Origin of the sequence: Streptomyces radicis (assembly GCF_003626575.1) — a bacterium.
In the GTDB taxonomy this organism is placed as follows: domain Bacteria; phylum Actinomycetota; class Actinomycetes; order Streptomycetales; family Streptomycetaceae; genus Streptomyces; species Streptomyces radicis.
Map to the genome: position 1 here is coordinate 1 of NZ_RBDY01000001.1, position 57671 is coordinate 57671.

General features: G+C 73.6%; 42 protein-coding genes and 1 pseudogene (1 of these 43 running past the window's edge). 36 read left to right on the forward strand and 7 right to left on the reverse strand.

Annotation, left to right across the window (positions count from 1 at the left end; all coding sequences use genetic code 11):
- From D7318_RS33590 to atzF, 10 genes and pseudogenes are all read left to right on the forward strand, one after another.
- Positions 1-399: pseudogene (locus D7318_RS33590) on the forward strand (NF041680 family putative transposase); the annotation flags it as partial.
- 461 nt (positions 400-860) lie between these two features.
- Positions 861-1853, forward strand: coding sequence for a phosphotransferase enzyme family protein (locus tag D7318_RS00010; RefSeq protein ID WP_183091254.1), 993 nt, complete (start codon positions 861-863; stop codon positions 1851-1853).
- The gene (locus tag D7318_RS00015; RefSeq protein WP_220729450.1) at positions 1850-3184 is read left to right on the forward strand and encodes an aspartate aminotransferase family protein; all 1335 of its coding nucleotides are present in this window, start codon (positions 1850-1852) and stop codon (positions 3182-3184) included. Before D7318_RS00010 ends, D7318_RS00015 begins: the two co-directional genes overlap by 4 nt.
- 4 nt (positions 3185-3188) lie before the next feature.
- Complete coding sequence (locus tag D7318_RS00020) at positions 3189-3926, forward strand: ATP-binding cassette domain-containing protein (RefSeq protein WP_120694714.1); 738 nt, start codon at positions 3189-3191, stop codon at positions 3924-3926.
- A 2-nt stretch (positions 3927-3928) separates the two neighbouring features.
- On the forward strand, positions 3929-4960 hold the full coding sequence (locus D7318_RS00025) for an ABC transporter permease (protein WP_120694715.1): 1032 nt from the start codon (positions 3929-3931) through the stop codon (positions 4958-4960).
- A gap of 115 nt (positions 4961-5075) precedes the next feature.
- Entirely contained in the window at positions 5076-6104 is a 1029-nt protein-coding gene (locus tag D7318_RS00030) for a substrate-binding domain-containing protein (protein WP_120694716.1), read from the forward strand.
- 95 nt (positions 6105-6199) lie between these two features.
- Positions 6200-8287 (forward strand): amidase family protein, encoded by a 2088-nt coding sequence (locus D7318_RS00035; RefSeq protein WP_120694717.1) that lies wholly within the window; start codon positions 6200-6202, stop codon positions 8285-8287.
- Positions 8284-9735, forward strand: coding sequence for an amidase (locus D7318_RS00040; RefSeq protein ID WP_183091253.1), 1452 nt, complete (start codon positions 8284-8286; stop codon positions 9733-9735). Before D7318_RS00035 ends, D7318_RS00040 begins: the two co-directional genes overlap by 4 nt.
- Before the next feature lie 62 nt (positions 9736-9797).
- Complete coding sequence (locus D7318_RS00045) at positions 9798-10583, forward strand: DeoR/GlpR family DNA-binding transcription regulator (protein WP_120694719.1); 786 nt, start codon at positions 9798-9800, stop codon at positions 10581-10583.
- Between the two features lie 29 nt (positions 10584-10612).
- A complete protein-coding gene (atzF, locus tag D7318_RS00050; protein WP_120694720.1) occupies positions 10613-12313 on the forward strand; it encodes an allophanate hydrolase in 1701 nt (566 codons plus the stop codon).
- 10 nt (positions 12314-12323) lie between these two features.
- Here the strand turns inward: atzF and D7318_RS00055 are convergent, their stop codons facing one another.
- Entirely contained in the window at positions 12324-13163 is an 840-nt protein-coding gene (locus D7318_RS00055; protein ID WP_120694721.1) for a helix-turn-helix transcriptional regulator, read from the reverse strand.
- Between the two features lie 264 nt (positions 13164-13427).
- On the opposite strand from D7318_RS00055, the gene D7318_RS00060 reads away from it, so the two are divergent.
- From D7318_RS00060 to D7318_RS00085, 6 genes are all read left to right on the forward strand, one after another.
- Positions 13428-14042, forward strand: a complete 615-nt coding sequence (locus D7318_RS00060; protein WP_120694722.1) for a (2Fe-2S)-binding protein — start codon at positions 13428-13430, stop codon at positions 14040-14042.
- Positions 14042-15019, forward strand: a complete 978-nt coding sequence (locus D7318_RS00065) for an FAD binding domain-containing protein (protein WP_120694723.1) — start codon at positions 14042-14044, stop codon at positions 15017-15019. The genes D7318_RS00060 and D7318_RS00065 overlap by 1 nt, the downstream gene beginning before the upstream one ends.
- Positions 15020-15046: 27 nt before the next feature.
- Positions 15047-16195: an XdhC family protein gene (locus D7318_RS00070; RefSeq protein ID WP_120695190.1), complete on the forward strand. Its 1149-nt coding sequence runs from the start codon at positions 15047-15049 to the stop codon at positions 16193-16195.
- A complete protein-coding gene (locus D7318_RS00075; RefSeq protein WP_120694724.1) occupies positions 16192-18444 on the forward strand; it encodes a xanthine dehydrogenase family protein molybdopterin-binding subunit in 2253 nt (750 codons plus the stop codon). The genes D7318_RS00070 and D7318_RS00075 overlap by 4 nt, the downstream gene beginning before the upstream one ends.
- A 73-nt stretch (positions 18445-18517) precedes the next feature.
- Positions 18518-19744 carry a sensor histidine kinase gene (locus D7318_RS00080; RefSeq protein WP_120694725.1) on the forward strand — a complete coding sequence of 409 codons (1227 nt, stop codon included), beginning with the start codon at positions 18518-18520 and terminating at the stop codon, positions 19742-19744.
- A complete protein-coding gene (locus tag D7318_RS00085; RefSeq protein ID WP_120694726.1) occupies positions 19737-20429 on the forward strand; it encodes a response regulator transcription factor in 693 nt (230 codons plus the stop codon). The genes D7318_RS00080 and D7318_RS00085 overlap by 8 nt, the downstream gene beginning before the upstream one ends.
- A gap of 94 nt (positions 20430-20523) precedes the next feature.
- On the opposite strand, the gene D7318_RS00090 is transcribed toward D7318_RS00085, so the two are convergent.
- Positions 20524-21207 (reverse strand): response regulator, encoded by a 684-nt coding sequence (locus tag D7318_RS00090; RefSeq protein WP_120694727.1) that lies wholly within the window; start codon positions 21205-21207, stop codon positions 20524-20526.
- A gap of 675 nt (positions 21208-21882) precedes the next feature.
- Here D7318_RS00090 and D7318_RS00095 point away from each other — a divergent pair.
- The 8 genes from D7318_RS00095 to D7318_RS00125 all read left to right on the forward strand — a co-directional run bounded on the left by D7318_RS00095 (position 21883) and on the right by D7318_RS00125 (position 30040).
- Entirely contained in the window at positions 21883-22548 is a 666-nt protein-coding gene (locus tag D7318_RS00095) for a LuxR C-terminal-related transcriptional regulator (RefSeq protein WP_120694728.1), read from the forward strand.
- Positions 22549-22723: 175 nt separating this feature from the next.
- A complete protein-coding gene (locus D7318_RS00100) occupies positions 22724-23416 on the forward strand; it encodes a DedA family protein (protein ID WP_120744984.1) in 693 nt (230 codons plus the stop codon).
- 24 nt (positions 23417-23440) lie between these two features.
- Positions 23441-24655, forward strand: coding sequence for a sensor histidine kinase (locus D7318_RS00105; RefSeq protein ID WP_120694730.1), 1215 nt, complete (start codon positions 23441-23443; stop codon positions 24653-24655).
- Positions 24643-25287 (forward strand): response regulator transcription factor, encoded by a 645-nt coding sequence (locus D7318_RS00110; RefSeq protein WP_120694731.1) that lies wholly within the window; start codon positions 24643-24645, stop codon positions 25285-25287. Before D7318_RS00105 ends, D7318_RS00110 begins: the two co-directional genes overlap by 13 nt.
- Positions 25284-26108: a DUF4097 family beta strand repeat-containing protein gene (locus tag D7318_RS32555; protein WP_183091252.1), complete on the forward strand. Its 825-nt coding sequence runs from the start codon at positions 25284-25286 to the stop codon at positions 26106-26108. The genes D7318_RS00110 and D7318_RS32555 overlap by 4 nt, the downstream gene beginning before the upstream one ends.
- A 100-nt stretch (positions 26109-26208) precedes the next feature.
- Positions 26209-27777 carry an MDR family MFS transporter gene (locus D7318_RS00115; protein ID WP_183091251.1) on the forward strand — a complete coding sequence of 523 codons (1569 nt, stop codon included), beginning with the start codon at positions 26209-26211 and terminating at the stop codon, positions 27775-27777.
- Positions 27778-27802: 25 nt separating this feature from the next.
- Positions 27803-28783, forward strand: a complete 981-nt coding sequence (locus D7318_RS00120; RefSeq protein ID WP_120694733.1) for a phosphotriesterase family protein — start codon at positions 27803-27805, stop codon at positions 28781-28783.
- A gap of 15 nt (positions 28784-28798) precedes the next feature.
- Entirely contained in the window at positions 28799-30040 is a 1242-nt protein-coding gene (locus D7318_RS00125) for an Nramp family divalent metal transporter (RefSeq protein WP_120694734.1), read from the forward strand.
- 52 nt (positions 30041-30092) lie between these two features.
- Here the strand turns inward: D7318_RS00125 and D7318_RS00130 are convergent, their stop codons facing one another.
- From D7318_RS00130 to D7318_RS00150, 4 genes are all read right to left on the reverse strand, one after another.
- Entirely contained in the window at positions 30093-30710 is a 618-nt protein-coding gene (locus D7318_RS00130) for a DedA family protein (protein ID WP_120694735.1), read from the reverse strand.
- 261 nt (positions 30711-30971) lie between these two features.
- On the reverse strand, positions 30972-31220 hold the full coding sequence (locus D7318_RS00135; protein WP_220729452.1) for an acyl carrier protein: 249 nt from the start codon (positions 31218-31220) through the stop codon (positions 30972-30974).
- Positions 31221-31387: 167 nt separating this feature from the next.
- On the reverse strand, positions 31388-32302 hold the full coding sequence (locus tag D7318_RS00145) for an acyl-ACP desaturase (protein ID WP_120694737.1): 915 nt from the start codon (positions 32300-32302) through the stop codon (positions 31388-31390).
- Positions 32299-33558: a beta-ketoacyl-[acyl-carrier-protein] synthase family protein gene (locus tag D7318_RS00150; protein ID WP_120694738.1), complete on the reverse strand. Its 1260-nt coding sequence runs from the start codon at positions 33556-33558 to the stop codon at positions 32299-32301. Before D7318_RS00150 ends, D7318_RS00145 begins: the two co-directional genes overlap by 4 nt.
- A 354-nt stretch (positions 33559-33912) precedes the next feature.
- On the opposite strand from D7318_RS00150, the gene D7318_RS00155 reads away from it, so the two are divergent.
- From D7318_RS00155 to D7318_RS00210, 12 genes are all read left to right on the forward strand, one after another.
- Positions 33913-35760, forward strand: a complete 1848-nt coding sequence (locus D7318_RS00155) for a fatty acyl-AMP ligase (RefSeq protein ID WP_120694739.1) — start codon at positions 33913-33915, stop codon at positions 35758-35760.
- 16 nt (positions 35761-35776) lie between these two features.
- Positions 35777-45208, forward strand: coding sequence for a type I polyketide synthase (locus D7318_RS00160; RefSeq protein ID WP_183091250.1), 9432 nt, complete (start codon positions 35777-35779; stop codon positions 45206-45208).
- Positions 45205-46050: a 3-hydroxyacyl-CoA dehydrogenase family protein gene (locus D7318_RS00165; protein ID WP_120694741.1), complete on the forward strand. Its 846-nt coding sequence runs from the start codon at positions 45205-45207 to the stop codon at positions 46048-46050. The genes D7318_RS00160 and D7318_RS00165 overlap by 4 nt, the downstream gene beginning before the upstream one ends.
- Positions 46051-46112: 62 nt before the next feature.
- Positions 46113-46379, forward strand: a complete 267-nt coding sequence (locus D7318_RS00170) for an acyl carrier protein (RefSeq protein WP_120694742.1) — start codon at positions 46113-46115, stop codon at positions 46377-46379.
- Positions 46376-47572, forward strand: coding sequence for an acyl-CoA dehydrogenase family protein (locus tag D7318_RS00175; RefSeq protein ID WP_120694743.1), 1197 nt, complete (start codon positions 46376-46378; stop codon positions 47570-47572). Before D7318_RS00170 ends, D7318_RS00175 begins: the two co-directional genes overlap by 4 nt.
- Positions 47569-48609: an HAD-IIIC family phosphatase gene (locus D7318_RS00180; RefSeq protein ID WP_120694744.1), complete on the forward strand. Its 1041-nt coding sequence runs from the start codon at positions 47569-47571 to the stop codon at positions 48607-48609. The genes D7318_RS00175 and D7318_RS00180 overlap by 4 nt, the downstream gene beginning before the upstream one ends.
- Positions 48610-48639: 30 nt before the next feature.
- Complete coding sequence (locus tag D7318_RS00185; protein WP_120694745.1) at positions 48640-49620, forward strand: R2-like ligand-binding oxidase; 981 nt, start codon at positions 48640-48642, stop codon at positions 49618-49620.
- Position 49621: 1 nt separating this feature from the next.
- Complete coding sequence (locus D7318_RS00190; protein WP_120694746.1) at positions 49622-50398, forward strand: thioesterase II family protein; 777 nt, start codon at positions 49622-49624, stop codon at positions 50396-50398.
- Positions 50395-51255 carry a 4'-phosphopantetheinyl transferase family protein gene (locus D7318_RS00195; protein ID WP_120694747.1) on the forward strand — a complete coding sequence of 287 codons (861 nt, stop codon included), beginning with the start codon at positions 50395-50397 and terminating at the stop codon, positions 51253-51255. Before D7318_RS00190 ends, D7318_RS00195 begins: the two co-directional genes overlap by 4 nt.
- Positions 51243-52853 (forward strand): GMC family oxidoreductase, encoded by a 1611-nt coding sequence (locus tag D7318_RS00200; RefSeq protein WP_120695191.1) that lies wholly within the window; start codon positions 51243-51245, stop codon positions 52851-52853. The genes D7318_RS00195 and D7318_RS00200 overlap by 13 nt, the downstream gene beginning before the upstream one ends.
- 136 nt (positions 52854-52989) lie before the next feature.
- Positions 52990-54339 carry a GDSL-type esterase/lipase family protein gene (locus tag D7318_RS00205; RefSeq protein WP_183091249.1) on the forward strand — a complete coding sequence of 450 codons (1350 nt, stop codon included), beginning with the start codon at positions 52990-52992 and terminating at the stop codon, positions 54337-54339.
- Between the two features lie 87 nt (positions 54340-54426).
- Positions 54427-55659 carry an acyltransferase family protein gene (locus D7318_RS00210; RefSeq protein WP_120695192.1) on the forward strand — a complete coding sequence of 411 codons (1233 nt, stop codon included), beginning with the start codon at positions 54427-54429 and terminating at the stop codon, positions 55657-55659.
- A gap of 77 nt (positions 55660-55736) precedes the next feature.
- On the opposite strand, the gene D7318_RS00215 is transcribed toward D7318_RS00210, so the two are convergent.
- On the reverse strand, positions 55737-57671 hold the 3' portion of the coding sequence (locus D7318_RS00215) for an MMPL family transporter (protein ID WP_183091248.1). The gene runs 198 nt beyond the window's last position; only the last 1935 of its 2133 coding nucleotides appear in the window; its start codon lies off the right edge, out of view — the gene reads right to left on this strand; its stop codon occupies positions 55737-55739.

The window sequence follows — 57671 nt, forward strand, 5'->3', positions numbered from 1 at the left end:
AGATTCGATCTTGAGCACACCTTCAGGTTCGGAAAGCAGATTCTCGGCTGGACCACCCCGAAGGTCCGTACTCCCGAGGCCGCGGACCGATGGACCTGGCTCGTGGTCGTCGCCCATACCCAGCTCCGCCTCGCCCGGCCGCTGGCCGCCGACCTCCGTCGGCCCTGGGAGAAGCCGACCAAGCCCGAACGCCTCACCCCGGCCCGGGTCCGCCGGGGGTTCAGGAACATCCGAGCCCACCTGCTCTGCCCGGCCCGTGTTCCCCAACCCCGCGGCGCCGGTCCCGGGCGGCCGCCCGGAACCAAGAACCGCCGTCCCGCACCCCGCTACGACGTTGGCAAAACCGTCAAACGACCTGAGACCCTCAAGGCCATCGGCAGACCTTGCCGATCTTGGTAGATAAAGAACAAGCTAAGCGGCGGATAAGCAACCGGCCTGCTGCGCAAGCTCGTCGGACGCCAGGCTTGAAAACGCTTCGGGCGGCCAGGGCGGGCCCGAAGGGTGCGCGCTGCCTCAGCAGACCACCGGCACAACGGCCGTCAACTACGGAGACCGTTTACCGGGACGGCCGGTCACCCGGCGCCCCCCTCCCGTAGGTGCCCATCGGTGACCCGCGCCCCACCACGCCGGACACCGCGGCAGACGGCAAGAGCCACCGGACCCTCCGTGGCCGTCGTCGTAGCCGCCCGGCTCCTCACCCTCGTCGCCATCGCCGTGCGCGGCGGCGGCCCCCCGAGTCCGCCGCCCGTTCCAAGTCTGTTTCGCAACTGTAAAAAAGAAGGGCTCAGACTGATTGGTTCTATCAGAAAAAGCTAATGTTGCGATCACTTCAGCTCGGGCGAGACCAAGGAGCTTGTGACATGCAGCAGGTCGCCGATCCGGCATCGGCCCGCGACGCCGTCGAGGAGTTGCTGGCCGAGTACGGCGTGCACGACGTCCTCGGGGTGACGCCCACCGCGTCCGAGGTCGACCGCACGTGGCTGGTCGCGACCCGGCGCGGCGGCCTCGTGGTCAAGCGGTCGCCGCGCGGCAGCGACGCGCCCCGCATGCAGGCGGGGCTGCTGGCCCTCGCGGCCCGCGACGCCAGCCTTCCGCTGCCGCGCCTCCTCACCAGCGCCACCACGGGCGCCGCGCTCAGCGCCGACGGCACCGCCTTTGTGACGACGCTCTGCCCGGGCCGCCCCCTCGAAGAGGTCACGCTCACCGAGGACCTGGCTGCGGCGCTCGCCCGGCACCAGGCCGCGGTCATGAACGCCCTCGCCGACGCCGACGCGGCCGCGCTCGGCGTCCCCGACGTCAACGCCTGGTCGCTCGACTCCGTCGTGGAGTACGAGCCGCTCGTCGACGCCCACGCGCCCACCGGCACGGCCGACGTCCTGCGCGCGGTGATCGACGACTACCGCGCACGCGTCCTGCCGGTGCGCGGCGACCTGCCGACCCAGGTCATCCACGCCGACGTCAACCTCTCCAACGTCCTCGTGGCGGACGACGGCACGGTGTCGGGGATCATCGACTTCGGCGACGCCGTCCTGGCCCCCCGCGTCTACGACGTGGCGGTCGCGGCCTGCTATCTCGCGCTCGCCGGCGGCGCGTCGGACCACCAGGTCGTGCGCCACTACCTCGAACGGGCCGCGCTCCTGTGCGGGCTGAGCGCCCTCGAGGTCTCGCTCCTGCGCACCCTCGTGCGGTGCCGCCTCGCGATCGTGGTCCTCCTCGGCCGCGAGTCCGCGCGGCGCGCGCCCGAACGGGCCGCGTACGCGCTCCGTTACGACCACCTCGCCGAGCGGCTGCTCGCGAGCGTCGCCGGTGAGCAACGTCGGGACGCGTTCGGGCCCGAGGGGACGATCGCGTGACCCCGATATCAGGCCAGATGATCAACCGGTTCGACCCGGGGGCCGCACACACCCTGTCCGAGGCCGACCGAACGCTCCTGGCGCGCAGGCGCGCGACGCTCGGCGACATCTACCCCCTGTTCTACGACAGGCCCGTGCACGTCGTGCGCGGCAGCGGGGCGCGCCTTGTCGACGCGGACGGCGTGGAGTACCTCGACGCGTACAACAACGTGCCCGCCGTGGGCCACGCCAACCCGCGCGTCGCCGACGCCGTGCACGCGCAGCTCATGCGGATGAACACCCACACCCGCTATCTCCAGGACGGCGTCGTCGAGTTCGCCGAGCGCTTCCTCGCCACCTACCCGGCCCACCTCGACCATGTCATCTTCACCAACTCCGGGTCCGAGGCCAACGACCTCGCGCTCACCATCGCCAAGTGGCGCACCGGCAACGAGGGCGTCATCGTCACGCGGATGGCGTACCACGGCACCACGAGCCTGCTCGCCGGGGTCTCGCCGGAGAACGGCCCCGGCATGCCGCTCGCGCCGTTCGTGCGCATCGTCGACCCACCCGACACCTTCAGACACGGGGACGCCGCGGGCGCGGCGTTCGCGGCGGCCGTGCGTGCGGCGATCGACGACCTCAGGGCGGGCGGCCTCGGCGTCGCCGCGCTGCTGATCGACACGATCATGTCGACCGACGGCATCTTCCCCGGGCCGCGCGGCATGCTCGCCGAGGCGTTCGGCACCGTCCACGCCGCGGGCGGCCTGGTGATCGCCGACGAGGTCCAGCCCGGAATGGCGCGCATCGGCGAGGCGATGTGGGGCTTCCAACGCCACACGGACCAGGTCGACATGGTGACATCGGGCAAGCCACTCGCGGGCGGGCTGCCCATCGGCAGCCTCGTGCTGCCCGCCGAGCTGTCCGACGGATACGCCGCGGGGCACCGCTACTTCAACACGTTCGGCGGCAACCCCGCCTCCATCGCCGCGGCCGGGGCCGTGCTCGACGAGGTGCAGGAGCGCGGCCTCCTGCGCGCCGCGCTCGACGTCGGCGCCGCGCTGCGGCGTTCGATCGCCGAGGCGAGCGCCGCGAGCCCGTATGTCGCCGACGTCCGCGGCGTCGGCCTGTTCATCGGCGTCGAGATGGTGGACCGCGAGGGCGAGCCCTCGCGCGAGATCGCCCGGCGCGTCGTCAACGGGCTCCGCGACCGCCACGTCCTCATCTCGGCCGTCGGCCGGTGGGGACAGGTGCTCAAGGTGCGCCCGCCGCTGGTGTTCACGCACGAGGACGCGACCGCGTTCACCACGGCCTACCGGGCCGTGCTCGACACACTCGCCCAGGAGGGATGAGCCCATGGTCGACGAGGTACTCACCATCTCCGACGTGGGGAAGCGCTTCGGCGCCGTGACCGCCCTGCGCGATGTCAACCTCACGGTGCGGGCGGGCGAGATCGTCGCGCTGCTCGGCGACAACGGCGCGGGCAAGTCGACGCTGATGAATGTCATCTGCGGATCGCACGCCGCCGATACCGGGGTCGTCGCCGTCAGGGGCGAGCCGCTGACGTCGCTCGCCGACGCCAAGCGCCTCGGCGTGGGCGTCGTCTACCAGGACCTGGCGCTCGCGCCACACCTGAGCCTCGCCGAGAATCTCTTCCTGGGCAACGAGTTGGCCCGCGGCTTCGGCCCGTTCCGCGTGCTGGACCGGGCCAGGATGCGCGGCGAGGCCAGGGCCGCGATCGAACGGCTCGGCATATCCACCCTGCGTGACGTGCGGCTCCCCGTGGCGAGCCTGTCAGGAGGCCAGCGCCAGGTACTCGCGGTCGCGCGGGCCATGAAGTGGGCGGAGCGCCTCATCCTGCTCGACGAGCCGACGGCCGCGCTCGGCCCCAAACAGGTCGGCATCGTGCTCGACTCGATCAGGAAGGCGGCCGACCACGGCCTCGGCGTCGTCCTCGTCTCCCACGACATCCCCAGCGTGCTCGAGCTGGCGGACCGGATCGTGATCCTCCGTCACGGCACCGTCGCCAAGGACGTTCCCCCCGACGGCCTGTCCGTCTCCGACGTCGTCACCGTCATGGTGGGCGAGGAGTGACCATGTCAGAAACCACGACCGTCGTCGGACGCACCCGGGGCATGGCCACGCCCCACGGGCTGACCTCGGTGCTCTCCAACCGGGCGCTCCAGATCATCGCCGTCGAGATCCTCGTGATCGCGATCTTCCAGGCGCTCTCGCCGGGCGGCGCGTTCCTCAGCGAGGCCAACGTCCGCGGCATGGCGCTCACCGCGTCACAGGTCCTGCTGCTCGCGGTCGGCCAGGCCGTGCTCATGTCGGCGGGGCACATCGACATCTCCCAGGGCGCCGCCGTCATCCTCACCTCGGTGCTCGCGGGCAACGTCATGATCTCGACGCAGGAGAGCCTGCCGATGCCCGCGGTGCTCCTGCTCGGCGCGCTGATCAGCGTGGGAGCGGGCGCGGTCATCGGGGCGGTCAACGGCGTGCTCGTCGGCGTGGTCGGCGTCAACGCGCTGGTCGCGACGCTCGGCATGCTCTCGATCGGCACCGGCGCCGCCCAGGTGATCACCGAAGGCGTCAACCTCACCGGGATGCCGAGCGAGCTCCAGACCTCCTTCGGCGCGGTCACCATGGGCCCGCTCCCCATGCCGATGATCGTGAGCCTCATCGCGATCGCGGTCATCTGGGCGTTCTACCGGTTCTCGTCGTGGGGCACCCACACCCTCGCGATGGGCTCGAACCCGCTCGCCGCCCGCCGCGTCGGCATCTCGACGCTGCGCCACACGATCGCGATCTTCGTGCTGTCCTCGGCGCTCGCGGGCCTCGCGGGCTACATCGACCTCGCCAGGTACTCGACGACGAACATCTCGGGGCACCTCAACGACTCGATGGCGGCCATCGCCGCGGCGCTCATCGGCGGCACCGCACTGACCGGCGGGCGCATCAGCTTCCTCGGGGCGATCGTCGGCGCGTTCCTGGCGATCATCCTCCAGTCCGGCCTGGTGATCATCAACCTCTCGCCCTTCTACCAGACGATCGCGATCGGAACGATGCTCCTGATCGCCGTCAGCCTCGACCCCGGCGCGCGCAGGAGCGCCAAGGGCGGCGGGTGACACCCGCCGAGGCCCCCACCCCCCCAAGGCCCCCACGCCCCCACGGCAACGCCCCCCACGGCAACGACCTCCCGCACGGCCACGCCCTCCCCATGAACCAGCACAAGGAGAAGACATGAAGCACAGCATGCGGGCCCGCACGGGGCGGATGCTCTGGGTCGGCGTGGCCGTCGCCACGACGACCCTGCTCGCCGGATGCTCGACCAGCGACCCCGCCACGGGTTCTGGCGGCGACGAGGGCGGTGGCGAAGGGGACTTCACGGTCGCCATGGTCACCCCCGAGAGCACCGGCGAGTTCTACGGCGCGATGTACTGCGGCGCGCAGGACGCGGCCGACGAACAGGGCGTGACGCTGAACATCCAGGGCACGCCCGGCACTTCGGTCGAGGAGGAGATGCAGGTGCTCCAGTCGGTGCTCGCCACCGACCCGGACGGCATGCTGCTCACGGTGTGGGACAACACGGCCTTCAACCAGACGATGAGCTCCTTCACCGGCGCGGGCAAGCCCCTCGTGATGCCGGACTCGTTCCTCTCCGACGACGCCTACACGCAGAGCATCCGCACCGACAGCTACCAGTCGTCGTACGACGCCGCCGTCCAGGCGGTCGAGGACTTCGGCGTGGCCTCGGGCACGGCGCTCGTCGTCACCGACGCCCCCGGCAACGCCATCCAGACCGCACGCGCCGAGGGCTTCCGCGACGCGATCCAGGAGGAGACCGGCCTCGAGGTGCTGGAGTTCCAGTACGTCGGCGGCGACTCCGCCGAGGCGTCGCAGGTCGTCTCGTCCTCCCTGGCGGCGAACCCCGACCTGTCGCTCGTGTTCTCGACGAACATCGGCGCGGGAACGGGAGCCGCCAACGGCATCCGCACCGCCTCGGGCGACGACATCGTGCACATCGGCTACGACACGTCGTCCTCGCAGGTCGAGGAGCTGCGCGGCGGCGACTACGACGCGCTCGTCGCCCAGAGCCCCTACACCATGGGCTTCGACGCGATGACGCTCATCTCGCGCATCCTCACGGGCGAGGTCGAGGCCGAGAGCATCACCGAGAAGACCGAGTTCTCGCCCTGGGCGCTCGTCACCGCCGACAACGTCGACAGCGACGAGATGGCCTCCTACCTCTACACCGCCGACTGCGGCTGACCCACGGCCCTGGCCCCGGCGGCGGGCAGCCGCCGCCGGGGCCGCGGCCGACCCACCCCGACCCCGCCCTCGACCCCGGAGCACCACGTACCGCCATGAACGCCGATGCCACCGCGGAGCGGAAGGACGCCTCGACGATCCCCGTCGCCGCCGCGCGCCGACTGCTCGCCTCGGGCGGGTCGAGCTCGCTCGCGCTCGCCCACCACGCGCTGCGCCGCGTCGCCGCACTCGACCGCGGCGGCCCACGGCTCCGCGCGATGCCCGTGCTCGACCCGGCCGTCCACGGCGAGGCCGCGCGGCGCGACGCGGAGCGCGCCGACGGCCGCGTCCGCGGCCCCCTGCACGGCGTGCCGTTCGCCGTCAAGGACAGCTTCGCCGTGCGCGGCCTCACCGTGGCGGCCGGGTCCCCGGCCTTCGCCGGTCTCCGCGCCGAACGCGACGCCGTGGTCGTGGAGCGCCTCAGGGCGGCGGGCGCGCTGCTCATCGGCAGGACGAACATGCCGCCCATGGCGATCGGCGGCGGGCAGGCCGGTCTGTACGGCCGCACGCGCAGCCCGTACAACCCCGACTTCCTCGCCGCGGCCTGGCACTCCGGGTCGTCGATAGGCTCCGCGGTCTCGGTCGCCGCGGGCTTCTGCTCGTTCGGCATCGGCGAGGAGACGGTGTCGTCGGGGCGGTCCCCGGCGTCCAACAACGCGCTCGTCGCCTACACGCCCTCCTGGGGCGTCGTCCCCGGCGCGGGCAACTGGCCGCTGCACCCGTTCCGCGACGTCGTCGTGCCGCACACGCTCGACGTCGCCGACCTCCTCGATGTGCTCGCGGTGATCGCGGGCCCCGACGACCGCGACGTGTGGCAACGCCAGACCGCGATCGACGTGTCCCCCGCCGCCCGCGTCGCCGCCGACATCGCCGCCCTGGCCGCCGGTTCCGCCACCGGGAGCGACCTGCGCGGGCTGCGCGTGGGCGTGCCGCGGCTCTATGTGGGGGAGGGCTACGACGACGTCGCCCCGATCCCGTTGCGACCCTCGATCCGCGCGCTCTGGGACGACGCCGAACGCGCCATCGCCGACGCGGGAGCGACGGTCGTGCGGGTGCCCTTTCCCCTGGTCGAGGCATACGAGTCCCGCTCGGCGCGCGCCCCCGACCTGGTGACCAGCGGCTACCTCCCCGGTGACTGGACCGCCTACGAGCTGGGCCCGCTCATGACCGCGGCCTGGACCGCGTTCCTCGACGACCACTGCGGCGGCGCCGTCGCGCTGCGCGACATCGCGCCCACCGGCGTCAGGCCCGACGTGCCCTACGCGATCGACGCGATCGCGGGCGGGCGGTCGCACCCGGGGCGCGACGTCTTCGACTTCGCCGCGATCCTCCGCGCCGAGCCGCCGTCGATGGCCGAGGCGATCGCGCGCGCCGCACCGGCGCTGCGGGGGCTCGTCGCCGCGCGGGAGCGGCTCTTCGACGCGTGGCTGGCCGAGGCCCGCCTCGATGTGCTGGCGTTCCCCGCCAACGCGGACATCGGCCCTTGGGACGCCGAGACCAATCCCGACTCGGCGCGCCTCGCCTGGGCCGACGGCGCCGTGTTCTCGCACATGAACCATGTGATGCGCCGCGTAGGGCTGCCCAGCGTGACGGTGCCCATGGGCCGCACCGCCGACCTCGGCATGCCCGTGGGGCTCACCCTGTGCGGGCCCGCCTACACCGACGCCGACCTGCTGCGCTGGGCGGCGGCGGTCGAACGCGCCCTCCCGCCGCGCCCCGCCGCCCCGCTGCCCGAGGTCCCACCGCACGGGCTGTACCGGTCGGGCGCCCGGGGGCGCCGCGCGGACCCCGCGCCGCTCGCCGTCGACGCCCGCGCCGAGATCGCGCCAGGCGGCGCCGTCGGCGTCACCGCGACCGTGCGAGGCGGCGTCGCGTCGGCGTTGCTCGAGGTCGCGGGCCACCGGGTCGAGGCGCGCCCCGACGACCCGGTCGAGATCACCCTGGACCCGGCGCTGCGCCGGGCGCACGGCGACGCGTCCGTCCTCGTGCTCGCCGGCACGCGCGCGTCCGACGGGCTCATGGCGGCCGCCGCCCTCGCCGAGGCGCCCTTCAGATGGCCGACCGCCGAGCCGCCCCCGACGCCTCCGCCGCCCCCGCCGCCCCCGAACAGCCGCGCCGACGCGCAGACGAGGAGAACCGCATGACCACCACCGCGACGCCGATCCACTGGTGGACCGCCACGCGCCTGCGCGACGCCATCGCGTCGGGCGAGCTCAGCGCGGTCGAGGTCATGACCGCGTTCCTCGACCGGATGGACGCGACCGACGACGCCGTCAACGTCATGGTGTTCCGGCTGCCGCGCGAGGAGTGCCTGGCGCTCGCCGCCGAGGCCGACCTGGCCCGCGACTCCGGGAGGCCGCTCGGCCCGCTGCACGGCCTGCCGATCGCGATCAAGGACCTCGTCGACGTCGCCGGGATGCCGACCTCGCGCGGCTCCCGCGCGTTCGCCGACCGCGGCCCGATGCCGAGCGACGCCCCGCACGTGGCGAAGCTGCGCGCCGCGGGCGCCCTGCTCATCGGCAAGACCAACGCCCCCGAGTTCGGCGTCGGCACGGTGACGTGGAACGACGTCTTCGGCATCACGCGCAACCCCTTCGACCTCACGCGGCACGCCGGGGGATCGACCGGCGGCACCGCCGCCGTCGCGGCCGGGATGCTGCCGTTCTGCGACGGCTCCGACTCCGGCGGCAGCCTGCGCTACCCCGCGTCGTTCTGCAACGTCGTCGGGCTCCGCACCACCCCCGGCCTCGTGCCCGCGGTCGCCGGGGGAGGGTCATGGTCGCCGCACTCGGTCAACGGCCCCGTCGCGCGCACATGCCGCGACGCCGCGCTCCTGCTGTCCGGCATGACCGGCGAGGACCCGCTCGCCCCGCTCTCGGTCGGTGGCGCGCCGACCGAGGAGCTGGGCGCGCCACGTACCGCGCCGCTGCGCCTGGCCTGGAGCCCCGACCTGGGCGGGCTCCCCATCTCGGACGAGGTCCGCGCGGTGTTCGCCGACACCCGCGCCCGGCTCGAGTCGGCGGGCGTCGAGATCGTCGACATCGACACCCGCACCGACATCGACTTCACCGGCGTCGGCCGGGCCTGGGAGGTCATCGAGCTGACGGGCTGGTTCGCGCTGCTCGGGCGCGACCCGATCGACCATCCCGAGAAGTACCGCGACGACTTCGTGCGCAACGTCGGCGAGGCGAGCGCCTTCTCCACGACCGAGCTCATCGAGGCCGAGGACCGCCGCTACCGCCTGTTCGCCGCGTTCACCGAGCTGCTCGCCGACGTCGACGGCTTCGTCTGCCCCGGCGCCCCCGTGGTGGCGCCGCCCGCCGACGCCACGTGGGTCGCGCGGATCGGGGACACGACGTTCGACCGCTACTTCCTCTGGCAGCGGCTCGCGTGCCTGCTCGTGATGACGCAGCACCCCGTGCTCGCCCTGCCCGCGGGCTTCTCGGACGGGCTGCCCGTCGGCCTCCAGATCGTCGGCCGCCACGGCCGCGACACCGAGCTCCTCGCGATCGGCGAGCAGCTCGAGACGATCCTCGGCGTCAGCGACGTGCACCCCGAACTCCCGGGAAACGAACGCCCGATGACTCCGTAGGGTGTGCACGACGCAACCATGAACGCCCCCGCACCACGACCGCCCGAGAGAGGTGAACGTCCTTGGCAGGCAAGCGCCAACGACGGCTGCAACGCATCATCGAGCTGCTCGAACAGCACGGCAGGGTCGAGACCGCCGCGCTGAGCCAGGAGCTCGAGGTGACGGAGCTGACGATCCGCCGCGACATCGAGCACCTCGACGCCGAGGGCATCGTGCGCCGCGTCTACGGCGGAGCGGTGCTGAACGCCGGGCGGAGCTTCGAGCCGCCGTTCGCGATGCGGCTCAACGCCAACGTCGAGGGCAAGAAGGCCATCGCGAGCGCGGTGGTCGACCTCATCCCGCGCGGCGCCAACGTCGCCATCGACTTCGGCACCAAGGCGTACTACATCGCGCTCGAGATGCGGCGGCGCCACCTCCAGGTGCTCGCCGCCCCGACCAGCGTGCAGGTGCTCGAAGTGCTCGGGCAGGACCCCGACATCCGGGTCATCGTGCCGGGCGGCGACCTCAAGCCCGCCGAGCTGAGCCTGCACGGCTCGGCGGCCGAGCAGTTCTTCCGCGAGCGCCGCTGGGACATCGCGATCGTCGGGGTCGCCGGGATCAACGTCGAGACCAATGTGATGACCGACTACACCGAGAGCGACGCCAGGCTCAAGGCCGCCATGGTCGCCGCGGCCGACCGCGTCGTCGTGCTCGCCGAGAGCCGACACCTGGGCGCGCAGTCCTTCTCCCCGGTCGGCCCGCTCGACGCGGTCACGACCGTGGTGACGGACGCGCGCGGCGCGCACGAGACGCTGACGGGCCTCGAAGGCCGGGGCATCGACGTCGTCAGGGCGCTCGACCCACGGTGAACACCGGCACCAGGAGAGGGAGCGACGGCATGGGAGCGAGCGTCGAGCGCGTGCGGCGCGCGTATCAGCGGCTGGCCGAGGTCGACAGGCCCGAGGTGTGGATCTCCGTACGCGACCTGGCGGACGCCGAGCGGGAGGCCGGGCTCGTCGACGCCCGCGCGGCGGCGGGAGAGGCGTTGCCGCTGCACGGGGTCGTGCTCGCGGTGAAGGACAACATCGACGTCGCGGGCCTGGCCACGACCGGCGCGTTCCCCTCCGCCGTCCCCCCGGCCGACGCCGACGCCACCGCCGTGGCGCGCCTGCGCGCGGCGGGCGCGGTGGTGATCGGCAAGACCAATCTCGACCAGTTCGCCACCGGCCTCGTCGGCACCCGCAGCCCCTACGGGGCGGTGCGCAACGCGCGGCACCCCGAGCGGATCTCCGGCGGGTCGAGCTCGGGCTCGGCGGTCGCGGTGGCGCTCGGCGTGGTCGACATCGCGCTCGGCACGGACACCGCGGGCTCGGGTCGCGTGCCCGCCGCGCTCAACGGCATCGTCGGCGTCAAGCCCACCCTTGGGCTCGTCCCCGCCGCGGGCATGATGCCCGCCTGCCACCCGTACGACACGATCACGGTGTTCGCCCGCGACCTGCCCGCCGCGGTCCGCGCGGCGCGCACCATGACGGGGCCCGACGCCGCCGATCCCCTCTCCCGCGCCTGGCCCGCCGACGTCAGGCTCGCGGGCGCGCCCCGCCCCGTGCTCGGCGTACCGGCCGACGACGACCTCGCCTCGCTCGAGCCGTTCGCGCGCGCGGCCTGGCGGGACGCCACAGACCGGCTCGCCGAGCACGCCGACCTCCGCCCCGTCGCGATCGCGCCGCTGCTGGCCGCGGCGAAGCTCCTCTACGAGGGCGCGATCGTCGCGGGCCGGTTCCACGCCGCGGGCGAACGCGTCACCCGCGCGTCGGGCGACGCCGCCACAGGCCTCGATCCGACGGTCGCGGGCATCGTGCGCGGCGCCCGCGACGTCGCGGGCTGGGAGTACGTCCGCGACCGGGCGGAGCTTGACCGCGCCGCGGTGCGCGCCCGCGAGCTGCTCGCCGGGTGCGAGTGCCTCGTGGTGCCCACGGCGCCCGCGCACCCGACGATCGCCGCCGTGCGGGCTGACCCGGTGGCGCTCAACGCGCGGATGGGGACGTTCACCAACTTCGTCAACCTGCTCGACATGTCCGCGGTCTCCGTCCCCGCAGCGTCGACGGACGACGGCGAGTTCGGCGTCACGTTCATCGCCGACGCCTTCGACGACCAGCTCGCGGTCGACGCCGCCGCCAGGTTCCTCGGCGTCCCCGCCGAGCCCTGGGCCGACGCGTGGCCCCGCCTCGCCGTCTTCGGCGCGCACCTGCGCGGCCAGCCGCTCAACGGCGAACTCGTCGCGCTCGGGGCGAGGTTCGTCCAGGACGTCGTGACGGCCGACGCGTACAGGCTCTACGCGCTCGACACCGCGCCCCCGAAGCCGGGACTCGTCAGGGTGGGCGCCGGGGGATCCGCGATCGCGGGAGAGCTCTGGGCGATCTCCCCCTCCGCCCTCGGCACGTTCCTCGGCGCGCTGCCCCCGCCCATGACGCTCGGCCCCGTGACCCTCTCCACCGGGGAGACGGTCGTCGGATTCGGCTGCGAGCCGGGCGCGCTCGACGGCGCGCGGGACATCACCCACGTCGGCGGCTGGCGCCGCCACCGCGAAGGGGCCCGCTGACGTTCCGCCGTCAGCGCAGCGCCTGCGCCCCGATGACGGACAGCAGCCGCAGCTTCTCGTGGCTCTCGCTGCCGGGAATCGCGGTGTAGACGAGCAACGCGTGGGACTGGTCGGGATCGACCAGCGCCTGGCAGTTCAGCTCGAGCCCGCCGACCTCGGGGTGCACGAAGTGCTTCACCTCGTGGGGGCGGACGCCGACCTCGTGCTCGTCCCACGCCGTCCTGAACGCCTCGCTCCGAGCGAGCAGCAGATCGACGAGGTGCGCCGCGCGGGAGCCGGGACCGCGCAGGGTGGCCACCTCGCGCAGGCCCGAGGCGAACACGCGGGAGAGGAGCGGGTGGTCCTCGGGCGCGTAGCGATGCCGCGTGGCGGGGTCGGTGAACCACCGGAAGACGATGCTGCGGGCCGGTCCCGTCAGGCTGGCCGTTTCGCCGGTGAGCGCGACGCACATCGGGGTCTGGCGCAGCGTCTCGCCGAGCTCGGTGATGATCTCGGCGGGCGTGTCGCCGAGCCGGTCGAGCACCCGCAGCAGTCCCGGGCTGATGTGCTCGCTGACCGTGCCCCGCGCGGGCGGGTTGTGCCCGGCCAGCCGGTACAGGTGGTCGCGCTCGTCGAGCGAGAGGTGGAGCCCCTGCGCCATGGAGGCGATCATCCGCTCGGAAGGGCGGGGCCCGCGCTCCCGCTCGAGGCGCGCGTAGTAGTCGGTCGACATGTGACACAGCGCGGCCACCTCCTCCCGCCGCAGCCCATCGGTCCTGCGGCGCTGCCCGCGTGGGAGGCCGACGTCCTCGGGGAGCAGCGACTCCCGGCGGCGCCGCAGGAACTCCGCAAGGCCGGTCCGATCGATCACCGTGGCTCCCTTCCTCGTCGTCGCGTTCTTTCTACCGCCCGCTCGTCGCGGCAGCCACGGCCCGCCGATCCTCCCTTTCCCGACCGTCGGATCGAGCGGCCCCGGACGACGCCGCGCGGCCGTCGTGGGTGGAGCCGGGATCGCCCAGCCTCGGATCGGTAGGCCCTGGCAGCCGTCGAAACCCTTGGCGAGCCTGGGACCAGCCGGGCGACCGCACCGACGGTCCCGGCGCTGTCCCATCCGGTGCCCAACCCGGGAGATGCGATGAATCCAGATGATGACGCGGGCCACAGCGGATCGGGTGTGTCCCGGCGAGGCTTCCTCGGCGGAGGCGTCGTCGCCGCCGCGGCGGCCGCGCCGCTGGTGGTGACCGCGGCGGACGCCACACCCGCCGCTGCCGCGGAGGCCGACGAACTCGTGACGGTACGGGTCGCGGTCAACGGCGATCCCGTCACGATGCGGGTCGACCCGCGGGCCACCCTGCTCGACACGCTCCGCGACAAGCTGGAGCTCACCGGCACGAAGAAGGGCTGCGACCGCGGCCAGTGCGGGGCGTGCACCGTGCACGTCGACGGGCGCCGCGTGCTGTCCTGCCTGACCCTCGCGGCCACGACCGACGACCGGGCGGTCACCACGATCGAGGGCCTCGCCGACGGCGACCGGCTCCATCCGATGCAGGAGGCGTTCATCGAGCACGACGGCTTCCAGTGCGGCTTCTGCACCCCGGGGCAGATCATGTCGGCCGTCGCCATGGTCGATGAGGGCCACGCGGGCTCCGACGACGAGATCCGCGAGGGCATGTCGGGCAACATCTGCCGGTGCAGCGCCTATCCGTCGATCGTGAGCGCGATCAAGGACGCGCGGGAGGCGATGCGCTGATGAGGCCCTACACCTTCGCCCGGGCGCGCTCCGTGCGCCAGGCCCTCGCGAACGCCGGAGAGGGCACCGCCTTCCTGGCGGGCGGCACGACCCTGGTCGATCTGATGAAGCTCGAGGTGATGTCCCCCGAGCACGTCGTGGACATCAACCGGCTCCCGCTCGGCGGCATCAGGCACGACCGCGACGGGCTGCACATCGGCGCGCTCGAGCGGATGAGCGACGTCGCCGCCGACGACACCGTGCGCCGCCACTACCCGGTGATCGCCCAGGCACTCGAGCTGAGCGCCTCGGGCCAGCTGCGCAACATGGCCAGCATCGGCGGCAACCTGCTGCAACGCACCCGCTGCGGCTACTTCCGCGACGTCTCGACCCCCTGCAACAAGCGGGAGCCCGGCAGCGGCTGCTCGGCGCTGACCGGCTTCAACCGCATGCACGCGATCCTGGGCACCAGCGACGCCTGCGTGGCGACCCACGCCAGCGACCTGGCCGTCGCGCTGGTGGCGCTCGGCGCCGAGGTGCGTCTGACCTCGGGGCGGGGCGACCGCGCCGTGCCGCTCGAGACGTTCTACACGCTCCCCGGCGGCACACCCGAGGTCGAGAACGTCCTGCGCCCCGGCGAGCTCGTCACCGGCGTCACCGTGCCCCGCTCGGCGTGGGCGGCGCACTCCACCTACCTCAAGATCCGCGACCGGCAGTCCTACGAGTTCGCCCTCTCCTCCGCGGCCGTCGCGCTCGAGACGCGCGGCCGCACCATCAAGCAGGCCAGGATCGCCGTCGGCGGGATGGGGACCAGGCCATGGCGGCTGACCTCGGTCGAACGAGCCCTGGCGGGCAAGCCCGCCACCGCCGACACCTACGAGTCGGCCGTCCGCCGCGCCGCGGACGGCGCCAGCACGCTTGAGCACAACGAGTTCAAGCCCGCGCTGCTGCGCCGCACGCTGGTGCGCGCCCTGACCGCCCTTCAGGAGCAGGCGTGACCCCGGGGGCCGCGAGGGGCGGTGGCCATGCTTGAGCTGGCGGCCGAGCTCGCCGAACGCGCCCGCGCCGGGAGCCCGTTCGTGGTCGCCACCGTCATGGGCGTCGCGGGCAGCGCGCCCCGCCAGCCCGGCGCGTCCCTGGTCGTCGACGCGGACGGCGCCATGCTGGGCAACGTGTCCGGCGGCTGCGTCGACTCCGCCGTCTACGAGGAATGCCGGCGGATGCTGACCGGGGACGGCCGCCCCGAGGCCGTGCGGTTCGGCTACAGCGACGGCGACGCCCTCGGCGTGGGCCTCACGTGCGGCGGCACGATCGACCTGTTCCTGCGCCGCCACGAGCCCGGCTTCGAGCCCGAGCTCGGGCGGGCCCTCGCCGCCGCCGCGGACGGCGAGCCGGTCGCCGTCGCCACGGTCGTGCGCGGCCCGAGCGCCCACCTCGGGCGGATGATCACCGTGCGCCCCGGGTGGCCGGTCGAGGGGACCCTCGGCGACCAGCGGCTCGACCGGGTGGCCTTCGCCCACGCCGAAGGCGTCCTGCACGCCGGGCTGACCCGCACCGTCGACATCGGGGTGGCCGACAGCCACTGCGGGGAGCCGATGACCCTGCTGGTCGAGGTCAACACCCCGGCCCCGCGCATGCTCGTCTTCGGCGCCATCGACCACGCCGCGGCGCTGGCCCGCGTCGGCGCGTTCCTCGACTACCGGGTGACCGTGTGCGACGCGCGGGCCACCTTCGCCACACCCGACCGATTCCCGCACGCGGACGAGGTCGTCGTCGACTGGCCGCACCGCTATCTGGAGTCACAGCGCCTCGACGGCAGGACGGTCATCTGCGCGCTCACCCACGACCCCAAGTTCGATGTGCCGCTGCTCACCGCCGCGCTGCGGCTGCCGGTGGCCTACGTGGGGGCCATGGGATCGCGGCGCACCCACGAGGAACGCCTCGCGCGGCTGCGCGACGCGGGCCTCACCGACCGCGAACTCGACCGCCTGCACTCGCCGATCGGGCTCGACCTCGGCGCCCGCACCCCGCGGGAGACGGCGCTGTCGATCGCGGCGGAGATCGTCGCCCACCGGCACGGCGGCACCGGCGTCCCCCTGCGCACCGGGGTGCCCATCCACGGCGTCGGCGTCCCGCTGGTGGGCGCCGTCCTCAGCAATCAGGAGTCACGATGACACCCTCTCCCGTCGGACAGGAGACCGTCCGCGTCGACGGCCGGTTGAAGGTCACTGGCACCGCCCAGTACTCCGGCGACTACCCGGCCGCCAACATGTCGCACGCCTACCTCGTCACCAGCACCATCGCGAGGGGGACCGTCTCCCACATCGACACCGCCGCCGCGCTCGACGCTCCCGGAGTCCTGCGCGTCTACACCGCGGGGGACACGCGCCTGAGTCTGTACCCGGTCGTGGCCCAGTTCCGTTCCCTCGTCGAGAGCTACATCCCCCTGAGCGACACGGCCGTCCGCTTCCACGGCCAGGCCATCGCCATGGTCGTCGCCGAGAGCTTCGAGCAGGCGCGCGACGCCGCGGCGCTGGTCACGGTGACCTACGACGAGCAGACGCCACGCGCCTCCTTCGCGGACGAGCCCCGCGAACCCGCCGGCCCCGCGCTCGACGGGAGTCCGAGCAGCGTCCAGCATCTCGCCCCCGGCGTCAACTCGATCGACGAGGCGCTCGACGCCAGCGAGGTCGTCGTGGAGGCCGAGTACGGGCAGCAGACGCAACACCAGATCGGGATGGAGCCGCACTCCGTCCTCGCCGTCTGGGACGGCGACCAGGTGACTGTCTACTCCGGTGCGCAGATCCCGACCGTACACAGCCTCCTGTTGTCCCAGCGGCTCGGCGTCCTGCCGACGCAGGTGCGTCTGGTCGGGAGGTACGTCGGCGGCGGGTTCGGCTCCCGGGTCATCCTGTGGAGTGATGCCCCCCTTGCCGCCGCGGCGGCCCGCGAGCTGGGCCGCCCCGTCAAGCTCACCTTCACCCGGGAGCAGATGTTCACCCTGGTCGGCCACCGCCAACAGGCCTCCCAGCACGTGAGGCTCGGCGCCTCCCGCGGCGGGGTCCTCGAGGCCATCAGCCACCGGACCGATTCGGTGATGCCGGTCATCGGCGGCTTCAACCTGACCCCGGCCCACGCCACCTCGGACACGTTCTACAGCACGCCGAACCTGCACATCGAGGTCCGGTCGGTCCGCCTCGACATGCCCCTCAGCCGGGCGATGCGGGCGCCCAACGAGGCCGCAGGGGCGTTCGCCCTCGAGACGGCGATGGACGAGCTCGCGGTCGCCACCGGTGTCGACCCCGTCGAGCTGCGCCTGCGCAACTACGCCACCGTCAGCCCGAGTACGGGCCTGCCGTGGTCGAGCAAGCACCTCGACGAGTGCTACCGCGACGGCGCTCGGCGCTTCGGCTGGTCGGACCGCAGCGCCACGCCCCGCGCGCGCGTCGACGGGCAGTGGCTGTACGGCACCGGCATGGCCACCGCCGCGTACCCGGCGGGCGTCCACCCCGTGAGTGTCCGGATCCGGCTGCTCGACGACGACACCGCGGTGGTGTCGACCGCGACCTCGGACCTGGGCACCGGGGGATGGACCATGGTGGCGGTCGTCGGCGCCGACGCCCTGGGGATCCCGGTGGGGCGGGTGACCCCCGAGATCGGTGATTCGGCGCTGCCCTCGGGCGCGCCCGCCGTGGGCTCCAGCGCCACGCACTCCACCGTCCCGGTGGTCGTGGCGGCCGCCCGCAACACGATCGCCGCGCTCAAGGAACTCGCGGTGACCCATTCCGGCTCGCCGTGGCACGGGCTGAATGCCGAGGGCCTGCGCTGGGAGGAGGGCCGACTGCACGGGGGCGAGCACTCGATGACCTTCGGCGAACTGCTCACCGAACTCGGTTCTCGCGGCGTCGACGCCACCGCCGACTCGCCAGGCGGGGCTCCCGAGGAGTACGAGTACAACTCCTTCGGCGCCCACTTCTGCGAGGTGCGCGTCAACCGGTTCACCGGCGAGACCCGCGTGACCCGGTTCACCACGGTCGCGGACGCCGGTCGCGTCATCAACGCCAGGGCCGCCCGCAGCCAGATCGTCGGCGGCGTCGTCTTCGGCATCGGGCACGCCCTGCTTGAGCACAACCCCATCGAACCCGCCACCGGGCGGCTGGCCGCCAGCACTCTCGCCGACTACCTGGTGCCCGTGAACGCCGACATCCCCGACATCGACGTGCACCTCCTCGACCGGCCCGACCCCCACCTCACCGGGCCCCTCGGCGACGAAGGCGAGGAGGTCGGGACCAGAAGCCTCGGCGCCAGGGGCCTCGGCGAGATCGGCACCGTCGGCTCGGCCGCCGCGGTCGGCAACGCCGTCTTCAACGCCACCGGCACCCGGATACGCCGCCTCCCCATCACCCCCGACAAGCTGCTGTAGCGGCGCGGCCGCGGCCGCACTCGATCCTCAGAGTGATGTGCGCCGCGTACGGGCGGCCCTACCCTGCTGGTTGATGATTCCGCTCCGGCTGTCACGAACGCGGCTGCTGGACCTGCTGCTCGCCGCGGTGGCGGTCCTTCCGGCCCTGGTCGATCAGGTCACCACCGACACGTCCCGCCCCGCGTGGACGGCGCTCACCATCTACGCCGTCGTCGCCCTCGGCGCCCTCTCGGTGCGCAAACGCTGGCCGCTCGCGGGGCTGGCCGTGGTGCTGGTGACGCTCGCGGGCGTGGCGATCTGGTCCGCGTCCCAGGAGGCCCAGCTGGGGAACCTGGTGGTGCTGCCCCTGGCGTTCTCGGTCTACGCGGTGGGGGCCTACTGCCCGCTCACCCGCGCGTTCCTGGCGCTGGTCGGTGCCGCGTTGATCGTCTGCGTGGGCGTGGCGATCAACCACGCGACCGCGCCGCTGGACTGGCGCGGTGGCTCGGACGTGTTCGCCACCGTGGCCCCGGTCCCGGTGGCGTGGGCGCTGGGCGTGGTGATGCAGAGCCACCGGCTGACCCTGAGCACGGTCAGGCAGCGCGCGGCCGACGCCGAACGCGAGCACCATCTGCTGGCCGACCGCGCCGCCGCGGCTGAACGGGTGCGCATCGCCAGGGACATGCACGACGTCGTGGCGCACTCGCTCACCCTGCTCGTGGTGCACGCCGAGACCATCAGGGCGCGCTCGGGGGAGCTGCCGGTCTGGGCGCGTGAGCAGGTGGACTCGCTGGCCGTCGCGGGGCGGCAGGCGACGGTGGAGATGCGGGAGCTGCTCGGCCTGCTGCGCAACGGCACCGCCGACGAGGCCCCGCGCGCCCCGGCCCCCTCGCTGGGCGACCTGCCCGCGCTGGTCGAGGCGGCCAGACTGGCCGGGAACGAGGCAGAGCTCCGCGTCGCGGGCGAGCGGGAGGACCTGCCCAAGCCGCTCCAGCTCACCTGTTACCGGGTGGTGCAGGAGTCGCTGGCCAACGCCCGCCGACACGCGGCGGGATCGGCGGTGCGGGTGGATCTGGAGATCACCTCGGACGCGGTCCGGGTGGAGGTCGTCTCGGGACCCTCACGGGCCCGGGGCCGGGAGGCCATGCCGCGTGGCGCGGGAGTGGGGTTGCAGGGGATGCGAGAACGGGTGGCAACGCTGGGCGGGGAGCTTTCCGCGGGCCGCACGGGCGAGGGCGGCTTCCGGGTCGCGGCGCGGATCCCGCGCCAGGCGCCGGGCCTCAAGGCCGGTGAGCGGGAGAGGGACAGGAGCGATGGCTGACGAGTGGAGCCGCGTCACGATCGTGATAGCGGACGATGAACGGGTGGTCAGGGACGGGATGCGGCTCATCCTGACCACCCAGCCGGACCTGGAGGTCATCGGCACCGCGGAGGACGGGGAACGGGCGCTCAGCCTCTGCCTCGCGCTCCGCCCCGACCTGCTGCTGCTCGACGTCAGGATGCCGGGCAGGGACGGGCTGTGGACGCTCGACCAGCTGGCGGCACGCGGGCGGGTCGCGGCCGGGGCGCCGCGGGTGCTGATGCTGACGACGTTCGACATCGACGAGTACATCGAGCAGGCGCTCGGCCTGGGGGCGAGCGGCTTCCTGCTCAAGAGCGCCTCCTACGAGCAGCTGGTCGGGGCCATCCGCGAGGCGTGCGGCGTGGCGCCGCCGCCCGACGCGCCGCCCGGCGGGTCACGGCCCCCCGAGGGGCCGACCGCGGGTGCGCCGACCATCACCGCGGACCCGGCCGACCTGGCCCGGCTGTCCTCGCTGACCCTCCAGGAGCGCGAGATCCTCACCCTGCTCGGGCGAGGGCTGAGCGACGCCATGCTGGCCGAGCGGCTGCTGCTGTCCGAGCAGGCCGTCGGCGCCCAGGTGAGGCGACTGCTTGTCAAGACGGGCTGCCGGGACCGCGAGCAGGCGGCCGACCTGGCCCGCCGGGTCAGGGGACCCTGGCGCTGAACACGGCCCGACGGTGACCGTGGCCCTGCGCTGAACGTGGCCCGACGGTGACCGTGGCCGCCGTGGCGAGCGTGGCCTCCGCGGTGAGCGCGGGTCAGAAGCCCTGGGAACGCCGCGCGAGCGCCGCCGCCTGCCCGCGATCCCGACAGCCGGTCTTGGCGAGCAGCCTGCTGACGTGCGACTTCACCGTGTGCTCGGAGACGGCCAGGCGCTCGGCTATCTCCAGGTTGTTCAGGCCCTCGCCCACCAGCTCGAGCACGCTGCGCTCGCGCCCGGTGAGGCCGACCAACCGGGCGGCGTCCGAGGCGTCCACCGGGCGGCTGGCCCGGCTGGCCACATAGCCGTCGATCACCCGGCGGGCCACGCTGGGACTCAGGGAGCCGTCGCCGCGCGCGGTCGCCCGCACGCCGCTGAGCACCTCCTCGTAGGAACTGCTCTTGAGCAGGAAGCCGCTGGCCCCCGCGCCCAGCGCCTCGTCGATGTACTCGTCGGCGCTGAAGGTCGTCAGCATCAGCACCCGGGTGCCGTCACCCCCCAGGAGCCGCTTGTCCGCGAGCTCGCCGAGAACCCAGATCCCGTCGCCCGAGGGCATCCGCACATCGAGCAGCAGGACATCGGGCCTGAGCTCCACACAGAGCTGAACGGCCTCGTGGCCGTCCCCGGCCCCGCCGACCACGGCCAGATCCCGCTGGGTCTCCAGGATCAGTCGCAATCCCTCGCGGACCACCGGCTCGTCGTCCGCTATCACCACGGAGATGCGCGCATGGGCTACCGCCATGCCGACCGCCCTCCGGCCTTCCCCGTACGAGAACAGTGGTCACGCATGCACGAACTTCCCCCCGTTGTGGGTCCTGAGACCACGGCCGCCGAGACGCGTCCCCCGCGCTCGGCCGTGGACGCACGAGCCGAATCGATGGATAGTTGAGGCCGCAACCAGTGGGCAACCCGCCTGCGCCCGGGACCACTTGGCGGAAGCATCATCACACAGCTGGATCTCGGTAAACCACTCCCTTGTTCGATTTGGGGTGTGCGTCCCGCTCGGCGTCGAGAAGCGGTCCGTCACGTCGGGCCGGGCGCCATAACGGCCGATGCGGGGTTGACAAACGCCGCGTCCTATCCCTCCCGGGGGCGCCGGAACCAAGGGATGAGCGCTCCCTCATCCTGGAGAGTGAAGCCTGCCGACCCGATGCGTCCTTGGCGGCGATGACCGCCCGCTCGCACATGTGTTTTCATGAGGCAGGCCCGGTTATTCCCGGTAGCCACACGAGTTGACCACTCATCCACCACACCAGGCTCACGTCGCAGGGCGTGAGGCCCCGTTCGGTGCCCGCGGAATCCCTGGGGTCGTCGCTCGGCTTCGGTCCGGCGGCTGACGACCCAGCCCGCGAGGACTCACGGAAAACAGAACAGGCGCTACGCATCAGAGAATTCGTGCCACCCCAGCGGAGAATACATGCGTACCGAGTCGGCCGACACAATTCGCACCGTCCTCCTCGATGACGAGGGGCTCGCGAGAGAAAGCTTCAGCAGCGTCCTCAGCCAGGAAGAAGGCGTGGAACTCATCGGCTCCACGGATTCTCCGTGGGATGCCCTGGCCTTGGCGGAGAGATCCGCGGCGCACATTATTCTCACCGACGTGATCGTCGGGCACGAGAAGGCCCTCGAAGTGGTCGGGGGAGCCACCGGACTCGGGGCCAAGATCGTGGTGATCACCCATCAGGAATCGGAACATCACCTCTCCCGTGCGCTCAAGCTCGGCGCCCGCGGCTACCTGCTGAAGTGGACGACCCGGCAGGAACTGACCGCCGCGATCCGCGCGGTGGCATCCGGAAACGCCTATATCTGCCCTCCCATGGCCAGCCTCCTGCTGGACCGCTTCAAGATCCTGCCGCCGCTCAGCGGCCCGCACGAGACGGCGTTCCCCGAACTGAGCGAGCGTGAGGTCCAGGTGCTCAAGGACATCGCCCTCGGCATGTCCAACCACGAGATCGCCCAGGACCTGAGCCTCACCATCGCCACGGTCAAGTCGCACGTCTCCAACGTCCTCGCCAAGCTGGGCCTCCGGGACCGGCTCCAGGCGGGGATCCTCGCCCACCGTAAGGGATTGACCAGGAACTGAGCACTGTGGATGTCCACACTTCTCTGCTGAGTGACACCACCCGGGGTCAGGAGGGCGACCCCAGTGCCATCGACCGGCCGTCCTGCCAGTGTGGGAGCGGGACGACCGGCCGGGCCCGGCACGAGCACGGCACATCGGTGGGGTCGGGGAAGACGAGGCGGAGGAGGGGATCGCGATGGACACGGGGCACGCCCTGGAAACGGTGGCTCAGGCACAGCACCTGGCATACCTGGTGCTCTTCACCGCGACCGCCACGCCCTTCGCGCCCAATGCCGCCCTGGTGATGGGCGCGGGGGCCCTGGCGGCCCACGGACATCTCTCGCTGCTCCTGGTGGGACTCTCGGTGCTCGCGGGCACCCTCGTGGGCGACCTCGTTGTCTACGCGGTGGGCCGCAGATTGCGTCGCGGGGGACCGGGCCCACCGGTCCCCGCCCACCCCGGGGACGGGCGCGTCCGGGCGCGGCTTGCCTGGCTGCGCCGGATGACCGAGCGGGCGGCTGCCGGGCTGCACCGGCGCGGCGGGGCGATCCTCGTCCCGCTGCGCTTCGTGCCCGGCGGCAGGGCCACGGGCTCGGCGGCCGCCGGGCTCAGCGGCTACCCGATATCCCGGTATGCCGCGGCGGCCATGGTGGCCGAGCTGGCCTGGACCGGGATCTATGTGGGCGCGGGCTACGGCGGCGGCAGCGCCGTCGCCGGGCCGGTGCCCGCGCTCGCCGCCGCCGGAATCGCCCTCGCCACCGCCCTCCTCCTACGATGGCACCGTGCCCGCCGGGGCCCCGCGACCGAGCGCGGCTTCGCCGTCGTCGGCGCACATTCACTCTTGTCAACTCGGTTGGGAGAGAAGGCGGATGCCATGCCGACCCGCTGACCGGCGGCCCTCGGGAGGAGTCCGGTGAGCGGGCCCGGAGCCCGTCGGCCCGTCACCGGCACCCTCATCAGGACGGTCCACGCGCTGCTGGACGCCCTCGTCGGGATACCGGCGCTGCTGGCCCTTGTCGCCCTGCCGGTCCTCCGGCGGGCGAAGCGTCACCGAGGGCGGCGGGAGAAGCTGCTCCTGACCGCCGCCCGCCTGGAGCGGCGGCGGCTGCTCGCCTCCGGGATCGCCTCGGTCACCGACCCGCTCAAGGACATCGCCCGGATCCGCCCCGAGGCCCGCCAGGACGTGGTCGCCGACGCCATGGACCGCACGCACACCTGGCTCGTGACCCGCGCGCTGGTCGGCGCCCCGCTCGGGCTCGCCGTGCTGGTCGCCTGGTCGGCCGGGATCGCGCTGGCCGCCTCCTCGCTCCTCGGCCCGGGCCACGCGGTGCTGACCGAGGCGGCCCGGGTGATCGCGGGCCTCGTCCTGCTCGGCCTGGCGCCCTGGCTCGCGGGCGCGTTGGCCTCCTGGGACGCGCGCGTCGCCGGGCGCCTGCTCGGCCCCGGTGAGCCGACCCGGCTCGCGGCCCGGGTGGACGCGTTGATCAGGTCCAGGGCCTCGGTGGTCGAGGCGGTGGACGCCGAGCGCCGCCGGATCGAGCGCGACCTCCACGACGGCGTGCAGCAGCAGCTGGTGGCCCTGGCGCTGCTGCTCGCCACCGCCAAGCGGGCCGCGGCCAGGTCGCCTGCCACGCTCCCCGAGGGCGCGGCGCCCACCGGCCCCGACGTGCTGCCCACCCTTGACCGCGCCCACGAGAACGCCCTCCAGGCGCTGACCGAGCTACGGGACGTGGCCTGGCGGGTCTATCCGGCGATCCTCGACGAGCGCGGCCTGGACGCGGCGCTCTCCGCGCTCGCCGAGCGCTCCGCCGTGCCGATACGGATCGACCACCGGCTGCCCTGGCGCCTGCCGTCCGGCGTCGAGCCGGTCGCGTACTTCGCGGTTTCCGAGGCCGTGACCAACGCCGCCAAGCACGCCGGGGCCGATCTGATCCAGGTCACCATCGAGGCCGTGGGCGACCGGGCGCTGATCACCGTCGAGGACAACGGTGTGGGGGGCGCCGACCCCACGGGGGCCGGGCTGTCCGGGCTGATGCGCCGGGTCGGCGCCGTGGAGGGCAAGATGACCGTGACCAGTCCGGTGGGCGGCCCCACCGTGATCACCGTGGAGCTGCCGTGCGTGTCGTGATCGCCGAGGATTCCGTGCTGCTGAGGGAGGGGGTCGCCAGGCTGCTCGAGGACGAGGGCCACCACGTGGTGGCCAAGGCGGGGGACGGCGAGGAGCTGCTCGCCGAGGTGGCCCGGCACACCCCCGACGTCGCCGTCGTCGACGTCAGGATGCCGCCCACACACACGGACGAGGGCCTGAGAGCGGCGTTGACGATCCGTGAGCGATGGCCGGGGATGGGGGTGCTGGTGCTCTCCCAGTATGTCGAGGAGCGGTACGCCACCGAGCTGCTCACCGCCGACGCGGGTGGCATCGGCTATCTGCTGAAGGACCGGGTGGCCCGCGTCGAGGAGTTCATGGACGCACTCACCCGGGTCGCAGAGGGCGGCAGTGCGCTCGACCCCGTGGTGGTCCGCCAGTTGTTCGCCCGCAGCCGCCGCTCCGATCCGCTCTCCCGCCTCACCGAGCGGGAGAGCACCATTCTCGGTCTGATGGCCGAGGGGCACACGAATGAATCGATCGCCCGGCAGATCTATGTCTCCAACAGCGCCGTGGAGAAGCACGTGGCCTCCATTTTCAGAAAGCTGGAGCTCGATGCCGCCGAGGGGGCGAGCCGTCGCATTCTCGCCGTGGTCAGGTATTTGAAGTCGTGAGCGCCGCCGCCTCACCGCCGCCGGTGGAGGACCCGGTGGGGGACCGGGTGGCGGACGGCCCCCCGGCCCCCGACCGGCGGCTCCTGCTGCTCGGCTCGCTGGCCAGCGCGCTGGTGGTCCTGCTGTTGAGCACCTTCATCGCCTCCCATCTCACCCGCACCACCGAGACCCGGAGCACCACCCACCCCGGCGCGTTCGACCGGGTCGCGGTCACCGTGAGCGGCGATGCCACCGTGCGCGGCACCGACGCCGAGGCGGTCGAGGCCGAGTGGTCGCTCTCCTGGTCGCTGTTCCGCCCCGAGGTCTCCGCACGGCGCGACGGGGACACCCTGCGGCTCTCGCTCTCATGCCCCGGGCTGCCGGGACAGGACTGCGACGCCTCGGTGGCGCTCAGGGTCCCCGCGACCGCCGCCGTGGACATCACGGCCCCCGGCACCATCGACGTGGCCGGGATCACCGGCGGCGTCCGGGCGTCGGGCCAGGCCGGGCCCATCCGACTCGCCGATGTGGCGGGCCCGTTGGAGCTGCGCGGCAGGGACGGCACGATCACGGGTGACCGGCTGGGTGGCGGCCCCGCCGAGGTGAGGACGCGAGACGGCGCCATCGCCCTGCGCTTCGCCGAGCCGCCCGATGCCCTCGCCGTGGACACCAGGGACGGCTCCGTCGAGCTGGCCCTGCCCGAGGTGGCCCAGGGGTACGCCGTGGAGACCACAGGGCGTGGAGGGGAGGCCGAGGTCTCCTTCCCCTCGAGCCCCGATTCGGGACGGTCGGTGCGGGTGGGCACCCGGGACGGCGCGGTGGCGGTGGGCCTCACCGGCTGAGCCGTGCGCAGGGACCGCGGCCTGCCCTACCGAGGGCGGAATGGGGTTCAATCCTTCGATCGATGAATTCGGACCCCCCTCTTCCCTACAGTTTCCCGGTGTGACGACAAGCGATGAGCTGACGGCCCGGACCGCGGAATCCGGCACACCGAAGCTTGCGGGCCGCAAGAAGGCCGCGCTGGCGGGGTTGGCCATCGCGTTGCTCCTCGCGGTTCTCGACCAGACCATTGTCGCGACGGCGTTGCCCGCCATCGCCCGGGAATTCCACAGCACCGGATCCGTCTCCTGGGTGGTGACCGCCTATCTGATCACCACCGTCGCCTCCGCGCCCCTCCACGGAAAGCTGGGGGACCTCTACGGCCGCCGCCCGGTGTTCCTGGCGGCGGTCGGCCTGTTCGTCGTCGCCTCCGCCCTGGCGGGCGCCGCCAACAGCCTCGGCATGCTGATCGCGATGCGCGCCCTCCAAGGACTGGGCGGCGGGGGCCTGATGAACCTGGCCACCGCGGGCTTCGCCGACCTCGTCCCCGCCGCCGAGCGCGGCCGGGTCCAGGGGTACACCGGCGGCGTCTTCGCCCTCGGCAGCATCGGGGGCCCGCTGCTCGGCGGTCTGTTCGCCGAACACCTCAGCTGGCGCTGGATCTTCTACGTCAACGTCCCGCTCGGCCTGGGCTGTCTGATCCTCACCTATGTCACCTTCCGGGTCGCCCACACCCCCCGGAGCCGCCCCACCGCGCGCTCCGTCGACTTCGCGGGCGCCGCGCTCCTGGCCACCGGCGTCACCGCGATGCTGCTGGTCACCGTCTGGGGCGGCGCGCGCTTCGCGTGGGGCTCCTGGCAGATCCTCGCCCTGACCGGCGCCACGCTCACGCTGGGCGCGCTGTTCGTGCTCAGGGAGAGCCGCGCGGCCGAGCCGCTGCTGCCGCTCCGGCTGTTCCGCGACCCCGTGTTCCGGCTCGGCGTGCCCTCCTCAGGGCTGCTCGGTGTCGCGCTCTACGGAACGATCGTGTATGTCCCGCAGTTCTTCGAGGTCACCAGGGGAGCCAGCCCAAGCCAGGCCGGTCTCGCCCTCGTGCCCACCATGGCGCTGGCCATCATCGCCGGGATGGGCTCCGCGATGCGGGTCTCCTCCACCGGCCGCTACCGGTCGTTCCCCGTCGTCGGCTCGCTGCTGATCACCGGCGGGTTCCTGGGGCTGACGCGGCTCACGGCCGACACCCCGCTCTGGCTGGTCTTCTGCTTCCTCGCGCTGCTCGGCGTGGGCGTCGGCCTCCACATGCAGCTGATGGTCTTCATCGTGCAGAACGCCGTCGCGCACGCCGACATGGGCACCGCGACCGCCGCCACCATGTTCTTCCGCGCGCTCGGCGGCGCCCTCGGCACCGCGCTGTTCAGCACCCTGCTGATCCGCGGTCTCGACGAACGGCTGGCCGACACCGCCCCCGAGATCGACCCCGACGATGCCTACAACGCCGTCACGCACCACGGCGGCGGCCTCGCCGAGTCCGCGCGCCCCGCCGTGGAGGAGGCGTTCGCGGCCTCCATCCACCTGGTGTTCCTCGCGGCGCTGCCGTTCGCCGCGCTGATGCTCCTGCTCGCCCTATTCATTCCGGCCGTCCCGCTGCGCAGGACGGTGGACGACAGCGCCAAGGACGCCACGCGTCCCGCGTGACGCCTTCCGTCCGAGGAGGACACCCATGCCCCTTGTGCCCACCGTGCTCGGTCCTGTCGACGCGGACGACCTCGGCCCGACCCTGATGCACGAGCACCTCTTCGTCCTCTCCCCCGAGTACGTCCGCGATTACGGGGCGGGGACCTGGTGGGACGAGGACGAACGCGTCGCCGACGCCGCCGCCAAGCTGCGGGCCGTCCGCGACCTGGGGATCCGCACCGTGGTGGACCAGACGGTGCAGGGCATAGGCCGCGACATCCGGCTGATCCGCCGGGTCGCCGAGCTGGTCCCCGACCTGCACATCGTCGTGGCGACCGGCCTGTACACGTTCAACGCGCTGCCCCAGCACTACGCGTTCCGCGGCCCCGGCGGGCTGATCGACATGCCGGACCCGATGATCGGCGACTTCACCCGGGACCTGGTGGAGGGGATAGCCGACACCGGGATCAGGGCCGCGTTGCTCAAGTTCTGTGTGGAGGCGGACGGTCTGACGCCGGGGGTGGAGCGCGTGGCCGTCGCGGTGGCGCGCGTCCACCGGGAGACCGGCGCGCCCATCAGCGTCCACACCGACAGCGGCAGCCGGAGCGGGCTGCTCGCCCTCGAGGTCCTGGGACGGGAGTCGGTCGACCCGGCCAGGGTGCTGATCGGTCACGCCGGGGACAGCACCGACCTGGACTATCTGACTCGGCTGGCGGACACCGGCGCGACGCTGGGCATGGACCGGTTCGGCCTGGCGCTGTTCGGCGGCCTGGAGGAGCGGGTGGAGACCGTCGCGGCGCTCGCCGCGCGCGGCTACGCGGACCGCATGGTGCTCTCGCACGACGCGCACTGCTTCCCCGACTACCTCGCGCCCGACCCGGACGCGATCAAGGCCCGCGCCCTGCCCGACTGGCACTTCGGCCACATCGGCGAGCGTGTGCTGCCGATGCTCCGCGAGCGCGGCGTGGACGAGAAGGACATCCAGCGGATGCTCGTGGACAACCCCCGCCGCTTCCTCGGCGCCTGACGGGCCGCGCTCCCGATGGCCACCACGCAGGGCGAGCGGTCCGCGGGGCCACGGCGGATGCGGGTCATGGCGCGAGCCCTCGGGCCCGCGTTCGTCGCCGCTGTCGCCTATGTGGACCCGGGCAACTTCGCCACCAACATCGAGAGCGGCAGCACCTACGGGTATCTGCTGCTCTGGGTCGTGATCGGCGCGGGACTCGCCGCGATGCCCGTGCAGTTCCTCTCGGCCAAGCTGGGCATCGTCACCGGGCTCAGCCTGCCGGAGGCCTGCCGGGAGCGGTTCCCCAGGGCGACCTCACGGGCCCTGTGGGTGCAGGCGGAGCTGATGGCGATGGCCACCGACCTCGCCGAGTTCATGGGGACCGCCATCGCCCTCGACCTGCTGTTCGGCATGGAGCCCACGGCGGCGGTCCTGCTCACGGCCGCGCTCTCCTATCTGATGCTCGGCGTACAGCGGCGCAGGAGCCGCCCGTTCGAGGTGGCCGTCGCCGTGATGCTCGGGCTGATGTGCGCGGGGTTCGGCTATCTGATCGCCCGCTCGGGGGTGGACGGCGGCGCGGCGGTGGCCGGGCTCGTGCCGTCGCCCGCCGACAACCACGCGGTGCTCCTGGCGCTCGGCATCGTCGGCGCCACCGTGATGCCGCACGCCATCTACCTGCACTCGGCGCTCGTCCGCCGCGATCACCTGGGTGGCACGGCCCGGGACACCCGACGGGCCCTGCGCGCCGAGCGGTTCGACGTGCTGGTGGCGCTCAGCCTGGCGGGGGTCATCAACGCCTCGATGCTGCTGGTGGCCGCGGGGGCGTTCCACGACACGGGACTGCCCGAGGTCTCCGCGCTGACCGACGCGCATGCGGCGCTCGGCACCTGGGTGGGTGGCGCGGCGGCGCTGGTGTTCGCGCTGGCGCTCCTGGCCTCGGGCCTCTCGTCCTCCGGGATCGGCACGCTGTCGGGCCAGGTGGTGATGGAGGGCTTCACCGGGGCGCGGATCCCGCTGGTGATCCGCCGGAGCATCACGATGCTGCCCGCGGTGGCGGTGGCGTTCGCGGGCTGGGATCCGACGCAGGCGCTCATCCTCAGCCAGGTGGTGCTGTCCTTCGGGATCGCGCCGGCGCTGATCCCGCTGCTGATGATCACCTCCGACCGCTCGGTGATGGGGTGCCACGCCAACGGCCGGAGGGCCGTGGCCGGCTACGCGGCGCTGGCGGGCGGCATCGTCCTCCTCAACGTCCATCTGCTCGTCCAGCACGTGCTGTAGGGCCCGGGCCCGGGAGCGGCTCAGCAACCCTTGGGCTCAGCAGCCCTTGAGCTCAGGAGCCCCCGGATCCGCGGGTGCGGCGGCGCGAGGCCGCGATGTCGGCCACCACCAGGGTGAGCACGACGACCAGGAAGCCGTTGGCCAACACCGCGGCGCCGTCCTCGATGACATCGCCCGCCAGGCCGCCGAGGCCGACGAACAGCAGGCTCCAGCCCACCGCCCCGAGGGCGTGCCAGAGCAGGAACCGCCGGAAGGGCATGCGGGTGACGCCGGCCAGCGCGGGCAGCACCTCGCGGCGGAAGCGGGTGAACCGGGAGAGGAATATCGCCGCGCGGGCGTGGTCCACCAGGAACCGCTGGGCGCTCAGCAGCCGTTCGCGCCGGAGGACCAGCGTGCGGTAGCCGAGGGCGGTGGCGCCCTGGCGCCCGCCCATCCGGTAGGCGACGCAGCCCGCGGCGACGGCGGCGGCCGTCACCACGGCCAGCATGTGCGGCAGGGAGACATGGAAGTCCAGGGCGCCGGTGGTGGCGGCGCCGCCGAAGAGGGCGGCGGTCTCCCCGGGGATCACATGGCGGACCAGGACGGAGCCCTCGGCGAACACGATGAGGGCGACCAGCAGATAGGCGGCCAGGGTCGGCACCGCGATGACGCCGCCGGACAGCTGGGTCATCGATGCCCCCGGGAGGGCGGACGGGCGGGCGGCGGCACGGTGGAGGGTACGTCGGGCACGTGGCGGCTCCGGGAGCGCTGGGCGGACGTGGGAACGGCGTGGTCACCGGCTACCACCACGGTACGGAACCCATGGCACCGGCGCCGTTCCCCTGTCCCCACCGAAGTGTGTGGACATCCGCACTTCTTGGGCGCCCTCGGAGCGGCGGACGCGACCGGGCGGCCGACGGAAGTCGGCCGCCCGGTCGTCGCGCGCCTGGTCTCAGGCGGTGATCGTGGCCTTCCTGACGCGCTCCACCACGTCGCCCACGGTGTGCAGCTCCTTCAACTCGTCGTCGCTCAGCTCGACCTTGAACTTCTCGCCCACGGCCACGGCGACCTCGATGAGGGCGAGCGAGTCGATGTCGAGGTCCTCGATCAGGTGTTTCTCCGGCGTCACCTGGCCGGCGGGAATTCCCGTGACCTCCTCGACGATTTCGGCAACCGATTCGACAATGGCTTTCTCGGACACCCGGGTCTCCCGATCTCGTGTGGACATGCCTGGACGTGCGCGGACGTGCGCGGACAGTGCGGTGAACGGTGTGGTGAACGGTGGGGTGGGCGGTGGGGTGGACGGAGAGGCGGGCGTGCCCGGGGGAGAGGTGCCGACGAGGCGCGGTGGCCGACGTTCCCCGCCGCTCATGAGGCGTTCCGCGCCGCCCGCCTGGCCTCGGCGGCGGCGAATCGCTCCGACTGGACGGACGCCTGCTTGTCGAGGATCTCCAGATGGTCGGCCAGCCCCTCGCGGGCCTTCTCGGCCGACTCGTCCAGACCCTCGATGTCGAAGAGCCGCCAGTGCTTGAGCAGCGGCTGGACCACCTCGTCGTGATGGATGGACAGGTTGTAGATCCCCGAGCGGGCGATGACCATCGACTTCCGCGTGAAGTTGGGGATGACCGTGCCCGGCATGGCGAAGCCGGTGATCTCCGAGCAGATGGCGCGCACGGTCGCGGACGGGTCGATCTCAAGACCGGCCGTCACCAGCGACCGGTAGAAGATCATGTGCAGGTTCTCGTCGGCGGCCACCCGCGTCAGCAGGTGGTCGGCGATCGGATCGTCCACGAAGCGCCCGGTGTTGCGGTGGGCGATCCGGGTGGCCAGCTCCTGGAGCGAGACATAGGCCAGCGACTCGAGCGGCCCCGGGCGGTCGCTGTGGTGGCCGAGCTGCATCACCGCCATCCGCTCGGCCTCCAGCGCGTCGGGGTCGAGCGCCCTGGTGACCAGCAGATAGTCCCGGATGCACATGGCGTGGCGGCCCTCCTCGGCCGTCCACCGCCCCACCCAGGTGCCCCAGGCGCCGTCCCTGCCGAAGCGGTTGGCGATCTCCCGGTGGTAGCTGGGGAGGTTGTCCTCCGTCAGCAGGTTGACCTCGAGGGCGATCCGCGCCTCCGGGGTCAGCCGCGACTGGTCGGGGTGCCAGGGCTGCTCGACGAAGTCGCGCCCCTCCTCCCACGGCACGTACTCGTGCGGCATCCACTCCTTGGCCAGGGACAGATGGCGGTTGAGGTTCCGCTCGACCACAGGTTCGAGCTCGGCCAGCACGTCGACTCTCACGACGACCTCCTGAGGACGAGGACCACGTTGTGTCCGCCGAAGCCGAAGGAGGTCGACAGGGCGGCGGCGGGGCTGGCCGACCGGGGGCGGTCGGTGACGAGGTCGAGCTCCACCTCGGGGGCGGGCTCGGCGAGGTTCCTGGTCGCGGGGATCAGCGAGTCCCGCAGGCTGAGCACGGTGAAGATGGCCTCGACCGCGCCCGCCGCGCCCAGCAGATGGCCGGTGGACGCCTTGGTGGCGGTGACCGCCGGGCCGTTCCCCATCGCCCGCCGAAGCGCCCGCGCCTCGGTGATGTCCCCGGCCGGGGTGCCGGTGGCGTGCGCGTTGACATAGCTGATGTCGGCGGGGACGAGGTCGGCGTCGGCCAGCGCCTGGTCGATGGCCCGCACCTGCCCTTCCGCGTCGGGGGTGGTCATGTCGGTGGCGTCCGATGTGACGCTGGCGCCGGCGAGCACGGCGTACTCCCTGGCCCCTCTGGCGCGCGCGAAGTCGTCGCGCTCCAGCACCACCACGCCCGCGCCCTCGGCCATCACGAAGCCGTCGCGGTCCCGGTCGAACGGCCGGGACGCCTGCTCGGGGGCGTCGTTGCGGGTGGAGAGCGCGCCCATGCGCGCGAACCCGCCGATGGACAGCGGATGCAGGCAGGCGTCGGTGCCGCCCGCGACCACCACGTCGGCGCGGCCCGCCCTGATCAGCATCGCGCCGACCGCGAGCGCCTCGGCCCCGGACGCGCAGGCGCTGGTGGGGGCGTGGGTCCCGGCCCTGGCGCCCAGCTCGATGCTCACCACGGCCGCCGCCGCGTTGGGCATCAGGCGCGGCACGGTGAACGGCGACAGCATCCGGGGGCCGTGTGCCTCCAGCCGGTCGTCCTGGTCGAGCATGGTCAACGCGCCGCCTATGCCGGTGCCGACGACCACCGCGAGCCGTTCGGGCTCCACCGCGGGTGCGCCCGCGTCGGCCCATGCCTCCCTCGCGGCGACCAGCGCGGTCTCCTGGCTGCGGTCGAGCCTGCGGCGCTGCACCCGGTCGATGATGGCGGCCGGGTCCTTGCACAGCGTTCCGGCGATCCGCACCGGGAGTTGCTCGGCCCACGGGGTCTCCAACTCGGTGACCCCCGACTCCCCGGCGAGCAGCGCGGACCAGCTGGTGGGGACGTCGCCGCCGAGGGGGGTCGTCGCCCCCATGCCGGTCACCACCACGTCGGGCCGTCCGCGGACGTGCCGGCCCCGAGCCGGTGAATCATCACGTCTGTCCATCACAGCACACCCCTTCCTCGGGCGTCCTCACGGGAATTGCCTTTCCCGCGTGACCGGTGGCTCTCGACGAGAAGCCTGAACGGCCGCTTCGAGTAGGAAAGGCTACTGAAAACGCGGCATGCGGCAGAAGGCACTCAGGGAGGAATGAAAACCCGTCCACGGACGAAGTCGGAATCGCTCCGATGAACGAGCGGGACTCATACCGAAGCATGAGGGATTCCTCTTCCAAGGGCGGTTGTCCGGGCCGGTGTTCCCGCCCCTAAGATGTTCAGGCGCCGACGAGAATGACCGAATCCGAGTCACGTCGCGGAATTCCAGCTCGAATTGACTGCTCCCTCGAATGAGAGGCCCGGCATGGTGCAGAGCACTTCCCTTACCCCGGCGCGCTCGGAGTCGGCGCCCCCCGCCGAGGACGAGCCCCGCTGGCTCACGTTGATCGACATGTGCCGGGCCAGGGCGGCCGATGAGACCGACCGGAAGTATTTCTCGTTCCTCGAACACGGCGAGGAGGAGAGCGATTTCCTGACGCCGGGTGAGGTCGACCGGCTGGCGCGCGCCATCGCCGTCACGCTGCTCGAACACGCGCCCGCCGGTTCCCGGGTCCTGCTGAACTACCCGCCGGGGCTCGCGTTCGTCCCCGCGTTCTTCGGCTGCCTGTACGCCGGGATGATCGCGGTGCCCATCCCGCCCGTCGAAGCGGGCCGCGACGGCGCCAAGACCAGCCGCCTCGAGGCGGTGACCGCGAGCTCCGAGCCCGCGGTCCTCCTGAGCACCGCCGCCACCCTGGCCAAGCTCGAGGCCAGTCAGGCCGTCGCCGAGGCGCTCTCCGGCGTGGCGCGGCTCGCCACCGACACGGTGGACCCGGAGGCGGGGGCCGCCTGGACCGCGCCCGACGTGGACGGCGACACGGTCGCCTACCTCCAGTACTCCTCGGGCTCCACCGGCCTGCCCAAGGGCGTGATGCTCACCCACGCCAACGTCCTCGACAACCTGGCGCTCATCCACGAGAACGGCTCGCGCGGCGAGCTGCCCGAGGGCTCGGCGCCCCCGCCCGTGGTCCTCTGGCTGCCGCTCTTCCACGACATGGGCCTGGTCAACGGGATCCTCCAGCCGCTGTTCGCTGGCTACGAGGTGACGCTGATGCCGCCGCTCGCCTTCGTGCAGCACCCGTTCAACTGGCTGCGCGCCATCTCCGACCGGGGCGAGGCCATCAGCGTGGCCCCGAACTTCGCGTACGAGCTGTGCGTGCGCCGGGTCTCCGACGCGCAGGCGGCCACCCTCGACCTCAGCGGCTGGAAGCTGGCCGCCGTCGGCGCCGAGCCGGTGCGCCCCGACACGCTGGACCGGTTCGTCGAGAAGTTCGGGCCCGCCGGGTTCCACCGGGAGACGTTCTTCCCCTGCTACGGGCTGGCCGAGTCCACCGTGATGGTCAGCGGCGGACCGGCCACCGAGGAGCCGGTGGTGCGGTCGTTCGACGCCGCGGCGCTGGTGGCGGGGAAGCTGCGGCCCGCCGCCCCCGGCGCCAGGGCGCGGCGCCTGGTCGGCTGCGGGCAGATCCAGCCCTCGCTGACGCTGCGCCTGGTCGACCCGGTCACCGGCGAGCTGTGCGCCGACGACGAGATCGGCGAGGTGTACGTCTCGGGGCACAGCGTCGGCACGGGCTACTGGAACGCGCCCGACCTCACGGACGACACCTTCAGGGCGCGGCTGCCCGACGCTCCCGAGCTGCGGTTCCTGCGCACCGGCGACCTCGGGTTCCTCCATGAGGGGCAGCTGTTCATCACCGGGCGCCGCAAGGACGTGATCATCCTCGACGGCCTCAACTACTACCCGCACGACATCGAGGAGTCCGTCTCCCGCTGCCACCACGCCCTTCGCCAGGACCGGGTCTGCGCCTTCTCGGTGGACGACGGCGGGCGGGAGAAGCTCGTGGTGCTGGTCGAGATCGAGCGCCGCCACCGGGTCCTGCGCGCGGGGGAGACCGCCGATGGCGGCGGGCCAGGGGCGCGGAACGCCGTGGCGGCGAGCGAGATCGAGGCCGCGGTGCGCCGTGCCGTCGCCGCCGACCACGCCATCAGGGTCGCCGACACGTTGCTGCTGCGGCCCGGGATCCTCCCCTACACCAGCAGCGCCAAGATCAAGCGCGCCGAGTGCCGCGAGCGCTACGCCGCCGGGAAGTTCGATGCCGACCACCTCGCCTGACCCCGCAGGGAGAGCCATGCCCCACGACAGCGAGAGCGACAGGGCCGAGGCGGGCGCGCAGGACATCCGCGCCTGGCTCGCCGACCGGGTCGCCGAGATCTCAGGCACTGACGCGGCGGACATCGAGAGCACCACGCCCTTCGACGTCTACGGCGTCAACTCCACCGACGCGGTCAGCATCTCGGGCGAGCTGGCCGAGCGCTTCGGCCTGCGCCTCGCGCCCACCGCGCTCTACGACCACCCCACCATCGACGCGCTCACCGCCCATCTGCTCCCCGGCGCCGCCGGGCCGTCCGCGGCTGCCGAGCCCGCCGCCCTGCCCGCCGCGGGTGGCGCGGGGGCCGACGACGACCCGGTCTGCCTGGTCGGGATGGCCTGCCGCTTCCCCGGACCCGCCGAGACGCCCGAGGAGTTCTGGGCGGCCCTGGCCGCCGGGGTCGACGCCTCGGCCGACGTGCCGGCGGACCGTTGGGACGCGCGCGCCGACCTCGACGAGGACGCCGACGCGCCGGGCGCCACGTACACGAGCAAGGGCGCGTTCGTCGGCGACATCGCCGGGTTCGACCCGGCGTTCTTCGGCATCTCGCCGCGCGAGGCGCTGCGGATGGACCCGCAGCAGCGGATGCTCCTCGAGGTCTCCTGGCAGGCGCTGGAGAACGCGGGCACCGCGCCGGACCGCCTGCGCGGCAGCAGGACCGGCGTGTTCGTCGGGATGATGCCGAGCAACCAGTACGCCGCGCTCCAGCAGGACCGCACCGGGCCCGAGGTGCTCGACGACCCCTATCTCGGCCTGGGCACCTCGTCGAGCGTGGTCGCGGGCCGCCTTTCCTACCTGCTCGACCTGCGCGGGCCAAGCCTGGTGCTCGACACCGCCTGCTCCTCCTCGCTGGTCGCCCTCCACCTGGCCGCCCGCTCACTGCGCAGCGGCGAGACCGACCTCGCCCTGGTCGGCGGCGTCAGTGCCACGCTGCACGCCGACACCTACAAGCAGGCGTGCAAGATGCGGATGCTCGCCCGCGACGGCCGCTGCAAGACGTTCGACGCCGCCGCCGACGGCTTCCTGCTCGGCGAGGGCTGCGGCGTGGTGGTCCTGGAGCGGCTCAGCGACGCGACGGCGCGCGGGCACCGGGTGCTCGCGGTGATCCGCGGCTCCGCGGTCAACCAGGACGGCACGAGCAACGGCCTCACCGCCCCCAACGGCGCCGCGCAGGTCGCGGTGATCCGCGCCGCCCACGCCGACGCCGGCGTCACCCCCGAGGCGGTCGACTACGTCGAGGCGCACGGTTCGGGCACGCTGCTCGGCGACTCCATCGAGATGAGCGGCCTCCACACGGTGTTCGGCCCCACCCGGACGGCGGACGCGCCGCTGATCGTCGGCGCGGTGAAGACCAACATCGGCCACCTGGTCGGCGCCGCGGGCATGGCCGGGCTGATCAAGACCGTCCTCGCCCTCGGCCACGGTGGCATCCCCGCGAACCTGCACCACGAGGAGCCCAACCCCACCATCGACTGGGACCGTTGCCCCACGCTGCTGCCCGACCGGCTCATCGCCTGGCCGGAGACCGGGCGGCCCCGGCTGGCCGGGGTCAGCTCCTTCGGCTGGTCAGGCACCAACGCCCATGTCGTTCTCGAGCAGCCGCCCGCGCCCGAGCGCGCCCCGGCGCCCGAGGCGCCCCGCGTGCTGCCGCTCTCCGCGCGCACCCCCGGCGCGCTCACCGCGGCCGCCGCGCGCCTGGCCGCCAGGCTGCGCGCCGAGCCCGCGCTCCGCCTCGACGACGTCGCCGCCACCCTGCGCGCCGGGCGCAGTGTCCTGGAGTACCGCGCCGCCGTGGTCGGCGTGAGCGCCGAGGGGGCCGCGGAGGCGCTGGAGCGCCTGGCCGCCCCCGCCGCCTCCGCCCACCTGCCCGCCGGGCGCGTCACTCCGGTCGCGCTGCTGCTGCCCGGCACCGGCGAGCTGCGGGTCGGCACCGGGCGTCGGCTCTACGAGACCGACGCCGCCTACCGCGCGGCGTTCGACGCCTGCGCCGTGGCCGCCCGTGAGTCGCTCGACGCCGATCTGCGGGAGATCGTCTACCCGGAGGGCGCCTCCGACGAGGGGCCGAGCACGGCGTTCGGTCCTGGCGCGCGCGCCGCGGACGCCGACTCGCCGCTCCACGGGCGGCTCGACATCGGCCATGCCGCCGTCTTCGCCGTGGACTACGCCTGCGCCGCGCTCTGGCGCGCCCGCGGCGTCGAGCCCACCGCGCTGCTCGGCTACAGCCTCGGGGAGTATGTCGCGGCCTGCCTGGCCGGGGTCTTCACCCTCGAGGACGCCCTGCTGCTGGTCGTCAGGCGCGCCCAGCTGGTCGCCGGGGCGGCGCCAGGCGCGATGACCACGGTGGCGCTGCCCGCCGAGCGCGTCCGCCCGTTGCTCACCCGCGACGTGGGCATCGCCGCCGCCAACGGCCCGCTGACCAGCGTGGTCTCGGGCCCCACCGAGGCGGTCGAGGCGTTCGAGGACCGGCTGCGCGGCGAGCGCGTCGCGCACCTGCGGATCCCCACGGGCCGCGCCATGCACGCGCCGATGCTGGCGCCTCAGGCGGAGGAGCTCAGGGCGCTGGTCGCCTCGCTGCCCCGGCGGGCGCCGACGATCCCCTACCTGTCCAACGTCACCGGCACCTGGATCGCCGCGGACGAGGCCCGCGACCCGGCGTACTGGGCGCGTCACCTGCTGGGCACCGTCCGGTTCGCCGAGGCCGTGGAACGTCTGGTCGAGGGCGAGCCCAAGGCGCTGGTCGAGGCCGGTCCCGGGCAACTCGCCAGCTTCGCCACCCAGATCGTCACCGCGTCGGGCGGTCGGACCACCGCGGTCGCGCTGCCCACGCTCCCCGGTGCCGCCGACCGGCGCGGTGTCGAGACGGTCGTCGCGGGCACCCTGGCCCGGCTGTGGACGCAGGGCGCCGCGGTCGATCCGGCGCCCCCGGACGACGCGGCCCTGACCGTCACGCTGCCCGGCTACCCGTTCGAACACCAGCGGCTCTGGCCCGCGTTGCGCGAGCGGGACGACGCCGCCCCCGGGCCCGCCGCCGCGCCGGGCGAGGCCCCCAGGACCTATGTGCCGGAGTGGACCGAGGCCCCGGCGGAGGGCGGCGGGCGGCCCGTCGGCCCCTTCCTGCTCTACGCCGACGCGCTCGGCCTGGCCGACCGGCTGGCCCTGCGCCTCGGCGAGGAGGCGTCCTGCGTGACCGTCACGGCGGGCGAGGCGTTCGCCCGCACCGGGCCCTCCTCGTTCGCGATACGGCCCGGCGCGGTCGAGGACCACGCGCGGCTGCTCGCCGAGCTGCCCGCCGAGGCGCTGCCCCGCACCGTGGTGCACCTCTGGTCGGTGAGCGGGCCGACGCCGCCGGACCTCGGCGCTCAGCAGGAGCTGGGCTTCACCGGGGTGCGGCACGCCGCGACCACGCTGGCCGCGGCCGTGCCCGAGGGCGCCAGGCTGCTGGTGGTCAGCGACGGCGGCCAGGTGGTGCCGGGGGACGAGACCGCGCACCTGGGCAAGGCCACGCTCGGCGGCCCTGTCCTGACCGTTCCCCAGGAGTACCCCGGCTGGTCATGCCGCTGGATCGACCTGGCGCCCGAGGCGTCGGGCGGTGACGCGGCGGCCGACGCGCTGCTCGCCGAGCTGGGCTGGCCCGGCCCGGAGTCGGCCGTCGCGTGGCGGTCGGGGACGCGCCGGGTGCGGCGCTACCGCGAGACCGCCGTCACCCCCTCGGGGGTGGCGCCGCGCGACGGCGGCACCTATCTGATCACCGGCGGGCTCGGCCAGCTCGGCCTGGTCATCGCGGGCCACTTCGCCGCCCGCGCGCGGGACGTGCGGCTCGTGCTGACCGGCCGCTCAGGGCTGCCGCCGCGCGAGCGCTGGGACGAGGTGCTGGCGAACGCGCCCGAGAGCGGCGACGCGGCCCGGATACGCGGCGTGCGGGAGCTTGAGGGGCGCGGCGCCTCGGTGCTCGTGGCCGCCGCGGATGTCGCGGACCCGGCGGCGCTGCGCGCGGCGCTCGACGCCGCCGCCCTGCGGTTCGGGCCGCTCACGGGCGTGGTGCACGCGGCCGGGCTCACCTCGGCCGATGTGTTCGCCCCGCTGGCCGGGGTGACGGACGAGCAGATCGCGGCGCACTTCGCCGCCAAGGTGCACGGCACCCTGGCACTCGGCGAGGCGCTTCAGGGCGCCGAGCCGGAGTTCGTGCTGCTGATGTCGTCCATGTCCGCCGTGCTCGGCGGGCTCGGCTTCACCGGCTACGCGGCGGCCAACGCGTTCCTCGACCGCTGCGCCGAGGCGCGGAGCGCGGGCGTGGGCGCGGGCGCCGCCGCGTCAGGCGTCTGGCAGAGCGTGGCCTGGGACACGTGGCGTTCCACCGTGGAAGGTCCCGACACCGGCGGCATCGGCGCCTCGCTCGCCCGCTACTCCTTCCCCGCCGAGCAGGCGCTCGCGGTGCTCGACCGGGTGCTCGGCGGGCCCGCGCGGCTCGTGGTGGTCAAGGGCGAGCTCGCCCCCAGGATCAGCGCCTGGGTGGGCGGGGCCGACCCGTTCGCGCCCCGGCACGAGAGCCCGGCACCCGCCGCCGTGGGCGGCGACCGGTTCGCCCGTCCCGAGCTGGCCCAGCGGTTCGTGCCGGTCAGCAACGACGACGAGCGGCGGCTGGCCGCCCTGTGGGGACAGGCGCTCGGCCTGGCCGATGTGGGCTCCCACGACAACTTCTTCGACCTGGGCGGCAATTCGCTGGTCGGGATGCAGCTGATGAACTCCATCGGCAAGGAGTTCCGCAGGGCGTTGCCCGCCGTGGCGCTGTTCGAGGCGCCGACCGTGAGCGCGATGGCGGCCTATCTGCGGGAGCTGCCCCCGACGGGCGGTCAGCCGCGGGTGGCGCCGGCGGAGCCCGCGACGCCCTCGGCGCCTGCCACGCCCGTCGCCGCCCCGCCACCCGCGGCCCAGGGCAGGGCGGCCGCTCCCGCCGCCGCCCCGGCTCCGGCCGCCGCGCCCGAGAACGCGGTCGCGCCCGAGAGCGCGGTCGCCATCATCGGCATGGCGGGCCGCTTCCCCGGCGCCGAGGACCTCGACCGCTTCTGGCAGGTGCTCCGCGACGGCGTGGAGACCATCTCCTTCTTCACCGAGGAGGAGATGGTCGCGGCCGGGGTCCCGGCCGAGCTGGTGAGCAGCCCCGGCTATGTCAGGGCCCGCCCGGTGCTCGACCACATCGACCTCTTCGACGGGGAGTTCTTCGGCTACAACCCGCGCGAGGCCCGGCTGCTCGACCCGCAGCAGCGGCTCTTCCTCGAGTGCTGCTGGGAGGCGCTCGAGAGCGCGGGGTACGGCGACGGCGACGCGTCCCGCTCGGTCGGCGTCTTCGGCGGCGCCAACCTCAGCACCTATATCCGCAAGATCTTCGAGGACCCGGAGACCGCGTCCTCGGTCAACGAGTACCAGGTGGTGATCAGCAACGACAAGGACGCGCTGACCACCAACGTCTCCTACCGGTTCAACCTCGGCGGCCCCTCGCTCGGCGTCCAGACGTTCTGCTCCACCTCGCTGGTTGCCGTGCACCTCGCGGCCCGCAGCGTGCTGGGCGGCGAGTGCGAGATGGCGCTGGCTGGCGGGGTCTCGATCCGGGTGCCCGACCGGGTGGGGCACGTCTACCAGGAGGGCGGGATGGAGAGTCCTGACGGCCACGTCAGGACCTTCGACGCCGACGCCCGCGGCTCCATCTTCGGGGACGGCGCCGCGGTGGTCCTGGTCAAGCGGCTCTCCGCGGCCATCGCGGACGGCGACCCCGTGGCCGCCGTGATCCGCGGCTCCGCGGTGAACAACGACGGCTCCCTCAAGGTCGGCTTCACCGCCCCCAGCGTCCGTGGCCAGGCCGCCGTGATCTCCGCGGCGCTGAACCACGCGGGCGTCGCGCCGGACGAGGTCTCCTACGTCGAGGCCCACGGCACCGCGACCGAGCTGGGCGACCCCATCGAGATGTCCGCGCTCGGCCGCGCGTTCGCCGGCGTGCGGGCCGGGCGGGTCAAGGTCGGCTCGGTGAAGACCAACCTCGGCCATCTGGACCGCGCCGCGGGCGCCACCGGGCTCATCAAGACGGTGCTGAGCCTTCAGCACCGCCAGCTGCCCCCGAGCCTCCACTTCCGCACCCCCAACCCGGAGATCGACTTCACCGGTGGCCCCTTCCGGGTCAACACGGAGCTGACGCCGTGGGAGTCGGATGGCCGCCCGCGCCGCGCCGGGATCAACTCGCTCGGCATGGGCGGCACCAACGTCCACGTGGTGCTCGAGGAGGCGCCGCCCCTGCCGCCGGGCGACCAGGGCCGCGACCTTCAGGTGCTCGTCCTCTCCGCCAGGAGCCGGGAGGCGCTCGACGAGGCGGGCCGCCGCCTCGCCCGGCACCTGCGCCGCCACCCCGCGCAGTCCCTCGCCGACGTGGCCTACACGCTCCAGGTGGGGCGCCAGCGGTTCGACGAGCGCAGGGCGTTGGTCGCGCGCGGCACCGAGGACGCGCTCCGGTTGCTCGAGAGCGCCGGGGCGGACGAGGTGCACGAGCGGCGCGAGAAGCGGCGCGAGCGCCCCGTCGGGTATCTGTTCCCCGGCGCGGGGGCCGCGTACGCCGGGATGGCCGCGGGGCTCCATCTCTCCGAGGAGTCCTTCCGCGCGACCGTGGACGAGTGCTGCGCCCTGCTGCCCCCGGCGCTCGCCGCCGCGGTCGGGGACGTGCTCACCGGCGCGGCCGATGACGAGGCGCCGGTCGGCACCGGCGTGGCCGCCTGCGCCGCGTTCGTCCTCGGCTACGCGCTCGCCAGCCTGCTGGCCTCCTGGGGCCTGCGCCCCGACTCCCTCGCGGGCGTCGGCGTCGGCGAGTTCACCGCCGCCTGCGTGGCGGGCGTGCTCTCCCCGCCCGACGCGCTCGCCCTCGTCGCCGAGGCCGCCCGGGTGGCCGAGGCGGACGCGGGGGCCGAGGGCGAACGTGAGCTCGCCGCCTGGATCCGCGCCAAGGTGACCCTGGCCGCCCCCGCCGTGCCCTGCGCCCGCCGGGACACCGGCGGCTGGCTCGACGGCTCGGCCGCCACCGACCCTGAGCACTGGGCGCGCCGCGCCCTGGCCGCCGACGGCGACGCCACGGCCTCGGCCGTCCCCGCCGCCGCTCCGCTGCTCGCCGAGCCGGACCGGCTGCTGCTCGAGATCGGCCCCGGCGAGACGTTCACCGCCGCCCTCACCGCGCTGCCCGAGGTCTCCGACGACCGCGCCGGGCTGATCCTCCCCACCCTCCCGGGGCGCGGCAACCGGCACGGCGGCGCCGCCGCGGTGCACACCGCGGTGGCCCGCGCCTGGGTGGCGGGGGCCGACCTCGACTGGGCCGCGTACCACGGGGACCGGCGGCGCCTACGGCTGCCGCTGCCCACCTACCCGTTCCAGCGCAGCCGCTACTGGATCGACACCGACGCCCCCGCGCCCGGCTCACGCCTCCGGCGCGAGCTCCCGGCCGACGCGCCGCCGGGCGCCCGGCTCGCCGCCCTGGCCAAGCTGCCGCCCGAGCGGTGGCTCCACGCCCCCGGCTGGCGGCAGCTCGCCCCACGCCCCGCTCCGGCCGAGGCCGATCCGGCGACCGGGACCTGGCTGCTGCTCGCCGACGCGGCGGGCGTGGCCGAGGCGTTGGCCGCCGAGATCGCCGCCGCGGGGGGCGACACGGTGATCGCCACGCCCGCGGCCGAGTTCGCGCGCACCGACCGGGACGCCGTCGCGCTCGACCCCAAGGACGCCTCGCACTGGACCGAGCTGTTCCAGGTGCTGCGGGCCGAGGGCCGCGCGCCCGCGAGGATCGCCCACCTGTGGGCCGTGGACCCGGTGCCCGAGCACGCCACCGGCACCGACCGCGCCGACCAGGGCTTCTACAGCACGCTGGCGCTGCTCCAGGCCATCGGTGGCGAGTCGGACGCCGGGCGCGGTGGGCTCGCGCTGGTCACCTCCGGCGCCTTCGACGTGACCGGCTCCGACCCGGTGGACCCGGCCAAGGCCACCACCGTCGGCCCGGCCAAGGTCGCGCCGCTCGAGTACCCGGGGCTGGACGTACGGCACATCGACGTGCCAGCGCCCGGCGACCGGGAGGCCGCGGCCGCGCTCGCCGCCCTGCTCGTCAGGGAGCTGACCGGGGAGCGCGACGAACGGCACGTGGCCCTGCGCGGCCGACGCCGCTGGACCCCGACGCACACCCAGCTGCCGCCCGCTGCGGCGCCGGAGCCTGGTGAGGTGCTGCGCGAGGGCGGCGTCTACCTCATCACCGGCGGCCTCGGCGGCATCGGCCTGGCGATGGCCAGGTCGCTGGCGGGCTCCGTACGCGCCCGGCTGGTGCTCGCGGGCCGCTCGGGGCTTCCCGACCGCGCCGAGTGGGACGCGATCCTCGCCGACCGCGAGGCCGCGCCCGAGCTGGCGCACCGCGTCGAGCGGGTGCGGGAGTTGGAGCGCCTCGGCGCCGAGGTCCTGGTGGTGCGGATGGACGTCGCCGACCCCGGCGAGGTGGCGGACGCGGTGGCCGCGGCCGTCGGGCGCTTCGGCCGCGTCGACGGCGTCATCCACGCGGCGGGCCTGCCAGGCCTCGGGGTGATGCAGTACAAGTCGGCCGAGGCGGCGACCGAGGTGCTGCGGCCCAAGCTGGCGGGCGCGGCCGCGCTGCGCGAGGCGCTGGCCGGGGTGCCGGTGGACTTCCTCGCGCTGTTCTCGTCCACCGCGGCCGTCACGGGCGGCGGCCCGGGCCAGGCCGACTACGCCGCGGCCAACGCGGCGCTCGGGGCCGAGGCCGAGCGCGCCGCCTCGGGCGCGCGGCCCCGGACGGTCACCGTCGACTGGGGCGAATGGCGGTGGAACGCCTGGGACATGGCGCTGGCCGGGTTCGACGCGGCCACCACCGACTTCCTCAGGAAGAACAGGGAGCGCATCGGCATCACCTTCGAGGAGGGCTGGAACGCGTTCCTCAAGGTCCTCGGCAGCGGCGAGTCGCGTCTCGTCGTCTGCTCCCAGGACATCGGCGAGCTGGCCGACATCACCGCGGGGCTCGACCTCGCCCAGCTCGCCGGGCGCGCGGGACCGGCCGACGGCGTCCGGCACCCCAGGCCCGACCTGCCCGTCGCCTACACCGAGCCGGAGGGCGAGGGCGAACGCGCCGTGGCCGAGCTGTGGGGTCACGTGCTCGGCATCGAGAAGATCGGCGCGCTCGACGACTTCTTCGAGCTGGGCGGCAACTCCCTGCTCGGCGTGGACCTCGTGCACCGGATGCGGGAGGCGCTGGACTGCCCGGGGCTCCCGCCGCACGTGCTCCACGAGGCGCCGACCGTGCGCGAGGTCGTCCGCCTCGCCGAGTCGCCGGACGCCGGGACGGCCTCCGCTCCATCCACATCACCCGCTTCACCGAGAGGGGCAGCTGTATGACACGCGTCGGAGTCGTCGGGGCCGGGGTCATGGGCACCGGGCTCGCCCAGAGCCTCACCGAGTACGGCCACGAGGTCGTGCTGGTGGACCGCAGCAAGGAGGCGCTCGACCTGGCCCAGGCCGAGATCCTGAAGTTCGAGCGGTTCGGCGCGCTGCTCGGCGCCACCGGGCCCAGCCGGGAGGGCATGAGCGGGCGCGTCACCTGCACCACGGACCTGGCCGACCTGTCCACCGTCGAGTTCCTCGTGGAGAACATCACCGAGAGCTGGGAGCTGAAGCGCGCCCTCTACCCCCAACTCGACGAGGCCGCCCCTGAGTCCTGCGTCTTCGCGGTGAACACCTCGGCCATCCCGATCACCAAGGTCGCCGCCCGCACCACGCGCCAGGACCGCGTCATCGGCACCCACTTCATGAACCCCGTGCCCATGAAGCCGACCGTCGAGGTCATCAAGGGCTGGCACACCAGCCAGGAGACCATCGACGCGACACTCGCCCTGCTCGGCGCGTTCGGCAAGAGCGGTGTGCAGGTCAACGACTCGCCCGGGTTCGTCTCCAACCGCGTCCTGATGCTCACCATCAACGAGGCCGTCTACCTGGTCGCCGACGGCGTCGCCGAGCCTGAGGACGTGGACCGGATCTTCACCGAGTGCTTCGGCCACACCATGGGCCCGCTGGCCACCGCCGACCTGATCGGCCTCGACACCATCCTCTACAGCATCGACGTGCTGTACGAGAACTTCAACGACGGCAAGTACCGCCCCTGCCCGCTGCTCCAGCGGATGGTCGACGCGGGCCTGTACGGCCGGAAGTCCGGCCGGGGCTTCTTCGCCTACGAGGCCTGACCGCCTCCCCCTCGCCCACCCATTCACCGCCTCTCCCCCCATCGGCTAAGGAGACGAACGACATGTCGGAGCAGACCGGCACCCGGATCAGGGACTTCATCCTCACCCGCTTCCCCGGCGTCGAACTGGACGACCGGGTCGACATCTTCACCCTCGGCTTCGTCAACTCCCTCTTCGCGATGGAGCTGGTGATGTTCCTGGAGAAGGAGTTCGACCTGCGGATCCCCAACGAGGAGATGTCGCTGGACAACTTCCGCACCGTCGAGGGCATGAGCGCGCTCGTGGCCCGGGTCCGCGCGGGCGCGTCGGCCGGGGCGGGCCCCGCATGACACCGGCCGCCACGTTCTCCGCCACGCCCTCGTCCGATGTCGACGAGGCGGCGCTGCGCGCGGGCCCCCGGGCGTTCGTCGACGCCGAACTCGCCCCCAGGGCCGACGCGTTCGACGAGGCCGCGGAGATACCCGAGTGGTTCCTCACGTCCCTGGCCGAGCAGGGGATGTGGGGCGCGGTGCGCACCGGCGGGATGGTGGCGTTCGGCGTGCTGCACGAGGAGGTGGGCCGCGGCTGCTCCTCGGCGCGCAGCCTGCTGACCGTGCACAGCATGGCGCTGTACGCCCTGGACCGCTGGGGCTCGGCCGCGATGCGGGAGCGCTGGCTCGACCCGATGACCGAGGGCGGGCGGCTCGGCGCGTTCTGCCTGACCGAGCCGGGCGCGGGCAGCGACATCACCGCGGTCGCCGCCACCGCCCGCCCAGCCCCCGGCGGGGGCTGGCTGCTCGACGGCCACAAGAAGTGGGTGACCGGCGGCGAACGGGCCGACCTGCTCCTGGTGTTCGCCCGCACCGAGCGCGGGGTCTCGGCGTTCCTCGTGCCCGCGGACACCCCGGGCCTGACCCGGACCCCGGTGCGGGGGCTGCTCGGCACCAGGGCAGCGCTGACCGCGGAGATCCGCTTCGACGGGTGCCGACTGCCCGCCGAGGCGCTGCTCGGCGCGGAGGGCATGGGTACCGCCATCGCCGCCGGGGTCCTCGACATCGGCCGGTACAGCGTCGCCTCGGGCAGCGTCGGCATCGTCCAGGCGTGCCTCGACGCCTCCGTGCACCATGCCACCACGCGCCGCCAGGGCGGCGTCCTCATCGGACGGCACCAGCTGATCCAGAAGATGATCACGGAGATGGCGGTCAACCTCAGGGCCGCCAGGGCGCTCTGCCTGCGGGCCGGGCGCCTGAAGGAGGCCGGTGACCCCGCGACCATCGTGGAGACCTGCGCCGCCAAGTACCTCGCCTCGGTCAGCGCGATGCGCGCGGCGACCGACGCGGTGCAGATCCACGGCGCGAGCGGGTGCAGCGCCGAGCGGTCGGTGGCCCGGTACTTCAGGGACGCCAAGATCATGGAAATCATCGAGGGCAGCTCCCAGATCCAGGAGGTCCTCATCGCCCAGCACGCGCTGACCGCCGCGGGCGGGGCGCGTCCGGCGGCGCGGGCCGGTGCCCCGGCCGCGCCGGAAGGGAGTACGGCATGACCACCAAGACCCGGGGCCGGGTCAAGTGCGCGGTCTGGGACCTGGACAACACCGTCTGGCGGGGCGTGCTGCTCGAGGACGAACGCGTCGAGCTGCGCCCCGGGGTCAGGGAGACCCTGGCCGAGCTCGACCGGCGGGGCATCCTCCACTCGATCGCCAGCAGGAACGACCACGACCTGGCCATGCGGCGCCTCGAGGAGCTGGGCATCGCCGACTTCTTCCTCGTCCCGCAGATCACCTGGGGGCCCAAGTCGGTCTCCGTCGAGGCGGTCGCGACATCGCTGAACATCGGCATCGACGCCCTGGCGTTCATCGACGACCAGCCCTTCGAGCTCGAGGAGGTGGCGTTCGCGCATCCGAAGGTGCTCTGCCTGGACGCCGAACGGGCCGCCACGCTGGCGGACATGCCGGAGTTCCGGCCGAGGTTCCTCACCGATGACGCGGGAAGGCGGCGCGAGATGTACCGCAGCGGCGAGCTGCGGGCACGCGCCCAGGAGAGCTTCGAAGGGCCCGACGAGGAGTTCCTCGCCACCCTGAAGATGGTCTTCACCATCGACCGCGCCGAGGTCTCCGACCTCCAGCGCGCCGAGGAGCTGACCGTCCGCACCAACCAGCTCAACTCCACCGGCGTCACCTACTCCTACGAGGACCTGGCCGCGCTCGCCACCTCGGACGACCACCTGCTGCTGATGGCCGGCCTCGACGACCGCTTCGGCACCTACGGGCGCATCGGCCTCGCGCTGGTCGAGAAGCGCGGCACCACCTGGGTGCTCAAGCTGCTGCTGATGTCCTGCCGCGTGATGAACCGCGGCGTGGGGACCGTGCTGCTGCACCACGTGATGCGGCTGGCGCGGGACGCCGGGGCGCGGCTCACCGCCGAGTTCGTGCCGACCGACCGCAACCGGGTGATGTACGTGACCTACCGCTTCGCGGGCTTCGACGAGGTCGGCGACCGGGACGGCGTGCGGGTGCTCGGGGCGCCGCTCGACGACATCCCCGCCCCGCCCGCCTACCTCGAACTCCGCCTCGGCGGCTGACAGACGCGCGCAAGAGAGAGGAGCACCACCGTGACAGAGCAGGATCTCCGGCAGCCCCGGCGCAAGGATTTGTCGGCGCTGGCCTCCGGCGGCCTCGACTGGGAGAGCCTGCCGCTGCGGCTCTTCCGGAAGGGCCATGCCAAGGCGTGGGACCCGGCCACGCTCGACTTCTCGCAGGACGCCGAGGACTGGCGTCGGCTGCCCGAGGTCTCGCGCGAGGCGTTCACCGGGCTGTGCGCCATGTTCCTCGCGGGCGAGGAGGCGGTCACCCACGACCTCCAGCCGTTCATGGCCGCGATGTCGGCCGAGGGCAGGCTCGCCGACGAGATGTACCTCACCCAGTTCTGCTACGAGGAGGCCAAGCACACCGAGGTCTTCCGCCGCTGGCTGGACGCCGTGGGCCTGCACGACGACCTCAACGGGCTGGTCGCGGACAACCCCGGCTACCGGCGGATCTTCTTCGAGGCCCTCCCCGAGTCGCTCGACCGGCTCAGGCACGACCCCACGCCCGCCAACCAGGTGCGCGCCTCGGTCACCTACAACCACATCGTCGAGGGCACCCTCGCGCTCACCGGGTACTTCGCCTGGACCCGGATCTGCACCGAGCTGGACATCTTCCCCGGCATGCGCCTGATGATCGCCAGGATCAGGGACGACGAGCGGCGGCACATGGCGTGGGGGACCTACACGTGCCGCCGCCTGGTCGCCGCCGACCCCGAGAACTGGGGGGTCGTCACCGGGCGGATGCGCGAGCTGCTGCCGCACGCCATCCGGCAGATACAGCACGCCACCAGGGACTACCCGCCCGACCTCTTCGGGATGGTGATGCGCGACCTGCTGGCCTATGCCACCGAGTGCGCGGGCCGCCGCCTGCACGCCATCGAGTCGGCCCTCACCGACGGCAGCCAGGAGCTGCGCGTCGACACCGTCTCCGAGGACCTGGAGGAGGAGATCGCCGACGAGGAACGCACGGCACTCGCCGCCGCCGGGGACAGGCCGACGGACGGCTGAGATGGGCGCTCCGGCACCGCGACAGCCGATGGGCGGCGGGGGGACCGACTGGCTGCCCCTCGGCCCGCCCCCCGAGGACGGCCTCCCGCTGCTCTGCTTCCCGCACGCGGGCGCCGGGGCCTCGGTCTTCCGGGCCTGGAAGGGCCTGACCCCGCCGCCCCTCGCGGTCTGCCCGCTCCAGCTCCCGGGGCGCGACGGACGGTTCAGGGAGCCGCCGGGGCGCGCGGTCGGCCCGCTGGTGAACGCCGCTGCCGAGGCGCTCGCGCCGCTGCTCGACCGGCCGTTCGCGATCTTCGGGCACAGCATGGGCGCCATCCTGGCCTTCGAGTTCACCCGCGCCCTGCGGCGCCTCGGCGCGCCCCCGCCCGTCCACCTGTTCGTCTCGGGGCGGGTCGCGCCCCAGGTCCGCACCCCCGGCGAGGGCCTGCACCGGCTGCCCACCCCCGAGTTCCTCCGGTTCATCCGGTCGCTCGGCGGCATCCCCGAACGCGTCCTGCACGGCCAGGCGTTCGCCGAGCTGATGGTCCCGCTGCTGCGGGCCGACATCGAGGTCAACGAGACGTACCGGCATGCGGCCGAGCCCCCGCTCGACGTGCCCCTCACGGTCCTCGCGGGCCGCGACGACCACAAGGTCCCGCTGCGCTGGGTGCGGCCATGGGCGGAGCACACCACCGAGAAGTTCGCCCTCCACGTCCTGCCCGGCGGCCACTTCTTCCCCTACGACTCCCCGGGGAGCGTGCTCGGCCTGCTCGCCGACCCCTTCGAGGAGTGGTCATGAACACCACGTCCCCGCCCCCGCCCGTGCCCGCGTTCCCCGCCGCACCCGGGGCGCCTCCCGCGCCCGACTGGCCCGCCGGACCCCTCAGGCCCGCCACGGCCGAGGGGGCGGTGGACATCTGGCACGTCCTGCTGCCCACCCCCGGCGCACCGCCCACGGGGCCCGCCGAGACCGGCACCCTCGACCGGAACGAGAGGGCCCGCGCCGACGCCATGGCCAGGCCGGAGGACCGCGCGGCGTTCGTCGTCGCGCACACCGCCCTGCGCGACATCCTCGGCCGCTACCTCGGCATCGCCCCCACCGCCGTGCGCCTGGCCCTCGGCCGCCACGGCAAGCCCTACCTGGACGGCCACTCCCGCCTCGCCTTCAACCTCTCGCACACCACGGGCGCCGCACTGATCGCGGTCGCCCTGCCAGGGCCGGTCGGCGTGGACATCGAGGCGGACCGCGGCGGGGACGAGCGGCACCTGGCGCTCGCCGAGCGGTGGTTCAGCCCCCGGGAGAGCGCCGCGGTGCGCGCCGCCCTCCGCCGCGGCCGACCCTCCCCGTTCCCCGCCTACTGGACCTGCCGGGAGAGCTATGCCAAGGCCATGGGGCACGGCCTGGCCCACCCCATGGACCGGTACGAGATCCGCCTCGACGGGCCCGCCGTCGAGGCCGCCGTCTGGGCCGACGGCAGGCAGCGCCCCGAGTGGTCCGTCCGCCGCCTGCCGATGCCCCGCGGCCTCGCCGCGGCCGTCACCGTGCGCGGCCACCGCGCCCTCCCGCGCCTGTGGTCCTGGACCGCCTCACCGCCCGCCGCGCCCGCCGCGGCCCGGCACCCGAACCGAAGGGCTTCCCCGCCATGGACGACCTGAAGGACACCCCGTACGACTACGTCATCGTGGGGGCGGGCGCGGCCGGATCCCCACTCGCCGAGCGGCTCAGCGCCGACCCGTCCCGTACGGTGCTGTTGCTCGAGGCGGGCCCGCCGGACACCGACCCGGCCATCAGGGTCCCCGCGGCCTATCTGTCGCTCTTCGGCGGCGCGGTGGACTGGGCGCGCCGCACCGTGCCCCAGCCCCGGCTCGGCGGACGCCGGATCTACTGGCCGCACGGCCGCACCCTGGGCGGCTCATCCTCGGTCAACGCCATGATGTGGGTACGCGGCTTCGGCGGCGACTACGACGAGTGGGAGCGGCTCGCGGGGCCCGGCTGGGGCCGCCGCGCGGTGATGCGCTGGTTCGAGACGCTCGAGGACCGCGAGACCACCCTCACCGCGGGCCGGACCAGCGGCGGCCCGCTGCCCGTCAGGCTCCAGCGCGACCCCAACCCCCTCACCGCCGACTTCCTCGCCGCCTGCCGCCAGGCCGGGCTCGACGAGGTCACGGCCGACGGCCACGCCACGGCCGAACGCGGCGGCATGACCCTGGTCACGCAGCGGGACGGCAGCAGGTTCAGCGCGGCGGACGCCTTTCTCCGCCCGGCCGCCGACCGCCCCAACCTCACCATCAGGACCGGCGCGGCCGCCCGGCGGGTGCTCTTCGCGGGCCGCCGCGCCACCGGCGTCGAGTACCTGCACGAGGGCCGCCTCGCGGTGGCGACCGCCCGCGCCGAGGTCGTGCTCTGCGGGGGCGCCGTCAACACCCCGCACCTGCTGAAGCTCTCGGGCGTCGGCCCCGCCGCCGAGCTGCGCCGCTTCGGCATCCCGGTCGTGGCCGACCACCCCGAGGTGGGCCGCAACCTGGCCGATCACCTGGTGACCATGCGGGTGCTGGAGGCCAGGGAGCCGATCACCCTCTTCGACGCGGCCTCGCCCCGCGAGCTGATCCGCTACCGCCGCCATCGGCGCGGCAAGCTGACCTCCAACCTGGGGGAGGCGTACACGTTCACCCGCAGCGACCCGGCGCTGCCCCTGCCCGACCTCGAGCTGCTCTTCGCCCCCGGGCCCTATCTCGACGAGGGCCTGACGCTGGGGGACCGCCACGCGTTCTCCGTCGGCGCGGTGCTGCTCCAGCCGCACAGCCGCGGCGAGGTGACCCTCGCCTCGCCCGATCCGGCGGACGCCCCGCTCGTCGACCCGCGCTATCTGAGCGACGCGGCGGGCGCCGACCTGGCGGCCCTCCGCGCGGGCGCCGCCTGGGCACGCAAGGTCCTGGAGGCCCCCGCACTGGCGCGGCACGTGGCGGGCAGCCTGCAACCGGCGGGCGACGCGGCCGACGACCTGGCGGCCGTGGTCGAGCAGTGCTCGCACTCGCTGTACCACCCCGTCGCCACCTGCCGCATGGGCCGGGACGCCGCCTCGGTGGTCGATCCCGAGCTGCGGGTGCGGGGCCTGGCCGGGTTGCGCGTCGCCGACGCCTCGGTCATCCCGCACCTGATCCGGGGCCACACCTACGCTCCCTCGCTGGTGGTGGGCCTGCGGGCCGCCGAGCTGCTCGCCCAGGAACGGGCCCCCGCGCCGGTCGCCGGCTGATCCGATGTCCCTTCCCCCCGTTCCCGACCGTTCCGTTCCTCGTTCCGCCCCCTCGTTCCGTCCGACGGCACGCCCGTCCGACGGAACGACCGACCGCACAGCGCGGCAGTACCGTTCGCCGACGATGGAGTCTCCCGTGACCACCTCATCCGCCAAGGCCCACCGAAGCCGCCCCGCCCACCGAAGCGCGCCGCTCGTCGGCCGCCCGTTCCGCGCGCTGCTGACCCTCCTGCTCGCCATGGCCGCCCTGCTGTCCATGAGCCCGGCGCGAGCCACCGACGACGCGGCCCGAGGCCGCCCCGTGGCCGACGCCTGGACCCGCGCCTGGGCCACGGCCCCGACCCTGCCGTTCTCGGAAGGGATATCAGCCACCGGCTTCGCCGACCGGACCATCCGCCAGGTGCTGCACCTGGGAACGGGAGGCCCCGAGTTGCGGCTGACCCTCTCCAACCGCTTCGGCGACCGGCCGCTCACCGTCGACGCCACCGAGGTGGCCAGGCCGGGCGGGCGCGGGGGCATCGTCCCGCGCACCGCGACGCCGGTCACCTTCGACGGCGCCGGGTCGGTCACCATCCCGGCGGGTGCCGAGGCCACCAGCGACCCGGTCGACTTCGCGACCAGGGCCGGGACCGACGTGACCGTCAGCCTCTACCTGGCCGAGCCGACCGGGCCCACCACATGGCACCGGCTGGCCAGCGCCACCACATGGGTCTCGGAGCCGGGCGACCACACGGGGGACAGGACAGCGGCGGCGTTCCCCACCACCGTGGAGCACTTCTTCTTCGTCACCGGCGTCGACGTCTCGGCCCCGGCGGACGCGACCGGGACGGTCGTCACCCTCGGCGCCTCGCACACCGACGGCGTGGGCTCCACCGTGGACGCCAACCGCCGCTACCCCGACGTGCTGGCCACCAGGCTGGGCGGCGAGGTCGGCGTGCCCAACCTGGGCATCGGCGCCAACCAGGTGATCAACGACACCGAGTACGGCAGCATCGGCGCGGTCAACCGCTTCGACCAGGACGTGCTCGGCCAGCCAGGGGTCACCGACGTGATCTGGATCCAGGGCCTGAACGACATCCTCGGCGCCTACTACCTGCCGGACGACGCCCCGACCACGGACGAGATCATCGCCGGCTACGAGGACGTGATCGCCCGGGCACACGAAGCGGACCTGCGGATCATCGGCGGCACCCTCGGCCCCATCCGCGGCGTCGAGGAGTGGTCGCCCGAGGGCGAGGCCAAACGGCAGGTGCTCAACCGGTGGATCCGCGAGGAGAGCGGCTTCGACGGGATCCTCGACGTGGACGCGCTGTGGCGCGACCCGGCCGACCACCAGCGGCTGAACCCGGTCTACGACTCGGGTGACCACCTGCACCCGAACGACCTCGGGTACCGGGTGCTGGCCGAGGCCATCGACCTGGACTGCCTCTCCGTGACCGACCCGGCGGCTGTCCCGACCGGCCCGCGCGCGGACTGCACGCTGTAGTCCACATCATTTTTCTGTGGGATTCCACAGCGGGGGTCGGCGGACAGCTGCATGGCCGCCGACCTCCGCCCTTTCTACGCTGTTTCCATGGACACGATCCCCCGCCATGAAACGCCTTCCACGCAGCCGCCGATCCGAGATATCGCCGCGCCTCGGCGGCTGCATTTCGTGGACAATCTCCGTGTCGCGCTGACCCTGCTGGTGGTGGCCCACCACGCGGCCCAGGCCTATGGGCCGAGCGACTGGTGGTATGTCGAGGACCAGCCGGGCACGGGGGTGCTCTCGGCGTTCTCCGCGGTCAATGGCTCGTTCTTCATGAGCCTGTTCTTCTTCGTCTCCGCCTGCCTGGTGCCCGCCTCGGTGGACCGCGGCGGCTCCCTCGCCTTTCTGCGTGGGCGGCTGCGCCGCCTCGGTATTCCGTTCCTCGTCGGCGCGCTCACCATCATTCCGGCCCTGATGTACAGCTATTACGTCAGCTACCGGGATTACCCCCCGATCTCGTTCCCCGCCTATTACGCGGACATATTCCTCGGATTCGGGGAGCGCCCCGCCGACTGGACCGGACCCTCCTGGCCCGATCTGCAATTCGGGCACCTGTGGTTCATCCAGAATCTTCTGGTCCTCAGCCTGCTCTATCTCCTGTGCCACCAGGTCGCCCGGCTGGTGCGGCGCTTGGCGGGCCCCGCCGACGAGGCACGGCCCCCGCGGTCGGCCCCCGGCCACCGCGCCCTGATCGGCTTCACCCTCGCGGTGGCCGCGGCGACCTTCCTGATCCGCCTCTCGTACCCGCTGGACACCTGGGTCCCGGTGCTGGAGTTCATCCAGACCGAGCCCGCCAGGCTCGCTCAGTACGCCGCGTTCTTCGCCGCGGGGATCGTCGCGCACCGGCGGGGCTGGCTGACGTCGCTGCCCCGGCGCACCGGCTATGCCTGGCTCGCGGTCGGTGTCGGACTCGCCGCGGCGCACTTCGCCGCCGGAGGCACCGACGCGGTGTGGTTCGGCGCGGGCGGCGCGGATCCGGCTTCCGCGTGCTGGGCGGTGTACGAGACGTTCCTGTGCACCAGCCTCTGCGTCGGTCTGCTGACCCTCTTCCGCGAGCACGCGGCGGGCACCCACCCGGTGCTGCGGTCCATGTCCGCCGACGCGTTCACGGTCTACATCGTCCATCTGCCGCTGGTGGTGGTCCTCCAGCACGCGGTGGCCCCGCTCGACCTCCCGCCGCTCCAGGCGTTCGGCGTCGTCACCGGCGTGGCGGTGGCGGTGAGCTTCCCACTGGCCGCCGCGCTCCGGCGGCTCCCCGGATTCCGGGCGGTCCTGTGAGCCCGCCGCCGGGTCGGGACGCCCGAAGGCGCCACCCCGGGGGTGGGTGGCGCCTTCGGCGGGGTGCGCGAAGAGGGTCAGGAGTGGTGGTGGTTCTCCTTCGCCGACCCGCGGTGGCGGGGCCACCAGACGCGGTCCCCGAGCAGGGTGACCAGGGCAGGCACCTGGACGGAGCGGACGAGCAGCGTCTCGATCAGCACGCCGATGGCCACGCCGATGCCCACCTCGGCGACCGTCACGTCGGGGATCTGCCCGAGCGCGGCGAACGTCCCGGCCAGCACAAGACCGGCCGCCGTGATCACCCCGCCGGTGGCGGCCACGCCGTGGCGGACCGCTTCCCGGGTGGAGCGGTGGCGCCGCTCCTCCCGCACCCGCTCCATGAGGAAGATCGTATAGTCCACGCCCAGCGCCACGAGGAACACAAAGATGTAGACGAAGAGATCGGCCGCGACCCCGCCGAAGCCCATGCCCTCGGTGAAGACAAGGGTGGAGAGCCCGAGCGAGGCGGCGAAGGAGAGCACCGTGGCGACGATCAGCAGCACCGGGGCGACCAGCGAGCGCAGCAGCAGCGCCAGGATGACCGCGATGGCCACCAGCACCAGCGGCACGATCCGCTTCGTGTCGCCGAGCGCCGCCTCGTGATAGTCGAGTTGGACGGCCGGGGTGCCGCCGACCAGCGTGCCGTCGACGACCTCGGCGAGCGCCGCCCGCACCTCGCGGATGGTGTCCTGTGCCTCGTCGCCGTAGGGCGGGACGTCCATCTCGACGCGCAGGCTGGGGCGCTCGTCGATCGGCTCGCCCGGCAGGGTGGCCGCGATCTCGGGCACCCCGGAGACGGCCGTCTCGGCCGCGGCGAGCTCGGCCGCGCCGCTGCCGGGCGGCAGCACCACGGTCAGCGGGGCGGACAGGCCCTCGGGGAAGTGCTCGGCCAGCGCCTCCCTGCCGACCACGGACTCGGCGTCCGGCGGCACCTTGTCCACCGGGTCGGCGCTGGTGCGCAGTTCGGTGAGGCCCAGGGTGGCCAGGCAGAGCGGGACGGTGACCAGGACGAGGGCCAGCCGGGGGCGGCGCACCACCCGGTCGGCGATCCCGCCCCAGAAGCGGTGCTCGGTGGCGCCGCGCGGCCGGTCGGGCCACGGCACCCGCGGCCACAGCAGCCAGCGCCCGGCGCACGCGAGCAGCGCGGGGAGCAGGGTCAGCATGACCAGCACCGAGACCACGATCCCGGCCGCCGCCACCGGGCCGAGGCCGCGCAGCCCGGCCAGATCGGCGACGAGCAGGCAGAGCAGACCGGCGGTGACCGTTCCCGCGCTGGCGACGATGGCCGGGGTGGTCCGGCGCAGCGCCTCGGCGATCGCCTCGTGCCGGTCCTCGTGCCGGGTCAGCTCCTCGCGGTAGCGGGAGAGGAAGAGCAGCGCGTAGTCCGTGGCGGCGCCGAAGACCAGCACGATGAGGATCGCCGAGGACAGGTCGCTCACCGCCAGCCCTGCCTCGGCCAGCCCATAGGCCGCGCCCCGGGCGACCAGCACGGCGACCAGCGCGCCCAGCAGGGGCACCAGCCAGAGGATCGGGCTGCGGTAGGTGAGCAGGAGCAGCGCCGCCACGATGACCATGCTGGTGAGCATCAGCGCGGCGTCGACGTCGCCGCCGCTGTTGTCGACGCCGAGCGCGGCCTCGCCGGTGACCTGCGCGGACAGCCCGTCGGGCGCCGGGTGCACCACCTCGCGCAGCTCCTCGACGGCGATGTCGACCGTCTCGTCGTCGGCGTGCTCCGGCTGGATGTCCACGGGGAAGAGCGCGCCCGCGCCGTCCTCCGAGACCGTGACATCCCCCGGCCCGTCCACCCCGACCACGTCACCCGCCGCGACCGCCGCACCGGCGTCGGCGACGGCGGCGAGATCCGCGTCGGTCAGTGCGCCGCCGTCCTCGCGGGTGTAGAGGACCAGGGCCGTCTCGGAGTCCGGGTGCTCGGGATCGGGCTCGACCAGCTCGGCCACCTGGCTGGACTCGTA

Excerpts from the sequence above, each read along its gene's own strand:
- D7318_RS00130 (WP_120694735.1), bottom strand. The coding sequence starts at position 30,710 with ATGACCCAGCTGTCCGGCGGCGTCATCGCGGTGCCGACCCTGGCCGCC.
- D7318_RS00165 (WP_120694741.1), top strand. The coding sequence starts at position 45,205 with ATGACACGCGTCGGAGTCGTCGGGGCCGGGGTCATGGGCACCGGGCTC.
- D7318_RS00200 (WP_120695191.1), top strand. The coding sequence starts at position 51,243 with ATGGACGACCTGAAGGACACCCCGTACGACTACGTCATCGTGGGGGCG.
- D7318_RS00195 (WP_120694747.1), top strand. The coding sequence starts at position 50,395 with ATGAACACCACGTCCCCGCCCCCGCCCGTGCCCGCGTTCCCCGCCGCA.
- D7318_RS00150 (WP_120694738.1), bottom strand. The coding sequence starts at position 33,558 with ATGGACAGACGTGATGATTCACCGGCTCGGGGCCGGCACGTCCGCGGA.
- D7318_RS00025 (WP_120694715.1), top strand. The coding sequence starts at position 3,929 with ATGTCAGAAACCACGACCGTCGTCGGACGCACCCGGGGCATGGCCACG.
- D7318_RS00170 (WP_120694742.1), top strand. The coding sequence starts at position 46,113 with ATGTCGGAGCAGACCGGCACCCGGATCAGGGACTTCATCCTCACCCGC.
- D7318_RS00125 (WP_120694734.1), top strand. The coding sequence starts at position 28,799 with ATGGCCACCACGCAGGGCGAGCGGTCCGCGGGGCCACGGCGGATGCGG.
- D7318_RS00155 (WP_120694739.1), top strand. The coding sequence starts at position 33,913 with ATGGTGCAGAGCACTTCCCTTACCCCGGCGCGCTCGGAGTCGGCGCCC.
- atzF (WP_120694720.1), top strand. The coding sequence starts at position 10,613 with ATGGGAGCGAGCGTCGAGCGCGTGCGGCGCGCGTATCAGCGGCTGGCC.
- D7318_RS00180 (WP_120694744.1), top strand. The coding sequence starts at position 47,569 with ATGACCACCAAGACCCGGGGCCGGGTCAAGTGCGCGGTCTGGGACCTG.
- D7318_RS00060 (WP_120694722.1), top strand. The coding sequence starts at position 13,428 with ATGAATCCAGATGATGACGCGGGCCACAGCGGATCGGGTGTGTCCCGG.
- D7318_RS00095 (WP_120694728.1), top strand. The coding sequence starts at position 21,883 with ATGCGTACCGAGTCGGCCGACACAATTCGCACCGTCCTCCTCGATGAC.
- D7318_RS00010 (WP_183091254.1), top strand. The coding sequence starts at position 861 with ATGCAGCAGGTCGCCGATCCGGCATCGGCCCGCGACGCCGTCGAGGAG.
- D7318_RS00090 (WP_120694727.1), bottom strand. The coding sequence starts at position 21,207 with ATGGCGGTAGCCCATGCGCGCATCTCCGTGGTGATAGCGGACGACGAG.
- D7318_RS00075 (WP_120694724.1), top strand. The coding sequence starts at position 16,192 with ATGACACCCTCTCCCGTCGGACAGGAGACCGTCCGCGTCGACGGCCGG.
- D7318_RS00020 (WP_120694714.1), top strand. The coding sequence starts at position 3,189 with ATGGTCGACGAGGTACTCACCATCTCCGACGTGGGGAAGCGCTTCGGC.
- D7318_RS00100 (WP_120744984.1), top strand. The coding sequence starts at position 22,724 with ATGGACACGGGGCACGCCCTGGAAACGGTGGCTCAGGCACAGCACCTG.
- D7318_RS00210 (WP_120695192.1), top strand. The coding sequence starts at position 54,427 with ATGGACACGATCCCCCGCCATGAAACGCCTTCCACGCAGCCGCCGATC.
- D7318_RS00070 (WP_120695190.1), top strand. The coding sequence starts at position 15,047 with ATGCTTGAGCTGGCGGCCGAGCTCGCCGAACGCGCCCGCGCCGGGAGC.
- D7318_RS00040 (WP_183091253.1), top strand. The coding sequence starts at position 8,284 with ATGACCACCACCGCGACGCCGATCCACTGGTGGACCGCCACGCGCCTG.
- D7318_RS00030 (WP_120694716.1), top strand. The coding sequence starts at position 5,076 with ATGAAGCACAGCATGCGGGCCCGCACGGGGCGGATGCTCTGGGTCGGC.
- D7318_RS00120 (WP_120694733.1), top strand. The coding sequence starts at position 27,803 with ATGCCCCTTGTGCCCACCGTGCTCGGTCCTGTCGACGCGGACGACCTC.
- D7318_RS00080 (WP_120694725.1), top strand. The coding sequence starts at position 18,518 with ATGATTCCGCTCCGGCTGTCACGAACGCGGCTGCTGGACCTGCTGCTC.
- D7318_RS00085 (WP_120694726.1), top strand. The coding sequence starts at position 19,737 with ATGGCTGACGAGTGGAGCCGCGTCACGATCGTGATAGCGGACGATGAA.
- D7318_RS00175 (WP_120694743.1), top strand. The coding sequence starts at position 46,376 with ATGACACCGGCCGCCACGTTCTCCGCCACGCCCTCGTCCGATGTCGAC.
- D7318_RS00160 (WP_183091250.1), top strand. The coding sequence starts at position 35,777 with ATGCCCCACGACAGCGAGAGCGACAGGGCCGAGGCGGGCGCGCAGGAC.
- D7318_RS00190 (WP_120694746.1), top strand. The coding sequence starts at position 49,622 with ATGGGCGCTCCGGCACCGCGACAGCCGATGGGCGGCGGGGGGACCGAC.
- D7318_RS00065 (WP_120694723.1), top strand. The coding sequence starts at position 14,042 with ATGAGGCCCTACACCTTCGCCCGGGCGCGCTCCGTGCGCCAGGCCCTC.
- D7318_RS00035 (WP_120694717.1), top strand. The coding sequence starts at position 6,200 with ATGAACGCCGATGCCACCGCGGAGCGGAAGGACGCCTCGACGATCCCC.